Here is a 57,671-nt window from a genome sequence, read left to right as displayed (position 1 = left end):
GTTTTCTTGACTTACATGCGCTTCCATATAAGCCGTTGGAGGTACTCCATAAAGCTCCTTGAAGGCAGTCGAAAAAGAGGCGAGGTTTGTAAACCCTACTGCAAAGGCTACCTCAGAAATATTAAGATGTTTGCTGGAGAGTAGATCTGCCGCTTGCTTCAGGCGGATGTTTCGAATAAAATCACGTGTGGACTGGTTGGTTAGTTCTTTCATCTTGCGATGTAAATGCACGCGACTGATGCCAATTTCACTGGCTATCATTTCAACGCTTAAGGCAGGATTGTCGATGTTCCGATTGATAATGTCGAAGAGCTTATTCAGCAATTTTTCATCTGCCGACTTTACAGCAACTTTCTGAACTTTATCCTGCTGGTGTTGATTGCCCCCAAAATTGTTTTTGAGCATCTCCCGGTTCCTGATGATGTTCTGAACTGTCTTTTTTAAAATCTCGATATTGAATGGTTTTACCATATAGGCATCAGCTCCAATACCCAAACCCTCTAAGTTGTCTTCCTCTTCCGATTTGGCTGTTAAAAGAACAATTGGAATGTGATTAATATTCACATTTTGTTTAATTTTTCGGCAGAGCGTAATGCCATCCATTTCAGGCATCATTACATCGCTGATAATTAAGTCAGGTGTTTTATTCAATAAAATGGAAAGCGCTTCTTTTCCATTGCTACAGGCTGTCATGTGGTACGCTGCGGCAAATTCCTGACAGATATACTTCCGGATTTCATCATCATCATCTACAACAAGCACATGGCTTTTTGATCTTGATCGTACTTTAACCTCTTCTGCATCTTCTGCTGGTAAAGCGAGAACGGCAGGATCTGATTTCTGCCTGACAGGTAGTGTGTTGGCCACCAGTTCTTCTGCCTCCAGGTGGTTCTTGCCTAAGGGCAGGCGTACAATAAAGCGGCACCCTTGGCCATTTTTGTTGCTTTCTGCCCTGATGTCGCCGTAATGGAGATCTACAATGGACCGGGTTAGGTTTAAGCCAATGCCTGTGCCTCCTACAAAATGATTATGGGTAGACTGGACCTGGTAAAAACACTCAAAAACCTTTTCCTGCTCGCTTTCTGCAAGGCCGATGCCACTATCTGCAATAATAATCTCAAAATATTGGCGCAACTCATTTGTCGCACGCGTATCTTCCCCGGTATGGAGGTAAATGTCGATTTTGCCGTTTTCGGGCGTAAATTTAAATGCGTTAGACAGCACATTAAGGATGACCTTATCGAAATGGTTAGGATCTACCCAGACCGGTAGCTGCTCTATCTTGTGGTGAAAACGTAAGTCGATTTTTTTAGAAAGGCACTGTTCGTCGAACATAGCACACAGCTCTCCTAGAAAACCAACGATTTCTGTTTCCTGGAATTTCAGCTGCATTTGTCCCTTGTCTATCTTGCGGATATCCATTAGTTGGTTAATGAGGTGCAGAATACGTTCAGAATTCCGATGCATGGTGGCATAAGTTTTCTGGCGCTCCCGGTCCTTGTCCTGCGACATCAGTTTTTTCAGGGGGCTGATGATCAAGGTCATAGGAGTACGAATCTCATGGGAGATATTAATGAAGAACTGCAGCTTGGCATCATTAATCTGCTTGGCATGCATGTGCTCCCGCATCTTCTGCCGTGTACGCTGCCGGTGAAGTATTTGCTGTACTACCAGCAGGAACACGATTGCCGCTAATAGCATATAAGCAGATTTAGCCCAGGCAGAAAAATACCAGGCCGGCGAAATAAGCACTGTAATTTCTTCTATATCAGAGTAATGGCTGTAATCTTTTGCCCTAAACTTATAGCGATAAGTGCCGGGAGCCAGATCTGTAAAGTTAACAGTGTTTGTTCCCGGGCGAAGGCTAATCCAATCTCCATCCTGCAGGGAGTACTGGTAGGTGATCCGCTCCGGATTGGCAAAGGCCATGGCAGACAGCTCTATGCTGAAGGAGTTGTCGTTGTGCGAGAGGTGGAAGTCAGAAGCATCCATTACAGCGGTATCTATAATTTCAAACATGCCCGATTTCATGCCTTTTATCACGGTCTGGTTATGCAGATAAAAGCCTGTGATGCGAACTTCCAGCTTTTTTCCGGGACTGGAGATAATAGCAGGGATTTCAGCAGGGTTGAAGTAGGTAATGCCGTTTATCCCGCCAAAGAAGATTTGTCCTTCGCCGTTAACGAACGCTGCTCCTTTGCTGAATTCATTTCCCTGTAAGCCATCGTTGGCATAGTAACTGATAAAGCTTTTGCTTTTGGGGTTTAACTTGGTGATGCCGTAGTTCGTGCTAAGCCAAATATTGCCGGCTTCGTCTCCTTTAATAGCACATATAACATTACTGGGCAGGCCGTCGTCCATAGTATAGGCCTTTATCTCACTTGTCTTGCTGTCTAAATGCATCAGCCCCTTTGAGGTACCAATCCAGATGTTGCCTGCTTGGTCTTCGTGCAAGGAGTATACAATATTGCCGTGCAGCAAATTATTGGTGCCGTGCGTAGATACAAAACTTTTGGTTTTCAGGTCCAGGCAACTCAGGCCATCGTAGGTGCCGATATAAAGTTTATTCTTGCTTGTGTGCAGGAGGGAGGTGATCCAGCGGTTATGGAGGAAGTTCTTTTCATTCTCATTATTAAACCCTGAAGGAGCAACGTATTGTGTGATTTTCTGCGATTGCAAGTCCATAGAGAAAAGGCCGGCTCCCATACTGCCTATCCAGAGGGTCTTTTGCCGGTCTTCTACCAGACTGAATATTCGCTCTACCTGATCGTTGTTCTGATCCCGAACCATAGTTAAGAATTCGCATTTTCCTGTTTTGCGGTTAACTTTCGCCAAGCCTTGCAAGTACGAACCCAGCCAAAGGTTTTGGTCTGAATCTTCGTAAATGCTCATAATGGAGGAGGGAACAGAGGCGGGATCATCTGTATGGCTGAAATGAGCTTTTTGTTCACCCTTCGTATCAATTCCGTAAAGGCCGTCGCTATCTGTACCAATCCAGCGTGTGCCCTCATGGTCTTCGAAAATAGAGAGTATGGCATTAGAGCCGATTACGTTGTTGTTTATGGATTTATACCCAATGTACTTAAAGTTACTGGCGCTGGCGGGCAGGAGCATTACGCCCTTTTGGTAAATGCCTAACCAAAGATTCCCGGCATGATCTTGAAGAATGGAGTGCACTTTCGATTTTTCGAAATTGAAGGTCGCCACATTAAAATTTCCATCCGTAATTATTTTTTTCTTCGGATCATAGATCTTCACTCCTTCGCCATCGGTTCCCAGATACAGCTCACCCTCTTTGCTTAGGTGCACTGTTCTGATGGCTAAATTTGGAGAGGGAGGATAGGGGATCTGGGTAAAGTCGTCGGTAGCTTTATTGTGGATAAAAAGCCCATTGCTCAGATTAGCCAGGTACATGTTGCCCGCTTTGTCCTGGCAAAAACTGGCAACTGTGTTTCTGGGCAATTCCTTGGAGGCGAGGAAGTACTTTATTTTACCATCGTTGCCAATCCGGAAGAGGCCTTTGTCTTGGGTGGATACCCAAAGATGCTGATATTTGTCCTCAAAAAGGTTGTCGATAAAATAGGCTGGAACCTGTTGTTGTATTTGTTGCACTTTAGGTTCGCTCCCCTCAAATCGTAGCGAAAACACTCCAAAGCCAGCAGTCCCAATCAGGATCTCTCCATTTTTCCGTTCAATTATGCTGAGTACATGAGCATCATGGTTATCGTTGCTACCCTGTAAAAGCCGTATTTGCTTAAATGAATCCGTAGCATGATCGTATAACTGCAAACCATTAAAATACCCTACCAATAGATGCCCTTTTTTGTCTTCGAACAGGAGGCGTACGTAGTTGCTCAGTATAGATTGTGGGTTTCGCTGATCGTGTTTATAAATAGTGAACTTAGAGCCATCGTACCGGTTCAGGCCATCTTCAGTGGCAACCCAAATAATCTGCTTACTATCCTGGTACACCTGGTAAATGAGGCTGTTAGAGAGCTCCATATCCACAGAAAACAGTTTCCCGGACTGTGCGCAGGCAAAACTAGATATCCAGAAGAACAGCAAAAAAAGCTTGTAAAATTTTTTCAATGCAAAATATTTATTAGGTGCAGGAGACTTAACCGATTATAAAAACTCTGTTCAGGACTTATTAACTATGTCAACATCCGGTTGTCAGGTTTAGTTTGTCTACTAAAATTAAAATAACCAGGCAATTGTAAAAAATGAATTCTAAACAGTTTACTGTTATAATACAGGTTGTAAACAAATTCCTGCAATAAAATTAGCACTATCGTAGCTAAATTCAATATAAATGTTGGCTCAAATAAAAACTATTGTTAGTTAACAGTTCTTTGTTGGCTTCAGGTAAATTATTCTAATGAAAACGCCCCTCCAGCAGTATTTTATACTACTACTGCTGCTGTACACAAACACACATTGTAAGCTTTATGCAGCGCCAGGAAGGAATTGTTTCTATTTCCGCCACCCGGTTTTGTCCTCCTGAAAGGATCTTGGTAGCGAGAGGCAACAGCAGAAGCTTTAGCATAGCCACTTGTTGAGCCTTTATAACCTCAGCAGTTTGTGTCATGGCTGCATCAGGAGCAGGAGAACTTCAGGAGGTACGTTTTCATTAGAATAATTTATCATGCCAGCCCCTGTGTTACATAAGTGTACATAGGCTGAAATGTTCTTACAGGCTATTACACGCCCTCTACAGAGTAATACATTTGTTACCAGTTTGTTTAGCCCATCTTATTTCTAAATCGATATTCTTTAGGTGTAAAAACTGTCTTTCCAGTATAATTCGGGCATAATGTTACAGTGGAACAAACATGTGTAACATTGTTTTTTGTGGATGTAACATAACACGAAAGGTGTGTAACATGAATTTGTTCGCCGTTTCCTTTGATAGAATATATTTGCTTCTGGATAAAGAAACTAATGTTTGTTAAGTCATTAAGGTGTTAAGTGTTTTATTATAAGAATAATGGCTTATTCGCCATGCCAAGCAATAGCTCGCGTGTGTAGCCATAAAAAGAAGTGTTAGCCGCTACAAGCAGTCTTAAACAGGAGGCTTTCTGAATAGAGAAGATAGATACAGGCTCATTAAATAATTTTTTCAGCAGGCAATTTTAGTTGATTTGAAAGCGGGATGATCAGATGTAAAGGTTGGTTACAGCCAATTTAAACCTTTGCTGCAAGGCTAAGTAGGCCGGATTAAATCCAGTGCAAGACAGGCTCAATATATAGAGTAAACAACTGGATACGATTACCAGTCAGGACCTATTCTTCAATTAAGAATTAAATACTTAACGGAGATACTTGCTTACATAACGTCCATGAAAAATGAATAGGATTATATGTTGTTTTAACTAGCTTTTTGAAACAAGTCTGATTTTAGCTTAAACAGCCAGAATAGTATATAACAACGGGTGTGTTGAGCTAAAGGCGCTTAAAATAAAGACACCGTGTGCTAAAAGGTAAAAGTTAATATATGGCTTAGAACAGAGTGGCTCCTTCGGCTTTGCCAGCGACGATATAGCGATGTACGTCACAAAGCAACTTTTAGAAAAGGTGAAATGAAGTAAAAATTCCATCAAACCAAATTACCGTGAACATGGGAATCGATACTAGTTAGAATAAATCGGGAATAACGTATTAGTGCTGCCTTAGATGATTTTGTTGGTTAACTAATTGATTTTCAGTTAGTGGTGTTTGTTAATTAAAAGGACCATTCAAGTAGTTAAAATAAAAAATGATTATATGAAAAAATTACTACGACAAAACCTGCATATGGTCAAATATGCCTTTATTGGGGTTTCTGTTCAATGTTTTTTAGTTGGAGTATCATGGGCATCTGAAAGCACTTTCCGACTAAACAGCAATGATCATGTTTACCTGTTTGCTGATGAATTGGTGGTAGCAGCCAATGAACAGACCACTCCACAACAAAGCAGGACAGTTACAGGCAAAGTAATATTAAATGATGAAAAGCAGGGTGTTCCTGGTGTAAGTGTGTATGTAAAAGGAGCTAGTGCGGGGACGGCTACTGATATAGATGGTAACTTTACATTAGAGGTGCCGTCCTCGGAATCGATACTGGCCTTTAGTTATATTGGTTATATAACACAAGAAGTAGTTGTTGGAACTCAGCGTGTGATTAACGTAACTCTGATGGCTGACTCCAGAACGTTGAGTGAAGTTGTAGTAGTTGGGTACGGCGAACAGAAGAAAGAAAGCGTTATTGCCGCTATATCTCAAACTAAAGGGGAGGTTCTGGAACGGGCCGGTGGGGTACAAAGTATTGGAGCAGCCTTAACAGGCAACGTGCCGGGTGTGGTTACCATGGCGAGTAGCGGCATGCCTGGTGAGGAAGATCCCCAGATTCTGATTCGTGGTAGCAGCACCTGGAATAACGCATCGCCGCTCATTCTGGTGGATGGCATTGAACGCCCGATGAATAGTGTAGACATCAGTTCGGTTGAGTCTGTGTCTGTGCTCAAAGATGCCTCGGCTACTGCTGTATATGGGGTAAGAGGAGCCAATGGCGTAATCCTGATCACCACCAAAAGAGGTAGCGAAGGCAAAGCCCTGATCAGGGCCAGGGTGCAAAGCACTTTAAAGTCACCTTCCAGATTGCCAGGTAAGGCCGATGCGTATGACACGTACCAGGTCCGAAATAGGGTAATAGAGAACGAGCTATCTTTGAGGCCGGAATCCTGGGCAAACTATGTGCCACAGGCAGTAATCGAAAAATACCGGAACCCGGCCAATGCCGAAGAACTGGAGCGATATCCGAATATAGACTGGCAAAATGAGTTGTTTAAGGACTACGCCATGTCTTATAATGCCAGCCTCAATGTAAGCGGAGGAACCAAACTCGTAAAGTACTTCACCAGTTTAGACTATCTGCAGGAAAACGACCTTTTTAAAGTTAACGACAATAACAGAGGGTATCAGGGTGGTTATGGCTTTAATCGCATGAACGTTAGGAGCAACCTGGACTTCCGGTTAACGCCCACCACTGTTTTAAAAAGTAATCTTTCCGGTTCTTACGGAGTGCAGCAAAGGCCAAGAATAGAGGTGAATGAATATAATGCATGGATTGCTGCCTACAACAATGCGCCCGACGTATTTTATCCAAGATATTCAGATGGTTCCTGGGGTTATTATGCGCCTATTGCCAGTAGAGCAGAAAACTCTATGCGGGTAATGGCTACCACTGGAACCAGAATTACCACAACGGCACGCCTTAATACAGATTTTACCCTGGAGCAGAACCTGGATGTTATTACTAAAGGCCTCAAGCTTGCCGGTACTCTTGCCTTCGATAATACATTTGTAGAAGCCAACCGAGGAATTAACGACGCTAACAATGCTACCCAGCAAAAGTGGATCGATCCTGCCACAGGCCAGGTGTATTACAGGGAAGCTTTTGACACCAATAATAGGTTTGATTTTCAGGAGCCGGTAGCCTGGACCACTACTGCCGGCGCTGTTGATAACAGATACTCACAACGCAGGCTTTTCTACCAGGCTCAGCTTAGTTATGCCACTACAATCGGGCAGAAACACAACATCACATCCATGGGCCTGGTTAACCGCAACGAATATGCTACCGGTAGCGAAGTTCCACGTGTTCGGGAGGACTGGGTGTATCGTGCTACCTACAATTACGACGGCAGGTATATGTTTGAGTACAACGGGGCCTACACAGGCTCGGAGAAATTCAGCAAAGAGAACCGTTTTGCCTTCTTCCAATCAGGTGGCATCGGCTGGATGATCTCCAATGAGAATTTCATGAAAGACATCTCCTTCCTGGACTACCTGAAAATCAGGGCCAACTACGGGCAGATCGGGGATGACAATGTGCAGGGGCGATGGCTCTTTATGACGAACTGGGCTTATGCAGGACGCGCTCAGTTGGGTGTAATTGGGGAGGGCGGAGAACTAAGCCCCTATACCTGGTATAGAGAAACCGATGTAGGAAACCCGGATGTTCATTGGGAAACGGTGACAAAAGGAAACGTAGGGATAGAATTTGAGTTTTTAAAAGGCTTTGTAAAGGGTAGCGTAGATTACTTCAACGACAGGCGCAAGGAGATTTTATTACCTGGTGGCAGCCGCGCCATACCGTCTTACTACGGTACACAAGCCCCGACAGCCAACCTTGGGGAAGTACAAAACCAGGGTTTTGAGTATGAATTAAACCTGAATTATAGGTTCGGAAATGGATTGCGCCTGTGGTCTAACATAAACATGACGCATGCCAGAAACAAAGTGATTTATGCTGACGACCCGCAATTGCTTCCCGACTATCAGAAAAGAGAAGAAAAACGAATTGGGCAGGCTTTTTCTCATGTAAACCACAGTTATTATAATACCTGGGATGAGCTGTACGCAAGTACTATCCATAACCAGAACGATGGTCAGAAGATACCTGGGAATTACCATATCATAGACTTTGATGGTAACGGTGTGATTGACGCACAAGACAATATTCCCTATGGATTTTCCGGAAACCCCGAAAACACTTATAACACTACACTAGGCTTTGAGTGGAAAGGCTTTAGTGGCTTTGTCCAGTTCTACGGTGTAAATAACGTAACGCGGCAGGTGGTATTCGGTAGCTTCGGATCCCAGAATAACGTGGTGTACGACGAAGGTAGCTACTGGTCTAAAGACAATATGAATGCCGATACCCCGCTGCCACGCTGGATCTCTACGCCAGCCAGTTATTACAGAGGAAATCAATATATGTTCGATGGGTCCTATATCCGTCTGAAAAACCTGGAGCTCGCCTATACCCTGGAATCCAAATTTGTAAAAAGCTTAGGAGTGAGCAATATGAGGATTTTCCTGAACGGCAATAACCTGCTCTTATGGACAAAGATGCCTGACGATAGAGAATCTAATTTTGCAGGAACAGGATGGGCTTCTCAGGGAGCTTACCCAACTGTTAAAAGGTACAACCTGGGCGCTAACATTACTTTCTAAATTAAACTATCATGAAGAAGTTTTTGAAATATATTGTAAGAGGAAGTTTTGCTCTGAGTTTAATCTTATTTGCCTCTTGCGAAGATTACCTGGAAAGAACACCTGATTCTGTTGTGTCTCAAGACGATGCCTTTCGGAACTTTGTTAATTTTCAGGGTTTTACGGAAGAGCTTTACCACTGCGTTCCTGACTTTACCAATGCCTACTGGACCAACTCCTGGAACTGGGGAGACGACGAAATTCAGTCTACCTCCCAGACTTTCCATTTTATAGTTAAAATAGAGAACGGAGATTTTTGGGGATGGCAGCGGCAGCACGATGGCTGGGGCGCCGGATGGATGGATGGTGGCGGAAATGCCACTACAACATCAAATGACCGGATGCATAGAAGACTGTGGCCGCTCGGCTGGTATGGCATACGCAAAGCCAATATTGGCCTCGAGAACCTCGATAAAATGACAGATGCCACCGAAGAAGAGAAAAAGCTTATTAAAGGACAGCTGCTATTCTTCAGGGCCTGGTTCCATTTTCAGTTCATGCAGTATTTTGGAGGGCTACCTTACATAGATTATGTACTCCCTTCCGATCAGCCTTTAAGACTGGCCCGGCTTAGTTATCAGGAATGCGCAGAAAGAGCGGCTAAGGATTTTAAAGAAGCTGCAGAGTTACTGCCTACTAACTGGGACAATACCACTGCAGGCAGAAGGACACTCGGCAAGAATGACCTACGCATCAATAAGATTATGGCACTGGGTTATTTAGGGAAGAATTATCTCTGGGCGGCAAGCCCCCTGATGAATCATGTATCGAAAGGAAACAAGACCTATGACCAGGAGTTCAGCAAGAAAGCTGCAGAGGCATTCGGTGAGTTACTAACATTGGTTGAGAGCGGACAAACTCCTTACGCATTAGTCCCTTTTGCCCAGTATTCGAGTAACTTTTATACCACAGGGCAGAACTGGCGGATGCCTGGAGGCACGGAAGCCATTTTCCGGGCGCCAACGTGGGGTGCAAACGGATCGAACTGGAATACAAGTAAGCAGTATCAGCCCTCACCGCTATTAACCGATGAAACAATTAGTTTCCTGCCAACATCTAATTATGTAAACTATTATGGCATGGCAAACGGGTTGCCTATCGAGGATATAACAAAGGCTGATCCGGAATCTGGTTACGATCCTGAATATCCTTGGCGTGGCCGGGACCCACGGTTTTACCATGACATTGTGTACGATGGTATAAAAACAGTTCAGGGAAGCTTACCTGCAGGTACAGATGCTTCTATCCGATATGCGAACCTCTACACCGGCGGAAATTACAGGAATGTAGCTACTGGCAGCCGTACCGGATACCTGCTGTACAAATTTATTCCCATAACGGCTAACAGGTACGATGGTGGTTTTGATTACGGCAATAACCTGCATATTAAAATTCCCTACATGCGCTTAGCAGATATCTACCTTATGTATGCAGAAGCTGCTGTGCAGGCATATGGCTCCCCAACCGGCAAAACTCCTGGCTACAGTAAGAATGCAGTTGAGGCGGTTAATGTGCTTCGCGACAGGGCCGGCGTAGGTCAGGTAGCTGGCAAGTTTCTGGGTTCAGCAGATGCATTTATGGCTGAATTAAGACGCGAACGCGCAGTGGAACTCTCTTTTGAAGGGCACCGCTTTAATGACCTTCGCCGCTGGTTATTGTTAATAGACAGCCCTTACACTCTTAAAAAGTCGGTTGAGTTTGACCGGGTAGGTGAGTTTAATACCCAGGACCCTAAACAGAACAAGGTAGCCAACTTAAGAGAGACGGTCATATTGGAACGCAAGTTCAGTGAAAAACACTACTGGTTGCCACTAAAGAACAATGAGGTAAACATGTATCCGGAATTCGGTCAGAATCCGGGTTGGTAAACCCAGTGATAGTATGCATTTAAAAAGTTTAAAACTGAACATATGAAATACTTATATAAAAAAGTGGTACTAGGTGCTCTCATCACAGTATTGCCAGTGATGCTGCATGCCCAAACCTCTGATAAGATTAATGTTAAGGCAACCGTTCGTGACGCCAGTGGAAAGCCGCTTCGTGGGGTTGTGGTTAAAAATGAACTGGAAAATAATATTGCAGTAGTTACAGATTCTTTAGGCGCGTTTACCATTAGCACATTGCCAAATACTATCCTGACAGTGGGCGCCTCCGGGTACAAATCAACCTCTGTTGTTGCCACTTCAGAACTAGGCGAAATTACTATGGACCTGGACCAGAATTCCAGGCCGGTGCAGGTTGCCCATCGCCAAGTCGCCAGAAAAGATCTGCAGGGAGACATTTCAGTTATTAACGTGGCTGAAATGCTGGAAAAAAACTATACGATCTCAAGTCTGGAGAATATGGAAGGTATGGTTAATGGCTTCCATGGCAATATCTGGGGTATGGATAGTTATTTAGTATTAGTAGACGGAGTGCCTCGTGATCCGGGAAGTGTCATGCCCACCGAAATCGAACAGATTACTTTTCTGAAAGGTGTGTCAGCGGTTGCTCTTTACGGTAGTCGTGGTGCCAAAGGTGTAGTATACATTACTACAAAAAGAGGCGAGGCAAAAGAGCTTCAGATCAGGGCCAGGGTAAACAGTGGCGTGCATGTGCCAAAAAGCTACCCCAGGTACCTTGGTTCAGCTGAGTATATGACCCTGTATAATGAGGCTCGCCGAAACGACGGGTTAAGTGAACTATACACAGAGAACACCATTTATAATCATGCTTCCGGTGTAAATCCTTACCGATACCCTGATGTAGATTATTTCTCATCGGAGTACCTGAAAAAGTCCTATAACCGATACGACGGTACGGTGGAGATAAGCGGAGGTAACAAACAAGCCCGCTACTATACAAATGTCGGGTTCAATACAGCAGGCTCTTTACTGAACTTCGGCGAAGCAGTTGACAATAATAATTCGGATCGTTTTAATGTTCGCGGAAATGTTGATGTGGATATAACTGATTTTATTTATGCTAAAGTAGATGCTTCTGCTATTTATTATAATGGACGGGGAGTGAATACAAATTACTGGCAAAGTGCGTCTACACTTCGTCCTTACAGATTTTCTCCGCTTATTCCTCTCAGCATGATCGAAGAAAACGATGAAGCTTCGTGGCAGATGGTAAACAATACCAGAAATATAGTAGATGGCAAATATGTTTTAGGTGGTACACAATTAGACCAGACAAACCCGTTTGCAGCCATTTATGCCGGTGGCAGCAACCAGTACACCAGCCGCCAGTTTCAGTTTAATACAGCAGTTGGTGCAGATTTAAACAATTTTGTAAAAGGCTTAAGTTTTGAATCCACCTTCGGAGTAGATTACGCCACCTCCTATAACCAGTCTTTTGATAACAATTATGCCGTATTTCAGGCGAGCTGGAATAACTATGCCGGATACGACCAGATTAGTAGTTTAACCCAATATGGCGTAGATGCCAGGTCTGGCAACCAGAATATATCTGGTAGCGCCTACAGGCAGACATTAGCTTTAACGGGGCAGCTTAATTACCTGAACACGGTAAACGACAACCACAACATTTCAGCCATGCTGGTTGCCAACGGGTTCCAACAGGCCACTTCAGGAGAGTATCACAAAACAAGTAATGCCAACCTGGGGCTTCACCTGGGTTACAATTTCAGAAACAGGTACTATGCCGATTTTAACGGTGCGGTTGTTCACTCTGCCAGGCTACCGGAGGCTAACCGCCAGGCCTTTTCACCTACTGTCTCTTTGGGCTGGCGCATCAGCGAAGAGGATTTTCTGCGAGGTTCCTCTGTGGTAGATAATCTGAAACTGTTTGTGTCAGCGGGCAGGTTACATACCGACCTGAATATTTCAGACTATTACCTCTACACAGATGCCTACACGCAGACTGACGGCGCATGGTATAGCTGGAGAGACGGTTCCCTTAACAGGACCACCGACTCAAGACGAGGATCTAACCCCGACTTAACATTTGCCAGGAGAGACGAAGTGAATGTAGGGGCCGAAGCGTCTTTGTTCAGGGGTTTGCTAACCATGGAAGGGACATTTTTCGCCAACGAAATGACCGGAAATGTGGTACAGGCATCTGCTTTATACCCGAGTTACTTCACTACAGGCTGGCCTAATTCTTCCTTTATTCCCTATGTTAACTATAACAACGACCGCAGGGTAGGTTTCGATTTCAACATGAACCTGAACAAGCAACTCGGAGGAGTAGCCTGGACGGTAGGGTTTGTAGGAAGTTACTATAAAACCAAAGCCACCAGGCGGGCCGAGCTGTACGAAGATGACTATCAGAACAGACAGGGCAAACCGCTGGATGCCATCTGGGGATTACAAAGCGAAGGGTTCTTTATGGATGATGAAGACATAGCCAACTCCCCAACACAGACTTTTGGTCAGGTAAGACCAGGTGATCTTAAATACAAAGATCAGAATGGCGATGGCCTTATTAATGCGCAGGATGAAGTTTTCCTGGGACGGGGCGGTTGGTACGGCGCTCCTCTTACCTTGGGCCTGAACCTGACAGCTAAATGGAAAAACTTTACCTTTTTTGCCTTAGGACTTGGCCGCTACGGTGCTCACGCCATGAAAAACAACTCTTATTTCTGGATGGCTGGCGAAGACAAATATTCAGAGGTAGCACGTGAGCGCTGGACAGAGGAAACAAAAGCTACCGCCACCTATCCGCGACTGACCACATTAGGCAGAAACAACAATTTCCGAAATTCAGACTTCTGGCTTTATAAGAGCAACAGATTTGATCTGCCTAAAGTGCAGATTTCATATGACTTGCCTCAAAGCGTATTAGGCAACTCATTTATTCGTGAATTGGGTGTATATGCCAGTGGCTTCAATTTACTCACAGTCTCTAAAGAGCGTGAATTAATGGAGATGAATGTAGGCAATGCTCCTCAAACCCGCTTCTATAATGTAGGTGTGAAAGCATCATTCTAATAAGAATTTAAAATTTGAAAGATATGAAAAGGAAATTATTATTCTTTTTAGCACTAGCCTTTACCTTTAGTAGCTGTGAGGATATGTTCGAACCTGCCAACCAGAACATACGGGAGATTGATGCCATGCATGGAGAACCTATTTTTGCGCAGGGAATCCTGCTGAACGGATACGCCCGTATCCCGACTAACGGATACTCCTTTAATGATGTGGCAACTGATGATGCGGTAAGTAACGATGTTAACAATAATTACTTAAGAGCAGCTACCGGGCAGTGGGCAGCAAACATGGACCCGTTTAACCAGTGGACAAACGCTAAAGCAGCCATTCAGTACCTCAACATCATGCTGAGGGAGGTTGATAAGGTGCAGTGGGCCAACGATCCGAATGTAAGTATGTTGTTTAGAGACCGGATGAAAGGTGAAGCATACGGACTTCGGGCACTTTTTATGTATCATTTACTGCAGAACCATGCCGGATGGAGTGGCGGTACGTTGCTTGGGGTTCCTATCGTACTGGAGCCTGAGGACAAGGATTCTGATTTCAATAAACCACGCGATACATTCGAGGCTTGTATGCAGCAGATTTACAGCGATCTGAAGCAAGCCGAGGAACTCCTTCCTTTAGATTATACCAGGATAACCAGCATCTCTCAGGTTCCTGAAAAATATCGTATTGGTAACGAGGTAGATGTTATAGACAGGTACGATCGTGTGTTTGGTGAATTTGCCCGGCAGCGTATGACAGCCCGTATTGCAAAGGGTATTAAAGCTCAGGCTGCCCTGCTGGCCGCTAGCCCTGCCTATAGCACCGGCAACACCACTACCTGGGAGGTTGCTGCCAGATATGCCGGCGAAGTGTTGCAGCTGAATGGAGGTATAAACGGGCTGGACCCTAAGGGTGGAACCTGGTATGCCGAAACAGCAGAGATTGCAGCGCTGGCATCGGGTGCTAATCCGCGGGAGATTCTGTGGAGGACCGACCTTGGCCAAAGTAATACGCTGGAGCAACAGCATTTTCCTCCCACTCTTTTCGGCAGTGGCCGGTTAAATCCTACGCAGAATCTGGTAGACGCATTTCCGATGAGCAACGGCTTCCCGATCACACATGCCTCAAGCAATTTTAACCCTGCGGCACCTTATGCCAACCGCGACCCACGTTTATCACGGTATATCCTGGTAAACGGAGGCACAGCCGGCGTTAACAATACTACAGTGGTAACGGCAGCAGATGGTACTACCAATGATGCCTTCAGAAGGGTGGAGACCTCTACACGCACAGGGTACTATTTAAAGAAACTGCTCCGTCAGGATGTTAACCTTAACCCACAGTCGACCAACACCCAGCCTCGCTATCAGCCCCGTATCCGGTATACGGAACTATACCTTGCCTATGCCGAAGCTGCAAATGAAGCCTGGGGGCCTTCGGGAACCGGCGCTTTCGGGTTCTCTGCCTACGATGTGATCTCCAATATCAGAAGACGCGCCGGCATTACCCAGCCAGACAATTACCTGGAGTCGATCAGGTCTGATCAAAATGCCATGCGCGAGTTAATTAAGAATGAGCGTCGTTTAGAGTTGAGCTTTGAAGGTTTCCGTTTCTGGGATCTACGTCGGTGGAAGTCAACTATAAACGAGCCGGCCCGAGGTGTTGAGATTGTAGCTGGAAATCATCAGACAATTCATGTGGAGGACAGGATTTTCAATGAATTTATGATGCATGGTCCTGTTCCATACAGCGAGATATTAAAGTTTAATGCTTTATCACAAAATAACGGATGGTAAGGGTTTATAAAGCCTGTTACTTCTACCTAAACAGTTATATAACGAAATATATAAAAGATGAAAAATATATGTTTTAAGCTTGTAGTCTTACTTGCCATCCTGACTTCATGCGACAATCAGGAATGGGTGTACCCGGATTATGAATACCAGACTACCTATTTCGCCTATCAGTATCCTGTAAGAACCATAACACTGGGTGAAGATGTGTTTGACACTTCACTTGATAACCAGTACAAATTTCAGATTATGGCCACTACAGGGGGGGTATATGACAATAAAAAAGATATTACGGTTGGTGTAACAGTAGATAACAGCCTTAGTAATAATCTGTTGTTTAATCCAAATGGCACTGGAATACAGGCTATGCCCGGAAACTACTACAAGTTGGTATCAGACAAGATTGTGATTCCGCGGGGCAAATTGATAGGTGGTGTTGAAGTAGAGCTTACTCCTGCGTTTTTTGCGGACCCGCTGGCCTTAAAGAACACCTATGTTATCCCGATGCGCATGACCAGCGTGGAGAATGCAGATTCTATTTTATCTGGTACACCATTGGTCGTGAACCCAAACAGAGTGGTGGCAGGTGATTGGGGTGTGGCTCCCAAAGATTTCGTGTTGTATGCGGTAAAGTATATTAACCCATGGCATGGATTTTACCTGCGTAGGGGTAAGGATGTTGTTGCAGGCAAAAACGGAAATACTGCGCTTAACCAAACCATTGTACGGGAACAGCAATATGTGGAGAACGATGAAGTGGTTAAGCTAACCACACAGTCGCTGAGCCAGATAGCGTATCCGGTGATCTACAAAGACAGCGAAGGCAGAAATATCGAGGTTAATCTAATTCTGACATTTGATGAGCAGGGCAATTGCACGGTTTCTTCCGCTTCTACTGCATACACCGTTACCGGTAGCGGCAAGTTCGTGAAAAAAGGAGAAAAGAACAGTTGGGGTAATACCGATCGCGATGCTCTCTACTTGGATTATAAAGTTGATTTTGATCAAATGCAAATAACCTCTACCGATGTTTTGGTAATGAGGAACCGTGGGGTTGCCATAGAGACATTTTCTCCCGTGCTCAAATAATATTTAGATCTGTTATTTAGAAGGATATGAAACATTTATATAAAATCTGGCTTTGCGTTACAGGTCTGGTAATGGCAACTGCCTGTGAGCACGAGCCTCTCGAGTATCATGTGGAGAAACCGTTGAGTTTCGAAGCACAGGAAGAGATTGATGCGTATGCTGACCTGAAAACCTATATCAACAGAGAAGCTAATCCTGCATTTAAGTTAGGAGCGGGTATTGCGTCAGCCGATTATATGGCAAAAGGGGTTATGTACAGGCTTATCAACAGAAATTTTGATGAAGTTACGCCACGCACTGAATTGAACCACGGAGCCATTGTGCAATCAAACGGAAGTCTAAGCCTGGGCAACGCAGAACTTTTGCTTTCTACCGTTAAAGCTGGCGGTGGCGCTGTTTATGGCCAGTCGCTTACCTGGCATTTAAACCAGAATGCTGCTTACCTGAAGGGATTGCTTACGCCGCTGATCGTAGAATCGCCTGCCTATGTAAATTCTTTAAACCTTTCCGGCTTAGCTTCAGGAACGCTTCAGGGGTGGACCGCTACCAATGGTGTTTCTGTAGTTGAAAATGAAGGAATGGGTGGAGGAAAAGCAGTGAAACTTGTTTCTGGCAACGGCGCTTCGCAACCGCAGGACCTGCAACTGGTGAGCCCGGAGATTACGGTTGTGCCCGGTAAAGAATATGAAGTGATCTGTTATATTAAGTCTGATAAGCCTGGAGAGGGGCGTATAGCTTTTGAAGGATTAAATAACAATACACCTGAAGTTGATTGGATGAATACCGGCAGGGCAATGGCAACTTTTGCCACCGGCCCCGGTTGGAAGGAAATCAAGTTCAGAATCCGTGATTTTCAAAGCGATAAGATAAAACTCCATTTTGATTTAGGCTATAGCCCCGACGTGACCTATTTACTGGATGCCAAGAACTTTTATGTTTATGACACCCAAGGCGAACGCATTGTGAACAACCTGGTGCCCGATGGTGATTTTGAGACAGGAGCAGGATTTGGAGGCTGGGGTAACGGCTCTACAAGGGGCGTTACCGAAGCAGGCATGGGAGTACAGGGCGGAAAGGCCTTTTGGGTAACAAACCCAACAAAAACCGGTGGCTTCTGGGAAGTTCAGACACTTTATGAGTTGCCCGGAGGACCTTTGCAGAACGGTAAAGTCTATAACCTGAGTTTTTGGGTAAAAGGTACGACAGAAGGCGTTATCAGGCCAGAAATGCAAAGCTCCGATTATAGCTCAAACGGCTTTGGGCAGGTAAATGTAACAACCGAATGGAAGCATGTGCAACTTGCCACAACTATTAACGCAGCAACCAGAAGCCGCTTTGTAATTAGTTACGGGGAGTTTGCTGGCACAGTGTATCTGGATAAAATTGTGCTGACCATGGAAGGTGCAACAACCGGTGGCGAAACTACAGTGGTTGAGAAAACACCTCAAGAGAAAAAGGCCATTCTTTCGGGCCACATGGAGCACTGGATTTCTGGTATGGTGAAAAACTTATCGCCTTATGTAAATGCCTGGAATGTGGTAAAAGAGCCGCTCGATGATGCAAATCCTGCTGAGCTAAGAACAGGAGCAGGTAAAGCTAATCTGGCTGCCGATGAATTTTACTGGCAGGAGTATATGGGGCGGGACTATGGCGTGCAAGCCTTTAAACTGGCAAAGGAACACGGCGATGCAAATGCTTTGCTCTTTATAAGCGACAACAACCTGCATAGCAACCTGAACAAGTGCAGCGAGCTTATAAAGTATGTAGAGTACCTGGAAAGCCAGGGTGCCAAAGTGGACGGCATAGGAACACAAATGCGCATCAGCATCGACACAAATAAAGACGGTATCAGAGAGATGTTGGAATTACTTGCTGCTACCGGTAAACACGTTAGAATATCTGAATTTGAGGTTGCTTTAGGTGTTGCTGCGAACGCAGCCACTGAAGCTCACTATACCGCTCAGAAAGAGATGTATAAATATGTGGTAGAAAAATATATGGAGATTATTCCTGCAGGTAAACGCTACGGAATTACTGCCTGGAGCCCGACCGCAGACCCGACCGGCCTCTGGACATCGGGCCTGAACCGCAAGCCTGCTTACTCAGGCTTCGCTGATGCGCTGGATGGATCTAAATAAATAGTTATGATAAAAAATGTTGGCAATAAGAAAAGCTTCGAGCAGGACAGGAGAATCTTATTGCTAACATTTAATTGGATAGGAGTTAATATACCGTAAATGGATACTAAAATCGTATCTGTGAAATTAAGATTCAGGCTAATGTTTTTCATCAGCATAAAAGCAGGCCTAGAAAGACCGTTTTGATGTAATTAAGTGCTCAAAACTATAACTACAGAAGTCATGATAACGGAGAATGATTTAAAGACGGAGTTAAACAAGTAACTTACAACTGAGGCTATGAAAAAACTTGCATTTACAGTTTTCTATGTATTCTTATCTACATTTTTGTCCTGGGCACAATCTATTGAAAAAATGGCCCCACAGGGTTTTGATCAACATCAGGCTAATATCAGGCATGGGAAAGTTGACACGGTGACCTACGATTCGAAAACAGTTGGCGTAAAACGGAAAGCATTGGTGTATACCCCGCCCGGCTATTCAGAGAAAAAGAAATATCCTGTGTTATACCTGTTGCACGGAATTGGCGGCGATGAGTATGAGTGGCTACGGAATGGTCAGCCTCAGATCATTCTGGATAACCTGTATGCGCAGGGTAAAGTAGAACCCATGATTGTGGTGCTACCAAATGGCCGGGCCATGCCAAATGACAGAGCGGAAGGAAACGTCTTCGACAGTACCAAAGTACAGGCCTTTGCCACCTTTGAAAAGGATCTGCTCCATGATCTGATTCCATTTATCGAACAGAAATATCCTGTCTATAAAGATCAGAAGCGTCGTGCTATTGCAGGCTTATCGATGGGAGGAGGGCAGTCGTTGAATTTCGGCCTTGGAAACCTGGATAAGTTTGCCTGGGTAGGTGGGTTTTCTTCTGCACCCAATACGAAAGCACCCCAGGAACTGCTTCCTGATCCGGCAGAAGCTAAAAAGAAGCTGCTACTGCTTTGGGTTTCGTGCGGAAAAGAGGATAACCTGATGAGAATAAGTACACGCACGCACGATTACCTTACCAGTAACCAGGTGCCGCACATCTTTTATGTAGAGCCAGGCGGCCACGATTTTAACGTCTGGAAAAATGACTTATACATGTTTGCACAGCTGTTATTCAAGCCTGTAGATGCATCCAAATTTTCTGAATACACTGTTCTGGGAGTACCCGCCACCACTACAGGCAGATCTGCAGAATAGTTGCAACTCTCATAATGGATGCGTTAAGTATTCGGGGCAAGCTACAGGAATGTAGCAAAGCGCTCATAATACCAGAACCAGGTTTTTCCCATATCAAAGTTGATTGTCGGCTTGATAGCAGCAGCAGAGGAAGTGATTTCCGGAGGGACGTTTTGATTTGAAGAATTGCCTCTAACTAAAACAGGCAACTCTTCGAGGCTCACTTGGGCTTGTCTCACTTTATTATTAAAAAACAGTGTGGCTGCATAGGATCAAAGCGGCCAGAGGCCCAGCAATAAAAGTCATGAACGAGGACGCTCGCGCTAGCATAAATTTTTCATTGGCGAGGCACTCCGTTTTCTCAGGAAAAGGGTTTTCTATTGAAATACGGACATAATGTTACGCCAGGTTAAATGTATGTTACAGCCAGATTCATTTATGTAACATAGCAGGAAAGACCTGTAATGTAAAGATGCTCCCTTTACTCTGGAGTTAAATAGATTTGTATATCGGTAGTTGAACGAATGTTTGTATTATCACTAACATAGGATTCTCAGTATAAATAGTATTTATCAGTTAGAGGGATGGCGCTATAGGTCGTTAATTTCTTGCCTGGTTTTGAGTTGAAAAAGTATGAAAATGAAAAATATAAGATATTTATCCGGTACAGGAGTAGCAATACTTGTTATAAGCGTGTTTAGTGTTGCCTGTAAAGTTATAAGCCCAGATACTGGTGAATTAGCACTGAAGGATGCTTATAAAAACAAGTTTTACATCGGTACTGCTCTTAATGAGCGGCAGATTATGGGCCATGATGCTGCTGCTATTCAAGTAGTGAAGGAGAACTTCAATGCCGTGGTAGCCGAAAATTGCATGAAAAGCGGCATGCTCCAACCTGTAGAGGGCGAATTCCGTTTTGAGCTGGCAGACCGGTTTGTGGAGTTCGGCGAACAAAACAACATGCATATTAACGGCCACACCCTCATCTGGCATTCGCAGGCACCACGTTGGTTTTTTAAAGATGATCAGGGAAATGATGTGTCTCGGGAGGTGCTGGTGCAGCGCATGAAAGACCATATCTACACAGTGGTTGGCCGCTACAAAGGCCGCATCCATACCTGGGATGTTGTAAACGAAGCGATTCTGGATGATGGCTCCTGGAGGAAAAGTAAGTTTTACGAGATTATTGGCGAAGACTTTGTGAAACTCGCGTTTCAATTTGCCCATGAAGCCGACCCTGGTGCCAAACTGATGTACAACGATTTCTCTATGGCGCTACCTGGTAAAAGAAAAGGTGTGGTGGCTATGGTGAAGAAACTTCAGCAGCAGGGGGTGCAAATAGACGGCATCGGAATGCAGGGGCACATTGGCTTACAGTATCCGGCCATTGATGAATTTGAAAAAAGCATATTGGCTTACTCTGACCTGGGGGTTAAAGTAATGATTACAGAGCTGGACCTCTCGGTGCTTCCATCTCCCTGGGAGAACACAGGAGCCGATGTGTCTGCTAACTTCGAATATCAGCAGAAAATGAATCCTTATGCGGCTGGCCTGCCCGATTCTGTTGACAATGTCTTTCAGGAGCGCTACCTCGACTTTTTTAAACTTTTTTTAAAGCACCAGGAGAAGATAGACAGAGTAACGCTTTGGGGAGTTAATGACGGACAGTCCTGGAAAAACAACTGGCCTATAAAAGGCCGAACAGATTATACCTTACTTTTTGATAGGGAGAACAGGGCAAAGCCTGTTGTAAAATCGATTATACAGGCAGCACAACAACCACATTCTGATGAAAAGAAAAAGCGGAAACAGAGTATTTAACTACATCATTTATTTATTAGTACTTTTTCCTGTGCTGGCCCAGGCCCAGCAGGCTAACGTTAGCAGCCCTGATAAGAAGGTACAGGTAGAAGTATTTACGCAAAACGGCAAGCCGCAATACCGGGTAACGTTTGCCGGCGAAACAATTCTGGAAAATTCGCCTCTAGGGTTACAGACTAATCTTATTGATCTTTCCAGTGAAATGACCCTGGTGGAAAGTAAGCAAAATGCAATCGATCAGAAGTATAGCCAGGATAAAATAAAGCAATCTGAAATTCACTACCTCGCCAATGAGCTGGTATGCTCGTTTGCCAACAAAGACAAAAAGGTTTTGAATGTGGTTTTCAGAGTAAGTAATAATGATATTGCCTTTAGGTACCACATACCCGAATCAGGAGACCCGAGAGCGCTTGTAGTAGAAAAAGAGGCGACCGGTTTTAATTTCCCACAGCATGCCAAAGGGTTTTTAACACCGCAGTCCAAATCTATGGTGGGTTTTGCCAGAACCAAGCCGAGTTACGAAGAAGGCTATCAGGTTGAAAAGGACATTGCTGCCAAGTCGGCAAATGGGCTTGGATATACGTTTCCGTGTCTTTTTCGGATGGGAGAAAAATGGGCCCTTGTTTCAGAAACCGGTGTCAGGGGCCTTTACTGTGGCTCCCACTTAAGCGACCCTACACCCGACGGAACCTACACGATAGCTTTTCCGGACCAGACCGAAAATAACGGGTTCGGAAGTACCGGAGCAGCCATAGGTTTACCGGCAACTACTCCCTGGCGAACCATTACAGTTAGCCAGGGTCTGAAACCAATTGTAGAAACCACCATTGCGTATGATGTGGTAGAGCCGCTATACGAGCCTTCTGTTAAGTATACGCACGGCAAAGGAACCTGGAGCTGGATTATGTGGCAAGACAATAGCATGACGTATGACGACCAGGTAAAGTACATAGACCTGGCGCACCAGTTAGGTTACCAGTTTATTTTGATAGATGCTTTGTGGGACCAGCGTATCGGCTACGAGCGCATGGAGGAGTTAATTAAATACGCTGCTTCGAAAGGAGTGGGGGTATTTCTGTGGTACAATTCCAACGGTTCTTTTAATGATGCCCCTCAAACGCCCATCAATAAAATGAACACGGCCATTGCCCGGAAAAAGGAAATGCAGTGGATGAAGCAAAATGGAGTGAAAGGCATCAAAGTAGATTTTTTTGGTGGAGACAAGCAGGAAACCATGCGCCTCTACGAAGACCTTTTATCGGATGCCAATGATTATGGTTTGATGGTTGTTTTCCATGGTACAACCCTACCAAGAGGCTGGGAGCGGATGTTTCCGAATTTTGTTGGGAGCGAAGCGGTGCTGGCTTCCGAGAATCTAATGTTCAGCCAGCACGCCAATGATGTCGAAGCTTTTAACGCAACCCTGCATCCTTTTATCAGAAACGCTGTGGCCAGCATGGAGTTTGGTGGTGTGGTTTTAAACAAACGCTACAACAGAAACAATGATGGCGGGAATCACAGGAAAACAACAGATGTATTTCAGTTGGCTACTGCTGTGCTTTTTCAGAACCCGGTACAGTTTTTTGCCCTCACGCCTAATAACCTGCACGATGCACCCGCTTTCACCATCGATTTTATGAAGGCGGTGCCTACCACCTGGAACGAAACAAAATTTATAGATGGGTACCCCGGGAAGTACAGCATCGTAGCCCGCCGACATGTTAACACATGGTACGTGGCAGGAGTGAATGCCCTTGCAGAACCGGTTGAGTTAAACCTGAAGTTGCCCATGCTGGCGGGGCAAAAGGTAATGCTTTACGGCGACAATAAAGACAGAACCAGCTACACCAGAAGTGCAACAGTCAACAAAAAAGGAGAACTGAAAATAACCATACAGCCCAACGGCGGACTTGTGTTGGTGCAATAGCTGTCTTCTTAACAAAATATTCCGACCATTCAACTTAACGGGAAACAGAAGGGAGACAGCTGCAGAGACAGGTCTTAATGGCAAAGAGTTATACAATGCAGAGGGCACAAAAATACTGTGCTGGTGGTGCATGCCCCTGGAAAAAGCCCGGACACCCTTGGCACTATTCCGGAAAAATAGCTTCTGAAGGCTGTTTTCATTAGAAAAATTCAGTTGTTTACTACTGATTAGTGGTAGTTATAAAGTAGACCCGATAGGTGCTGTAGTCGGCGCGAAGCTTTTAACTGGCAATGCTTTGTTGTGAAGATTATACCCTTGAGACTAAAATGTTAAAATACCTTCTGAAGGGCATTTTCATTCGAATAATTACCGCAAAATCGATAAACAATCTTTTGTAGGCCATAATCTGATTTACAGATAGTTATAAAGATAAAGATATGAAACGCATTATGTGGGTTTCTTTAGTTGCTGCCCTTATTTTACAAAATACAGCTGCTTTTGCCCAGAACCCGAACTTCCACATTTACCTGGCCTTCGGGCAATCTAACATGGAGGGACATACCAAATTTGAACCGCAGGATACAGCCGTTAACAAGCGATTTATGGTGCTGGAAGCAGTTGACTGCCCTAACCTGGGCAGGAAAAAAGGGAAGTGGTACACGGCAGTGCCTCCGTTAAGCAGGTGCACCACCGGCCTCACACCCACCGATTATTTTGGCAGAACCTTAGTAGCCAACCTGCCCGACAGTATTAAAGTAGGTGTGATTAACGTGGCTGTAGGAGGTTGCAAAATAGAGCTGTTCGATAAAAATAACGTACAATCTTATGTTGCTGCAGCACCTGACTGGATGATGAGTGCCCTTGATGCGTATGATAAGGACCCTTACGGGCGGTTGGTGGAGATGGCGAGGCTGGCCCAGAAGGATGGTGTCATTAAAGGAATTCTGCTGCACCAGGGCGAGTCGAACACAGGCGATGCGGAGTGGCCAGCAAAAGTAAAAGGTGTTTATGATAATCTGCTCAAAGACCTGCATCTTAAACCTGGTTCGGTTCCGTTGCTGGCAGGGGAGGTAGTAGGTAAAAAGGAAAACGGAGCTTGTGCCAGCATGAACACCATCATCGCAAAACTGCCTCAAGTCATTCCTAACGCACATGTTATCTCTTCTGAAGGCTGTACCGCCTTACCGGATCGCCTGCATTTTACGGCAGAGGGTTACAGAATGCTGGGGAAACGGTACGGCGCGAAGATGCTGTTATTAATGGGATATAAAATCGCTCAGGCCAGTCACTAATTTAATAAAGGGAATCAAATGAAAAAACACATTTGTGTAACAGCATTGGCATTTACGCTAATCAGTTTGGTTTTAGTAGCAGGATGTTCGACTGCTAAGCAGGGAGGAGAAGAGGTAAAAGACCCGCGCGGAAAAATGAAGCCCTGGGAAGCCGGAGCCTGGGAAACCGGCAAGTACCGGAATGTATTCCTGGAAGCAGGTTATCCGCAGGCTGAAATCGATGCAAAACTGGCAAAAGCCTATCACGACCTCTTCGAAGGACCCGACAAAGTCTATTTTGAAGTGGGCGATTCGATGGCCTATGTATCGGATATAAAGAACAAGGATGCACGTACAGAAGGTCTTTCCTATGGGCTTATGGTGGCCGTGCAGCTAGACAAAAAAGAAGTGTTTGACCGGCTCTGGCGCTGGACCAAAAAATACATGCAACACCAGGGCGGACCCCGCGATGCTTACTTTGCCTGGAGTGTAGATCCGAAAACAGGTAAACGCAATTCAGATGGTTCGGCCTCCGATGGCGAGTTGTATTTTGTGACCTCCCTGTTATTCGCTTCGAACAGGTGGGGCAACGATACTGGTATAAACTATTATGCCGAAGGAAGAAGAATTCTGGATGCGATGTGGAGCAAAGACGGCACCATGGGAATCAAAAATGTACTGAATGTGGAGCACAAGCAGATCAACTTTGTGCCTGAAGGCGACATGTATGACTGGACCAACCCATCGTACCACGTACCGGCATTTTTCGAAGTATGGGCCGAATACGCGAAAGATGGCCGGGAACAGTTCTACAGAGATTGTGCAGATACGGCTCGTGTATTCCTGCACCGGGCTACTCACCCCCAAACTGGCCTTACACCAGATTACTCTGAGTTCAGCGGTGCCCCCCATAGCAGAGGCCGCATGGGCGATGCTTTCCGCTACGATTCCTGGCGCGTGCCCATGAACATCGCCATGGATTACAGCTGGTATGCCAAAGACAAAAAGTGGCAGCAGGAGTATGGGAGCCGCATTCAGAACTTCCTCTATAGCCAGGGAATCGAAACCTACGACGACCAATACAACATCGACGGGTCACGCCCGGAGTGGATTCTGCAGGCGGGAGGTTTCCAGAAATTACGCCACTCACTGGGCCTGGTATCTACTGCCGGGGCAGCCTCTATTATGGGCACCCAAGCTAAAAGCTGGAAATTTGTGGATGAGGTTTGGAACGCTAAACTGGAGCCTTACGAGGATGGATACTTCGACCCGTATTACGACGGTTTGTTGTACCTGTTCAGCCTGATGCACCTGAGCGGAAATTACAAGATTATCACACCGGGCCAGGCAGGTTAAGGTTGCTACTCTTCACCACCTCTTCAGGGAGGCTGAACTCACCCAATTGAAAAAACGAAAATGAAAAATTTACTTTCACGGCTCCTTGCGCTTGCAATCGTTTATATTTTCATAACCCTGCCTGCAGTAGGCCAGGGCGCAAAGAACCCGATAATTTATGCTGATGTGCCTGATATTGCCATAATCCGGGTAGGCGACAACTACTATATGAGCAGCACCACCATGCACATGAGCCCCGGCGTACCGATTATGAAATCGAAGGACCTGGTAAACTGGGAACTGGTAAGTTATGCCTACGATGTGCTGGAGGAGGTGGATGAGCTGACGCTGACCAATGGGAAAAGCACCTACGGCAGAGGCTCCTGGGCCAGCAGCCTGCGGTTCCACAAGGGTACCTACTATGTTACCACCTTTGCCCAGACAACCGGAAAAACGCATGTGTATACTACAACCGACATTGAAAAAGGTCCCTGGAAAGCTACGTCTTTTAAACCCTCTTTGCATGACCACACCCTGTTTTTCGATGATGACGGCCGTGTGTACATGATCTGGGGCGCTGGCAAACTGAGCATGGTAGAGCTCAACGAAGATTTGTCGGGTACCAAACCGGGTACTGAGCGTGTGCTCATCGAAAATGCAACAGCACCGGCTGGGCCTAACGTAGGCCTGCCAGCCGAAGGCTCTCAACTCTTTAAAGTGAACGGGAAATACTACCTCTTTAATATTGCCTGGCCCAAAGGCGGCATGCGTACTGTTATCGTTCACCGTGCCGACAACATTACAGGCCCCTACGAGGGCAAGGTTGTATTACAGGACAAAGGCGTAGCACAGGGCGGACTTATTGATACACCCAATGGCGAGTGGTACGCGTACCTCTTCCGCGATTTTGGAGCAGTCGGTCGCATACCGTACCTGGTTCCGGTAAAATGGGAGGCTGGCTGGCCGGTATTGGGTGAAGACGGTAAGGTGCCCGACGAGTTAAGCCTGCCTGCCAGCAAAGGCCTGATGCCACACATAGTGGCCTCCGATGATTTCACCCGAAAGAAGGGAGAACCAGCCTTGCCGCTGGTGTGGCAGTGGAACCACAACCCGGATAATGCGCTATGGTCGTTGAACCAGCGGAAAGGCCACCTGCGGTTAACAACGGGGCGTGTAGATAATGACTTTTTATTGGCCAGAAACACCTTGACACAACGGACAATCGGCCCTGAAAGTGCTGGTTCTACAGCCATTGATGTTTCAAAAATGAAGGAAGGCGATTTTGCCGGTCTTGCCATGCTGCAGCAAAGATACGGGCTGGTTGGGGTTAAATTTGAGAATGGCGTTAAATCCATTGTTATGGTAAAAGCCGAATCAGGGGCTCCGGTTGTAGAAGAAAGTATACCGCTCAAACAGAAAAAAGTGTATCTGAAAGCAGAAGCAGATTTTAACGATCGCCGTGATGTAGCCACCTTCTATTATAGCCTCGATGGCAAAACCTGGACGAAGATTGGTTCACAGCTGAAGATGGCCTATACCATACCGCACTTTATGGGGTACCGTTTCGGGCTGTTCAACTATGCCACCAAAACACCGGGCGGCTCTGTAGATTTCGATTATTTTCGCATAGATGATCGGATTACTGATACGGCTAAAGAACAATTATGACCGGTACTAAATGATCAATTACTAGCTCTAAGAGCATGTAAATAACTACTGTTAGGCACTTTGGTCAATGTAATTCTTGAGGCAATTATTTAAATGAAAGTAGCCTTTCAGGGTTGCCGTGGCTCCTGGTGCTGCTGCACTGTAACGCCGTTGATAGCGAACGAAAGCGCTATCGTGCGCTTCTAAAACAGGCGTAAGGTCAGGAACCATAACACGAACAATTTATCAGTTAATAACATATAAAATGAAACGATTACAAGTCGGATTTACGCTATCGAAAAACAGAAGAATAGCTTTGCTATGTGTTTTTGTAGGCATGTTTTCTTTAATGAGATTAAGCGGAAACAGCCAGAATTTAAATGTGCCCAAAAATGCCCCTGTATTTTCTAATTCTGTGTACGTAGGCAACGATAAAATTTACAACGACAATCCGCTAAAGGTGGGTGAATTCTACAACCCCATTTTGCAAGGCGCTTATCCAGATCCGGCTATCACCCGCAAAGGCGACGATTATTATATGGTGCACTCCTCTTTTGCCATTTTTCCAGGGGTACCCATTTTCCATTCCAAAGACCTGGTGAACTGGACCCAAATTGGCCATGTGTTAGACAGGCCGTCGCAGCTGAAAGTGCACGATACCGGCATAAGTGCCGGCGTTTATGCACCGGATATAAAATACAATGCCAACAACGACACCTTTTACATGATTACCACCCAGTTTGCAGGTGGTTTTGGCAATATAGTGGTGAAAACGAAAGACCCCTTGAAAGGCTGGAGCGATCCGGTTAAGTTAAAGTTCGATGGTATAGATCCTTCCCTTTTCTTCGACGATAACGGGAAAGCCTATGTCGTGCACAACGATGCGCCTGATAAAGGAAAAGAACTATACCAAGGACACCGCGTGATAAAGGTATGGGATTATGATGTTGAGAAAGACCAGGTAATTGCAGGCACCGATAAAATTATTGTAGATGGCGGCGTTGACCTCGCTAAAAAACCCATCTGGATCGAGGCTCCGCACATCTACAAAAAGAACGGCCGCTATTATTTAATGTGTGCCGAAGGCGGTACGGGGGGTAACCATAGCGAAGTTATTTTTGTAAGCGACAACCCGAGAGGCCCTTACACGCCTGCTCCGAACAATCCCATCCTGTCGCAAAGGCACCTGAACCCGAACAGGACCAACAAAGTAGACTGGGCCGGTCATGCCGATTTAGTAGAAGGCCCCGATGGCAACTATTATGGCGTTTTTCTGGGTATCCGCCCGAACGAGAAAAATCGCGTAAACATTGGCCGCGAAACCTTTATTCTGCCTGTCGATTGGACTGGTGAATTCCCGGTTTTTACAAATGGCCTGGTGCCAATGGAACCGAAGCTGAAAGTGCCTGCAGGAGTAGCCAATAATACCGGAAAAGAAGGCTTTTTCCCCAACGGCAATTTTACGTTTACCGATAACTTTACTTCTGAGAAACTGGATTACCGCTGGGTTAGTTTAAGAGGACCCCGCGAAGCATTCATTTCTACTTCAAAGCAGGGGTTGCAGGTAAACCCCTTACCGGTCAATATAAAGGAGGTGAAACCCACTTCAACGCTCTTCCTCAGGCAACAGCACAACAACTTTTCTTACACCACCACCCTTAATTTCAAGCCAGCTTCAGAGAAGGAACTGGCAGGTATCGTGCTACTGCAAAGCGAAAAATTCAACTATGTGTACGGCCTGACCAGGAAAGACAAAGACTTTTATGTAGTACTGGAAAGAACAGAGAAAGGTGCATCCAGAATTATCGCGAGCAAAAAAGTAGATAACAAGAAGCCCATCCAGCTTCGGGTAAAAGCAGACGGCGATAACTATCAGTTTAGCTATTCGACAAGTGGAACCGACTTTGTGAATGTGGGCGAAACCGTTTCGGGCGATATTCTCTCCACCAATGTGGCAGGAGGTTTCACGGGTGCCATGATTGGCTTATACGCCACTTCTGCAAACGATGCGCATCCTCAGAATTTGGTTCAATAATTTGAGTAAGCTGCTGTAGCCACTATAGCTATTGGGCAGGTTGTTCAGTCCAGGCATCAGAACAAGTCAATACACTCAACTTGTAAATCAGATGAAATCTGTTTCTATTACTGTGATAGGAGCAAGTTTCATTTGTTTTACAAGTTGCTGAAGTTCCTGAGCCGGGCAAACCAGATTTTCAATATAATAGTAAGCCCGATTTTATTTTAAAAAATGACTAATGCTTGTGAATAAGAGAAGAAATAAGTAACTATGCCAACGTTGGCATAGAATATGAATTTTAGCACTTGTGCCTCCACCTGTAACGCATCCGGCAAAGCAGGTACTGTTGTTTTTGTATGAATGATTACCTGCTAAGCTGCACTCACCCAACATCTGACAAACAAATTTTAAATGAATAATGAAAGCTACTCTGTTATTTTTAGTAATGGCTGTACTGCTGGGAACTGCAGCGTTTACCCTCAGGCAGGAGGAAGATTATGACTACCCGTTCCAGAACCCTTCGCTCTCATTCGAGGCCCGGGTAAATGACCTGGTATCGCGCCTGACGTTGGAAGAAAAAGTAGCGCAGATGCTGAACGCGGCTCCGGCCATTGAGCGCCTGGGCATTCCGTCGTACGACTGGTGGAACGAGGTGCTGCACGGTGTGGCGCGTACGCCTTACAAAGTAACGGTGTATCCGCAGGCAATTGGTATGGCCGCCACCTTCGATACTACTTCGCTTTACCACATGGCCGATTTTTCAGCACTGGAAGGGAGAGCAATCTATAACAAAGCCATTGAAGAAGGAAAATCAGGGCAGCGCTACGTGGGCCTTACCTACTGGACTCCCAACATCAACATTTTCCGGGACCCGCGCTGGGGAAGGGGCCAGGAGACCTATGGCGAAGATCCTTTTCTGACGGCCATGTTGGGAAGAGCCTTTGTGCGCGGGCTGCAGGGCGAAGACCCGAAGTACATGAAAGCAGCTGCCTGTGCCAAACACTACGCCGTGCATAGCGGCCCCGAGCCCGAACGGCACGTGTTCAATGCCACCGCCTCCAACTACGATCTTTGGGATACCTACCTGCCTGCTTTTGAAGAACTGGTTGTAAACGCGAAAGTAGCCGGCGTGATGTGTGCCTACAATGCCTTCCGAGGGCAGCCCTGCTGCGGTTCCGATATCCTGATGAACGACATTCTGCGCAACCAGTGGCAGTTTACCGGCTATGTTACCTCCGACTGCTGGGCCATCGACGACTTCTTCAAAAACCACAAAACCCACCCCGATGCTGCCAGTGCCTCTGCCGATGCCGTTATGCACGGCACCGACATTGACTGTGGCACCGACGCCTATAAATCGCTGGTACAGGCCGTGAAAGAAGGCAAAATAACAGAGCGGCAGATAGACCTGTCGGTGAAACGGCTGTTCACAATCCGCTTCAAATTAGGCATGTTCGACCCGGTTGCTATGGTGAAATATGCCCAGACACCAGCCAGCGTGCTGGAAAGCGCTCCGCACAAGGCACACGCATTAAAGATGGCGCAACAGTCGATGGTGCTCCTGAAGAACGAGAAGAACACGCTGCCGCTACGCAAAAACCTGAAGAAGATTGCCGTTATCGGCCCTAACGCAGATAACCCGATAGCGGTGCTGGGCAACTACAACGGAACACCCTCCGAGATTGTGACGGCGCTGCAGGGCATCCGGAACAAAGTAGGCAGCAACACAGAGGTAGTTTACGAGCGGGCCTCCACCTTTACCAAAGACACGCTGCTGGCGTACACCGACATCAGTAAGCAACTGACCTTCAACGGTAAGCCAGGCGTACAGGCTGAGTATTTCAATAATAAGGAGCTGCAGGGCCAGCCAGTGGCGGTGCGGCAGGAACCTGGCATATCGCACAACTGGCAGGAAGGCGAAACCGTAATCGGCAGCATGAAAGCCTATAACTTTTCGGCCCGCTATACCACCGACTTCACCGCCACCAGCAATGGCTCTATTACCCTGGAGGTGGAAGGCGACGATGGGTACCGACTGCTGGTAGATGGCAAGGAGCAGCTTAATGCCTGGACCCGTAACCGATGGGGTGCCAGGAGCTATAAACTGCCTACGCAGCAAAATAAGACCTACAGACTGGTGCTGGAATATTACCAGGGCGAAGGCAAGGCATCGGTGCATTTGCGGGCCGGCAATTTTGCCAGAACAGACTTTAAGGCGCTGGCAAACCGGGTAAAAGACGCTGATGCCATTGTGTATGTAGGAGGTATTTCTCCGCAACTCGAAGGCGAGGAAATGAAAGTGGACGAGCCTGGCTTTGCCGGCGGCGACCGCACCACCATCCTGCTGCCAAAGGTCCAAACCGACCTGATGAAAGCTCTGAAAGCGACTGGTAAACCAGTAGTGTTTGTCATGATGACCGGTAGCGCCATCGCCATTCCGTGGGAAGCAGAGAACGTGCCTGCCATCGTGAATGCCTGGTATGCCGGCCAGTCGGCAGGTACGGCCATAGCCGATGTGCTGTTCGGTGATTATAACCCGGCTGGTCGCTTGCCGGTTACCTTCTACAAAAGCGATCAGGACTTGCCGCCTTTCGGAGATTATACTATGGAGGGGCGTACCTACAAATACTTTAAAGGCCAGCCCTTGTATGGTTTCGGGCACGGCCTGAGTTATACCACCTTTACCTACGACCAGCTGAAAATACCTACCAGCGGTAAAGTGAACAGCCCTGTAACAGTAAGCGTGCGGGTAACCAACAGCGGTAAAATGGATGGCGAAGAAGTAGTGCAGCTCTACACCAGCCGCCAGGCAGCAGGTTTCAAAACACCAATCAGAGCCCTGAAAGGTTTTCAGCGCATTGCACTCAAAAAGGGCGAGAGCAAAGTAGTTACTTTTACGCTGCGCCCGCAGGACCTGACTGTTATAGATGAAAGCGGCAATGCCAGGCACGTGCCAGGTACGATCCTATTTAGTGTAGGTGGCAGCCAGCCCGATGCCAGTACCAAAAAGATTAAAAAGACAGTGGAAGGAGTAATCGCTCTAAACTAAGTACAGTAAAAGTTTTGGATCAAACCCTTGGCAATATTCTGGTAAAATATCTTCTGAAGGCCATTTTGATTAGCATAATTTATACGCTGGTTCCGTGCCGGGCCCATTGCCAAGGCAGTTAAAAAAGTGGTTGGAAAGCATTATTTAACAAAACGAAATATGAGGTCCTTATTCCTCCACAAAAGATAAAATAACCGGGGCAGTCGCTGATTATTCTAATGAATTGAGCCTTCCGAAGAAAAAAGAGCAAAACCAAGCCAAGGGTTTAACGCGGCAACTAAACTTGTAGGCTGCACAAAGTGCCTGCAAGAAAGATTTGAAGCGAGGACCCTTGACTAGTTTGAGCTAAAATTCCTTTCGAAGGGTTATTTGATTAGAATAATTTAAAACCTGATGCACCCCAAGATGCTGATCTTAGCTGATTCGTGCATGCTGCAAAATAGCAGCGGGGATAAACTCATATAAATTTTCAAGTTTAGTAAGATGTACATGAATGACAAAAATCGGTTTTTGAAAAAGGCGTTGCTGTTAATTGCCTGTTGCTTTTGCCTGTTCCATACAGGAACTTTTGCTCAGGACAATAAAAAGTTTCTGAACCCTATTATGGCAGGTTTTTACCCAGACCCTGCCATCTGCCGTGTAGGCGATGACTATTATGTTATCCTCTCTTCTTTTGCCTACTTCCCGGGAGTTCCTGTTTTTCATAGCAAAGACCTGGTGAACTGGAACCAGATAGGCAACATACTGGACAGGCCAGAGCAACTGAACCTGGATAAGCATGGCGTGTCGAGAGGCATTTTTGCGCCAACGCTTTCCTATCATGAGGGCATGTTTTACATGGTAACCACGCTGATCGACAGAGGCGGAAACTTTGTGGTTACGGCCACGAATCCTGCCGGGCCATGGTCAGAGCCTGTCTGGTTGAAGGATGTTCATGGAATAGACCCTTCTCTGTTTTTTGATGAAGACGGGAAAGCCTATATTATCTATAACAGCGATGCACCGGATAATAAGCCGCTGTACGACGGGCACCGCACCATCAAAATGCAGGAATTTGACCATAAAAACCTGAAAACCACATCCGCACCAGTTATTTTGGTGAACGGCGGTGTAGACATCTCTAAAAAGCCTGTCTGGATTGAAGGACCGCACATCTACAAAAAAGATGGCTACTATTACCTGATGGCGGCAGAGGGAGGTACCAGTGTGAACCACTCCGAAGTAATACTCCGAAGCAAAAAAGTAAACGGAGACTATGTGCCGAATCCGAACAACCCTATCCTGACGCAGCGCCACCTGCCTGCCAACAGGCCAAACCCGGTTTCCGCCACCGGCCACGCCGACCTGGTGCAGACGCAGAACGGAGAGTGGTGGGCCGTGTTCCTGGCCACCCGCCCCTATACAGAGCAGGACCACTACAACATTGGCCGCGAAACGTTTCTGGCCCCGGTAACCTGGAAAGATGGCTGGCCCATTATCAATCCGGATTTTGAGGAGGTGCAGTATGCGTACAATCGGCCTAACCTGCCGGCAGGGAAGACACCAAAACTTCCGCTGAATGGTAACTTTACCTACCGCGAAGATTTTAAGGAAAGAGAACTCCCCATGCATTGGCTCATGCTCCGCACACCGCGTACGGCGTGGTACAGCCTGAGCAAACCGGCCGGAAGCCTGACCCTGGATGTACGGCCGGAGACCATATCCGGAGATGCCAACCCTTCGTTCCTGGCCCGACGGCAGCAGCATATCTACGGAAATGCAAGTGCTAAAATGGATTTCAAACCAGCGTCTTCAGATGAGTTTGCCGGTATAGTTGCCTTCCAGAACGAGACGCATTATTATGCACTGGGTAAAACACTGGTTAATGGCAAAGAAGTAGTGCAGTTGCGCAAATCAGAGAAAGCGACCGAAGGCAGCCCGGAAACTACGGTACTGGCAGCTGCACCTTTAAAAAAGAAAGACAGTAAAAAGCCCCTCTTTCTGAAAATAGATTTCAGAGCCGGCAAGTACGCCTTCTATTTTGGGTCCAAAGAAGGCGACTGGACACTGCTGCAGGACAACGTAGACGGAACCTTCCTGAGCACGCGTACGGCAGGTGGTTTTGTAGGCGTAACGCTGGGTATGTATGCTACCTCACAAGGCAAGCCTTCCACCGGAAAAGCATCCTTCGACTGGTTTGATTACCAGGGCAACGACCCGGTGTATTAGACAAAGGCTGTGAAAGGTACTATAGGAGTACAGATGGAAAACAGTAACCAGAGAACAGGTAAGTAACCAGCAGGATGAAGTTTAAAGAATCAGGTCAACTCCCGGTAGCAGTACGCTTTTTGTTATGTATGTTGCTTCTCCAGCCATACCATCTTTTTGCGCAGGGAAAAAAAATAGCCTTAAACAGGAATAGTATAGGTGCCGGCATACCGGAACGTACACAAACCAAGGGCATAAGTGCAAACTCTACAACCCGCGAGCGCATTTTAATAAATGAGGGCTGGAAGTTTTATAAGTATAGCTCGCTAGCAGAAGCTGACACCCTGATCTATGATTTGCGGCCGGAGGTAAGGGAGGATAGGGACGGCCGGCCGGCTGACGAGAGACCAACAGAGGCCGCGGAGATTGCAGCCAAAAGAGCGGTGTTAAAGCCATGGATATTGCCAACAGGCAATGCCTTTATCAAAGACCCCGCCAGGTGGCATACCCGACCGGCCGGAAATCCTGGAGGTAATTTCTCCTTTGTTCAGAGAAATTTTAACGATGATGCCTGGGAAAGCGTGAACCTGCCACACGACTGGGCTATAAAAGGGCCATTCTACAAAGGTTGGAACACTGAAATAGGAGGGGGTATGGGTCGCCTGCCCATTCAGGGAGTAGCATGGTACCGGAGGAAGCTGGATATACCTGCTTCCGATGCTGGAAAATCAGTGTTCCTGGAGGTAGATGGAGCTATGTCTTACGCCATGGTTTGGCTGAACGGTAATTTGGTGGGCGGCTGGCCGAATGGCTACTCTTCCTGGCGCGTTGACCTCACGCCTTATCTGGTTCCGGGAGGAGAGAACCAACTGGCCATCCGGCTGGACAATCCTCCAAGCTCCTCCCGCTGGTACCCCGGAGCCGGTATCTACCGCAATGTCTGGCTGACCAAAACAAGCCCTGTACATGTGGGGCAGTGGGGCACTTCCGTCACAACCGGTAATGTTTCCAAGGCCATTGCGACCATAGATTTAAAAGTTACTGTTGATAATAAGTCAACAGTTAATGAGAAGTATGAAATTGCTACGGAGATCTATGCGCTGGATGGCAAAGGGAAGAAAATGGGTAAACCAGTTGCCAGAATAGCACCTGTAACACTGGCAATTAAGGCAGAAAGTAGTGAAACTGTTTCGGGTTCTGTCAGCATCTCTAACCCTAAATTGTGGGGGCCACTGCCAAACCAAAAGCCTAACCGTTATGTTGCAGTAACCACGGTTTCGGCACAGGGCAAGAACTTAGATGCCTACGAGACACCTTTTGGTATTCGCTCTTTGCGTTTCGATGCCAACGAAGGAATATTTGTAAATGAGGAACGCATCTATATCAAGGGGGTGAACCAACACCATGACCTCGGCGCATTAGGAGCAGCGTTTAATGTGCGGGCCGCAGAACGTCAGTTAGAAATACTTCGTGAGATGGGCTGTAACGCGATCCGGATGGCTCACAACCCGCCAGCACCCGAATTGCTGGAACTGACCGACCGTATGGGTTTCCTGGTTGTGAATGAGATTTTTGATGCCTGGGAACTGAAAAAGCCGCCCCTCGATTTTCATCTCATTTTCCCGGACTGGCATGAGCAGGACCTGCGCACACTCATTCGCCGGGACCGGAACAACCCCAGTGTTATTATGTGGAGCTTTGGCAACGAAGTAGGCGAGCAATATACCGGAGAAGAAGGCGCGCAAGTAGCCAAACGATTAAATGCGATTGTAAAAGAAGAGGATGCCACCCGCCCCACAACTGTCTCGATAAACTATGCCAAGCCGCATATGCCACTACCGGCCGTGGTAGATATCATTAGCCTCAATTACCAGGGCGAGGGTATTCGCGATGCGCCAGCTTATGCCGGGCTGCAGGGTATCCGTACATCCCCGCTCTACCCTGCTTTTCACGAGAAGTTTCCCGACAAGGTCATTCTTAGCAGCGAAAACGCAGCAGCTGTCAGCTCCAGGGGAGCCTATCTGTTTCCTGTTACAGACGGTATCAGCGCACCGGTAAAAGATGGGTTGGGCGGTGATCCCAAAAGCCTGCAGGTCAGTGCCTACGAATTATATTCAGTAGACTTTGGCTCCTCCGCCGATAAGGTGTTTGCCTCTTTGGCCAGGCACCCCTATGTGGCAGGAGGCTTTGTGTGGAGTGGCTGGGATTACCTTGGCGAACCTACGCCCTACTACCTTGCCCGCAGCTCTTACTTCGGGATTATTGACCTGGCCGGTTTTAAGAAAGACCGCTTTTACCTCTACCAGTCGCAATGGCGCCCAGGTTTACCGATGGCCCATATCCTGCCGCACTGGAACTGGTCTGATCGGGCTGGGGAGGTTACGCCGGTGCATGTGTTTACCTCCGGCGATGAAGCCGAACTGTTCCTGAACGGCCAGTCGCTCGGTCGGAAAAAATTAGGGCAGCATGAGTACCGTCTGCGCTGGGATGACGTGAAATATACGCCGGGAGAGCTGAAGGTAGTTGCCTATAAAAATGGAAGAAAATGGGCCGAGAATACCGTCAAGACTACGGGGGAGGCTCATAAACTTCAATTAGCAGCAGATCGGGCTGCCTTTCAGGCTGACGGGCAGGACCTGTCGTTTGTTACGGTGCGTGTAACCGATAAAAAAGGTTTGATGGTGCCGAATGCGAATAACACACTGCGGTTTTTTGTTGAAGGGCCAGGAGAGATTGTGGCAACAGACAACGGCGATCCGACGAATCTGGTCCCGTTCCCGTCTCATGAGCGCGATGCCTTCCATGGCCTCTGTCTTGTAATAGTTCGTGCAAAGCCTGGTCAGAAAGGCACAATCAAACTAAAAGCGGAATCTGATGAATTGGAAGCAGCTACTATTACTTTGAAAACCATCAATGGAAAATAAGTAAATGCACACAAGTACCAGGAGCTTCGCCAAATTAAAAATTAGAAATTTAAAATTAGGATTTCCGCCAGGTAGGTGTATCTGTGATCTCGGAGAAGATATTTCACTCCATAAATCTGGATGTAGAAAGACTACCTTTACGCCTGTTTCCGCGAGTAAAAATTCGCCACTAAGAGAAACCACGAGCTGAAAGCTTGCGGCAGCAGGCCTGTTAATCTGAATACTGAAACCTCTTGATATGGTATGCAATCCAATTATTCTAATGAAAATGGCCTTCCAGAGGTATTTCTTATAATAAAAGCCTAATACCTTCAGAGGTAAAAATATGGCTGTTTCTTCGGGAGCGCAATCGTTTCCAATGAAGATGCAAAACCTAATGCAAGTTAGATGTACGTGCCTTACCACCTTATCGAAATTTTGATGAAGCTAATAAAAGTATTTCCCAGGTTTTTGTTGCTCTTTGTGTTGCTGCAGACCCCTGCTTTTGCTCAAATTACATTGCCCAGCCTCATTCAGGACGGTATGGTGCTGCAGCGTGATGCCAGACTGAACGTATGGGGCTGGGCATCGCCCGGTGAAAAAATTAACATCACGTTTAATGGCAAACGGGCAAGTGCCACCACGGCTGCTGATGGTAAATGGCGAGCCACCTTGCCCGCTACGAAAGCAGGCGGCCCCTACACCATGGTACTCAAAGGCAAGAACACCGTTACCCTGAAAGATGTTTTGGTTGGCGATGTGTGGTTCTGCTCGGGGCAGTCGAACATGGTGCACCAGCTATCGCTCCACAACATAACATACGCCGAAGATATTGCGAATGCAAACTACCCCCAGATCAGGCATTTCTGGATTCCTACTACCACCAACCTGCAAGGCCCGGCCAGAGATCTGCCGGCCGGCACCTGGAAAACAGCCAATCCAAAGGATGTAAATGAATTTTCGGCCGTAGCCTATTTTTTCGCCCGCAAAGTACACTTGCAATACCGTATCCCGATCGGGCTGATAAACGCCAGTGTGGGAGGCACGCCAATAGAAGCCTGGATGAGTGAAAATAGTCTGCAGGATTTTCCTGATGCCATTACCGCCATCAACAGGAACAGAGACACAAGCTACGTGAACGGCTTAAACCGGAAAGCCTTTGCCGCTGCCGCCAGCAACAGGCAAAAACCGGAGCAGGACAAAGGCGTTACAGGCTCTGTTAAATGGTTCGATACAGCGTATGTTCCGAAGGGCTGGCAAAATATAAATGTGCCGGGCTATTGGGAAGACCAGGGGATCAGAGACCTGAACGGCTCGGTATGGTATCGCCGCGAAATAGAGGTGCCCGCTGCCATGGCTGGCGTACCGGCAAAAGTGCATCTGGGGAGAATAGTAGATGCTGATTTTTTGTACATCAACGGAAAACAAGTCGGCCACACGTCTTATCAGTATCCGCAACGGAGGTACAGCTTGCCTGCCAGTGTACTGAAACCTGGTAAAAATGTGCTGGTGGTGCGGGTGCTGAACACAGGAGGAAAAGGGGGCTTTATTCCGGACAAACCTTATTTCATAGAAGCGAACGGGCAAACACTCGATCTGAAAGGAACCTGGCAGTATAAGGTTGGTGAGGTGTACCAGCCTGCAACCGGTGGAGGAGGAGGCGGCTTAAATGCCCAAAACCAGCCAACCGCCTTGTACAATGCCATGGTGGCACCTGCTGTTAACTATGCTGTTAAAGGAGTACTCTGGTACCAGGGCGAGAGCAATGCCGGAAACCCTGCTGCCTACAAAAAACTGCTTCCGGCCCTCATAAACGACTGGCGCGGCAAGTGGCAGCAAAGCAATCTGCCCTTTCTGTATGTGCAGCTGCCCAACTTTATGGACGTGAACTATCTGCCTTCAGAAAGCAATTGGGCCCTGATGCGGGAGGCTGCCTTAGAGACGTTAGCAGTACCTAACACCGCCATGGCCGTCACCATCGACCTGGGAGAGTGGAATGACATTCACCCGGACAATAAAAAAGACGTTGGCCTGAGGTTGGCGCTGGCTGCCCAAAAGCTTGTGTATGGCGAAAAGAACCTTGTTGCGTCGGGGCCGCTTTATCAGTCTGCTCAGGTAGAGGGAGATAAAATTCGGATCAGCTTTACAAATACAGGCAGTGGCCTGGTAGCCATAGATGACGAAGAACTTACCTGGTTTGCCATAGCAGGCGAGGATAAGAAGTTTGTCTGGGCCAAAGCCAGAATTGAAGGAGACAAGGTAGTAGTGTGGAGCGAGGAGGTGCCGCTGCCGAAGTATGTTCGCTACGCCTGGGCCGATAATCCGTTTGGTGCCAACCTGTATAACAAAGAGCAGCTGCCCGCCTCTCCTTTCCGAACTGACAAGTAGCTTAGAGTACTCGGTTACCCTTGGCCAAAGTAGAGCTAAAAACCTTCGGAAGGCTGTTTTCATTCAAATAATTGAGTGTCAGAATCCATCTTGGCTCAAGGTGAGAATTTACAGAAGGGCATCTGAAGGAGAGTAAGATTCTTGATCCTGGGTATGCCGCCATAGAAATCTTTTCAGCCGAAGATGATAGCTGCGGATAGAATAGCTGAAGTGTAAGGAAAGTTGTATAGTCGCCGGCACAGCTTATCTGAAAAGGTTCACTTTTATACACACTATAAAAGTTGTGTAACGTGATACGTGTGTCGTTTTTATTAAGGTGACGCAATTTCTGATTCAAATGAATTAGCACGTTGGCAAGAACGCTGTCTAACAATTTATAAATGCTCTGAAGGTTATTATCTGGTTCTTCTAATTAGGATATGGAAAATGTACAGGCCAATTTATTCAGTAAAGATTTCTTAGAGAGGTGGCATAGAAGTTATGCGAAACTGGAAGCGCATGTCAGGCAGGAGGAGCTTGTGTTTGATGGTATTGATGAAGAACTGGAGTTGTGGGTAAATATTCAACGGCAAATCAGGCACATGTTGCCCCCGGTACTAAAAGAAAAGCTTGGTACACTCAACTTCGATTTCAAGGCTATCCAAAACACCTGGGAAAACCGATATAGGCAGCTCTGTTCCTTTTATAAAAAATACGGCCATACCTACCTGCCACCAGACAAAGAACATGAGGACCTGAAAGACTGGCTGGTAAGGCAGGTGATCCATAAAAAGTACCTGACAGCGAATCAACTCCAGAAGTTAAACAATGTGGGAGTTGACTGGGAAACCTCCCTGACCAGGGAGCAGCGGTGGGACCAGATGTATAGAAGGTTACAGGATTTTTTCCTGACGTTTGGCCACAGCAGAGTGCCACAATCCTGGGAAAAGGATAAACAGCTGAGCCATTGGGTAAAAATACAGCGAAGAAAATATGCCCACGGGAAATTAAACGAAGATCGGGAGCAAAAGCTTCGGGAGTTACATTTTATATGGAGCATACAGGATGTTTATGAGTGGCAGTGGGAGTCGTATTACCAGCAGCTCGTTGCCTTCTGTAGCAGGTTCGGACATTGTAATGTGCCTGGTACCCATAAAAAGCTGGTAAGCTGGATAGAGCGACAAAGAATTTCCAAAAAGAAAAACCTGCTGGCTCCGGAACGTGAAAGTAAATTAACCGAGCTAGGTTTTATTTGGGGTTTTGAAGACGCTAAAATAGAGAGTTGGGAGAAAAGCTACAGACAACTACTGGCTTTTAAGCGTGAACACGGTCATTGTTTTGTTCCTGTTACCTATAAAGAAAGTAAAGCATTAGGCAATTGGGTGGCCACACAAAGGTTTCTGGAGGCGCGTGGGGAGTTGCAGGAAGCCAGAAGGAGGAAATTAGAAGAAGTGAATTTTGTGTGGAGCAGGAACACGAAAAAAGAGTTAACCTCCATTGCCGATAAGAACTGGTTAGTTAATTTAAGCAAGCTGATTGCCTACCAAGAAGTACATGGCACTTATCAGGTTTCTATTAACATAAACCCGGCACTCCAGCGGTGGATTAGTTGGCAACGTAAAATGTTTTTCATGGGCAAACTGTCAGATAGCCGAATTGATAAACTCAATGCAATAGGGTTTTCATGGAATGGCCCAGACGGATACTGGGAAAAGATGTATGAAGCCTTGTCTGATTACAAAGCAAAGTTTGGGCATACGCGGGTACCCTTTCAATGGGCTCCAAATCCTAAGCTTGCTGCCTGGGTCTATAGGCTGAAAGCAAATAAAAGCGAGGTTGAGCCTCAGAAAGTTGAGCTTCTGAACCAGCTGTGTTTCGACTGGTCACTGAGTAGAAGGACCTTTGTTACGTGGGAGGCTATGTATAATCGGCTTGTGGCATATAAGCAGGAGCACGGAAACACCAGAGTTCCGGCAGAGTACCAGAACGACCTCAAACTGGGGAAATGGGTTAGCCGGATGCGGCAAGAAAAGGAAGTTTTAGCACTGGAACGAATCAACCTTTTAGATAAAATTGGCTTCGATTGGAGCTGTCGCCCTTACTCAAAAATTATGAAAAGCTGATACCTTCACGCTCAGCCATTTCTCCCTGATATAGTAGCGAAAACCGGCTTCTCCATTTTCAGTAGTCTCATTGTGAGAAATATAAATCTGCAACCCGAACCTAGTTTGATACAAGTTTTAGCGGGAGGGGAAAAACAAAAAAGCCCGAAATCCTAATAATTTCGGGCTTTTGAATTAAAAATTTCTAATGTTTTAACCGGTGTTACACCTGAAAAACGGAAAAGGGCATCTACGATTTGTAGATGCCCTTTTTTAATCTTACTTGCAGAGAGGGAGGGATTCGAACCCCCGGACCTGTAACAGTCAACGGTTTTCAAGACCGCCGCATTCGACCACTCTGCCACCTCTCTGTGATGATGTAAAGTAATCGTGCACAAAAGTATACTACGTATTCGAACTTTCAAAACACATACCGAAAAAATACGCCCTTTTTTAAGTAAAAATAAGTAATTAGCTGATTATGAATGAGAAATTTTTCTGGGTTAGCGCCAGTTTCTGTTGCAGGTGAGCTATAATAGCAGCGAAATATAGGAAGTATGCTTGCCAGGTAGCCGCAGATGGTGTAAAAAGCCGCTCCAGTTTCTGGTAATCTACGCTGTTAGAGCAGCCATGCTGTTCTACCCTTGAGGTAAAAATGCAGAATTTGCTTTGGAAGGCTGTTTTCATTCAAATAATTCGAATCAACCTGGCAAACATTCGGGGGCAGAACCTGTTCCTAGGCATGCATGGCTGCAGCAATTACGTAGTATACACCACATTGTAAAGGAGAGGCTACCGCACAGCCTGGGAATAACTTGCCTGAAGCTCACACAGAATTACTTCAGATTTGAAAGTTACCTTGCTGCAACAGGAACGAGTTTTATGAAAATTTTAATTGTTGAAGACGAACACGCATTACGGGAGTCTATTGTCACCTATCTTCAGCAGGAAGGGTACGTGTGCGAACATGCCGGTGAACTCAGGGCAGGCATACAAAAGGCCGCAGACTTCAGCTATGCCTGCCTGATTGTAGACCTGACCTTACCCGGCGGGAACGGGCTCGAGATTGTGCGGACACTAAAAGAGAACAACCCCGAAACCGGCATCATTATTATTTCAGCAAAAAATGCGCTCGACGATAAACTAAAGGGCCTGGAAATGGGAGCAGACGATTACCTGACTAAGCCATTCCACCTGGCGGAGCTTAATGCCCGGCTAAAATCGGTGATCAGGCGCAGAAATTTTAACGGCCAGAAAACAATACGGGCCGGTTGCCTGGAGGTGTTTACCGATTCGGCAGAAGTGCTGGCAGATGGGGCCAAACTCGTCCTGACAAAAAAAGAATACTACCTGCTACTGTACTTTCTGTCGAACCGCAACCGCGTACTTACCAAAGATTCTATAGCCGAACACCTGTGGGGCGACCACATGGATGGGCTGGATTCCCTTGATTTTATTTACACGCACATCAAAAACCTGCGCCGTAAGCTGCTCGATTCCTGCGGCGAAGATTATATTCAGACAGTGTACGGCCTGGGCTATAAATTCAGTATCTGATGCGCATACTCACTAAAACTAGCCTTTATTACCTGCTGGTCTCGGTTGTTGTGTTTCTGGCCGGGAGCCTCTTGTTTTACAAGCAACTGCAAAACGAGATTTACGACGAAGTAGACGATCAGCTCTTTACCGATAAAGAAAACATTATTCAGTACATCAGAGAGAATAACCGGCTGCCTAGCGTGACCTCGGGTATTTCGGAAGCCATATTGGTGCGGGAGGCACAGCACGCCGACCTGGTGTTAGAGGAACTGGGCGATACCCTGATCTACAGCAACTACGACGAAGAGTATATCCCGTTCAGGCGGCTCACGTTTACAGCTTACCAGAATAATAAGCCATACCAGTACACTATTCTAAAATCGCTGACTGATTTCCAGGACCTGTTTGAAAGCACTTTTATAGCCATGGCCTGGATTTTTCTGATGTTGCTGCTAGGGCTGGTCTCGGTAAATTACATTATCAACAGGTTTACGTGGCGCCATTTTTACGATACGTTGCATAAAATAAAACACTACAGCCTCACAAAATACACACCACTACAGCTTAAGCACGCCAACACCACTGAGTTTCAGGAACTGAATGAGGTGCTGCTCTCCATGACCGATAAAATTTACAACGATTACCTGAACCTGAAGGAGTTTACAGAAAACGCCTCGCACGAAATTCAGACACCATTGGCTATTGTTAACAACAAACTGGAGCTCTTTATGCAAGCCGATAACCTGACGCAGCAGCAGGCACGCATGCTCGAAGAAATGGCAGGCTCGGTAAGCAGGTTGGCACGCCTGAATAAATCGCTGATTTTGCTCACGCGCATCGAGAACCAGGAGTTTCAGGAGCAGGAGCGGGTGCCGCTACACGAACTATTGCAGGAGCAACTGGAGCAGCTGCAGGAAATGATGGACCTCATAGGCCTCTCACTTGAGCCGCCTGTAGTACTGGAGCCAGTGTGGCTGGTCATGAACAGGGGCCTGGCAGAGGTAATGGTCTCGAACCTGCTGCTCAACGCTATCCGGCACAACCACCAGGGAGGCACCATCGGCCTGCAACTAACACAACGGGAGCTGAAGATCTGCAACACCGGAGAAGCCCTGGCAGCACCGCCCGACCAGCTAATGGGGCGCTTCGTGAGCAGCAGCAGGTCGTCCGGCTCTATGGGTATTGGTCTTGCGCTGGTAAAAAGAATCTGCGACCTGTACCACCTCCGGCTCCGGTACACCTACAACGAGCACCAGCACCAGCTTGTGGTTTCTTTCCCGGCTGCTTAAATACCCGGCTACTCTCTTCAGATTTCCTTCAGATTGCTTTCTTATTCTTGTGAACTTATAAAATGAAACAAGCATGAGAAAGTTAATTCAGATAGCTGTAGTAGCCTGTGCTACCGGTCTTGGTGCCTGCGACCTGCCGGACCACAAGGTGAGCGTGCCGGAAAGTGTGCAGCAGCAGTTCGCTAAACTATACCCTACCGTAAACAAGGTGGAGTGGGATGACGAGGATGGGCTCTATGAAGCGGAGTTTGAGATAAGCGGGCGGGAGCGTGTGGCGCAGTTCAGCCCTGCCGGCCAACTGGTAACATATAGCGAGGAAATTGAGGAGCAGTACCTGCCACACATAGCGCTGGAGGAGCTGAATACAAACTTTGCGGCCTACAAGGTAGCAGAAGCTACCCGTGTAAATCAACAGAACAAAACAGTGTACCAGGTAGAGCTTAAGCAGAAGCACCAACAAGATGTTACCCTTGTTTTTGATGCAGACGGCTACATGCTGCAGCCGGAGCCATATGAAGCAGGCTTTGTATCGAAACAGGGAAAATCAGCGGATCCTGAATCTCTCGGAAAGCCAAGCAGACAATGGGAACTTCCGGAAGAGCTACGGGAGGTATCGGGTATTGCGCTGGTTCGGGAGAATCTGATGGCCTGTGTGCAGGACGAGGAGGGAGCTATTTACCTTTTTGATCTGGAGAAAAGCACAGTGGTACAAAAAATACCTTTTGCCGGCCCCGGCGACTACGAAGGCATAGCCCTTGTTAGCGATACGGCCTACGTGCTGCGCAGTGATGGTGCTCTTTTCGAAGTGCCTGATTTTACAACAGGCAAGCAGAAAGCCGTTTATTACCCCTCCGAATTACCCGCCACTTTAGACACAGAAGGGCTTACGTACGACAGGGCTAACAAGCGCCTGCTCATCGGGTACAAAGGCGAGGACAAAAAACTAACCGAAGATAAAGGAATTTACGCCTTCTCTCTCTCCACGAAAAAAATGTTGCAAACTCCCGTTATCACCATTCCTCTAAAACAGCCGGTTCTGCAGAGGAGCGGCCAGCAGCCCAAGACCATCTCCGATTTGCTGCAGGCTTCTTCCCTGGAGTTGCATCCGGGTACAGGCGCACTTTTCGTGCTCGACTCACCAAACAAGCGCCTGCTGCGCATTTCAGAAAAAGGCGAAGTACTGCACCTCCTGAACCTGGATAAAGAACTGCTGAGGCAGCCCGAAGGCCTGGCCTTTGGCAACCAGGGCGAGTTCTACATAGCCAGCGAAGGCAGCAAAAAAGGAAAAGGTGTCCTGCTGAAATTTGAAACGCCACTGCTCTAACGGCTCCTCTCGTTCAGAAGCTTTACCGGTAGAGGCAGGTTGCCAGGTGTATGCCCATACCAAACAAGTTAGACCCTTGACAGTCTTTTGACGAAAAGCCTTCTGGAGGCCAGTTTCATGTAAATAATTCAACACCCGACCTGGTTACAGATGCCAGACGTTGCGGCAGTAGCAGCATAGCGGTAAAGTTTTCTAATATTTCATCAGGAGAGTATCCTAACTACAAATTTTCTTCAGGATCTGGTGCTAGTATTGGTTTGTAAAGCGGGTTTAAAGCAAACGAGTTTATTATGATATGCTGGTTAAAGAAATCACGGAATTCAGGTAAGGCAGAAGGAGCTGCCTGGTGCCAGAATAAAGCGGGAGCACCAATGAAAACCGTCAGACTGTTTCAGGTGGTTTACGGCAAAATGCTGCTGCTATTGGTGGTGTTGTGCATGTGTTCAGGGGTGCAGGCACAGGTGCCTCAGCGGGCAGACAGTTTACAGGAGCAGTATCAACTGCAGCCACAGGCCTACACCAATGCCTTGCGGTTTGTGAAGCCAGTTGCCCTGGTAGTTGCAGGCACAGGTGCCTGGACCCTGACGTACGTTTTTGTAGATGAGCCGCTGCAGCAGTTTACTCAAACCAATACCACTGCGGTAGCAGATTTTGCAGCAAGTGTAGTAGAGCCGCTTGGCAGGCAAAAATATATGGCCTCCGTGTCTGGAGCTGTGCTGGTGAGCGGCTGGTTGTTGAAAGACAGAAAGTTGCAGCAGTTCGGAACACTTGCGCTGGGCAGCACACTCACCAACGCTGTGGTTACCGGTGCCCTGAAAAACGCCATGAGGAGGCACAGGCCAAGCGCAACTACCGAAAACAACCAGTTCGACGGCATCACTAAAAAATCGCATCATTCTTCGCTGCCTTCGTCGCATACCTCTACGGCTTTTGCCTTTGCTACTTCGTTGGCCACCGTGTACCAGCACCACAAAGTAGTGCCGCCTGTTGCTTATGGCGTAGCTACACTTGTGGGCTTATCCAGAATTTATGATAACGCTCATTGGGCTACCGATGTGCTGGCTGGTGCAGCAGTCGGTTACCTTAGTGCAAAGGGCATTGGCCTGTTATACCAGTATGCAGAAAAAAGGCTCGACGATAGGAGGCAGAAGCTATACATCGTGCCTATGCTCGAACCCAACACGGCGGGCCTTTGCGCCGCCCTCGCTTTTTAACCCCCCGGTGCAGCATTATTCAATCCATCATTCATCCTCTTATTCAAAATGGAGCAGCTAACCTTTCAGCAGCCAATTATTTAAATAAAAAAGGCCTTCAGAAGGCAAAAATCAATTTAAGTGCTTACCCCTTTTACTTATTTTTTAACTAAATTTTTTTACCATGAACAAGCAAATCAAACATTTCTTCTCTTTTCTGCCACTTCTGGCTACTCTGGCAATCTTTTCCGGATGCGATAAAGACAGCGATACGGTGGTGCCGGAGAGCGAGCTTCCTGCTCAGGCCCTTAGTTTTATAGCCACTCATTTTGCAGGGCAAACTATAGCGCAGGTAGTAGAAGAGAAAGAGCGTGCAGATGTTTCGTACGATGTAAAGCTAACTGATAGCACTAAACTAGAATTTACCAGCGCAGGTACTTGCACCAGCATAGAGTCGGCGGCTAAGTTACCTGATAGTGTAGTTCCTGCTGAGATTCGAGATTACGTTACCACCAACTACAGCCCATACGAGGTGCGGGCCTGGGAGCTGGAGAAAAACGACCAGGAAGTAAAGCTCACTAACGGTGTTGAACTTAAATTCGACCTGAACAACAACTTCTTGCGAGTTGACGACTAACTAACTGCTCCTGCAGTAGTGCCAGGCCTTTGTTGCCGGTTAAAGGAACGATGTTTAGCAGCTTTCCTCTAACTGGCAACAAAGGCCTTTTTGTTTAACTGATGTTACTGCATACAGGTGGTAAAACAGCTGCCATTTGCTTACGTTTTATAATTTATTGGATAGCCACTACTTGTTTTTATTAATTTTGACCCTTCCTTACAACAACTCTCTATGATAAAATGTCTTTTAGTTGAAGATGACCCAAGTATGGCATCATTCATAAAAGAAGGTTTAACAGATAAAGGCTACCAGGTGCAGCTGGTAACCGATGGTTTTGAAGCCTCCGACCTCATTAGCCGCAACGACTACGATATCGTAATTCTGGATATTATGATACCGAGCATAGATGGTTTTGAGGTTTGCAAAATTACAAGGCGGCGAAACGTAAAATCTATTATAATTATACTGAGTGCCCTGGGCAACCACGAAGAGAAAATTAAAGGCCTGGAAGCCGGAGCCGACGATTTTATGTCGAAACCTTTTCATTTCAGAGAACTGCTGGCCCGTATAAACGCGCACCTAAGGCGCAAGCAACTGGAACAAGGTATTTTTGAGGCAGATAAGTACGCTGACCTGGAAGTAAACGTAGAGCAGAACTCTGTAAAAAGAGCAGGAACCGACATTTTGCTCACGCCCAAAGAGTTTAATTTATTGCTCTTTCTGCTCAGAAACAGAGAAAAGGTGTTGTCGCGGATAGAGATATCGCAGGCTGTCTGGGATATTCATTTCAGTACGAATACCAATGTAGTAGATGTGTACATTAATTACCTGCGCAACAAAATAGACAAAAATTTTTCTACCAAACTTATTCATACCATTAAAGGGCGCGGGTACCAGTTAGCAGACAAATCGAATGAATCTTAAACAGAAACTGGCGCTGCGCTCTACCTTTGTTTGTGCCGTTACACTGCTGCTGGTATTTGGGTGCACGTTTTACTTTTACAGAAATTACACCATCAAGTATTTTTATAACAAGCTGGAGGATAGGGCGCTGCTATCGGCTATTATTTACCTGGAGAAAGATGAGCTTAACAAACAGAAATACCGCGAGTACGAAAGCAAGTACCTCAATAGGCTCGACAACGAAACCATCCAGATTTATAACGAAGCCGACCAGGTAGACTTTGTGCCCGAAGTCGGTTCTTTTCCGGTAAACAGTGCTTTGCTGCTGCGCATCAGGAAGCGTGGCATTGAAAACTTTAAGGTAAACGGACAGCAGTATGCCGGTATTTATTACGAAGACAACCAGGGGGATTTTGTCATCATCAGCACCGGCGAAGACGTAACAGGCCGCGACAGACTCTACAACCTGGCCCTTATTCTGTCGTTGCTTTTTGTAGTTGGCATCCTTATTAATTATGTGCTGAATGTGATACTGGCAAAAAAAACGTTTCGTCCCTTCTCGTCTATCCTGCAGAAAGTAAACACCATCTCTACCGAAAACCTGAATTCGCGCCTGCCTCAGAAAGATAATTCAAACGATGAGCTCAACGATCTTATTTCTACTCTGAACATGTTCCTGAACCGGCTCGAGTCTGGTGTAAATAACCAGAAACAGTTTCTGAAAAATGTTTCTCATGAGTTAAAAACACCTTTGGCTGCCATTATAGGCGAAACCGAACTGAGCTTAGACAAAGAGCGCAGTTCGGAGGAGTACAGGCAGGTGATGCAGAAAATACTGAAGAACTCTGTTGAACTTAACTCGATGGTGGAGGGGTTGCTGCTCATCAGTGGGCTCAAAAACGCTAATTTTGTACCCGATCGCCGGGAGTTTCGTTTAGATGAGCTGCTCTGGGAAGTGCTGGAGCGGCTTAAGTTTAAGTTTCCTGAAGCTGAAGTAAACACCTTGCTGGAGATAGAAGACAGCGACCTGCTGCAGCTTAAATCGCACCCCGAGTTAGTGGCCACCGCCATGACCAACATTATAGACAATGCCATTAAATTCTCGTTCGACCAGACCATTACCATCAACATCAGGCAAGCCGAAAACGGGCAGGTGGCACTGCTTGTAAAAGATAAAGGGTATGGTATTCAGGAGAATGAACTGGATAAGGTTTTTGAGCTGTTCTACAGAGGTTCTAATTCTAAATATCAAAGACCTGGCCACGGCATAGGCCTTTCATTAACGAAGCATATTGTAGATTTCTGTCATATTGGGTTCTCGATCAGTTCCAGCGCCAACCACGGAACAGAGGTTCAACTGGTATTTCCGGCAGTTTAATCTAAAGTTAACTGGGTTCTAATTGTATTCTAATGTAGGCCACAGAAGCCTGTAATGTTGCTGAAGTAGCTTTGTTGTTCACTTACAAAGCTACTCAGGCAACCTATGACATTAAAACTATTCCAGCATACTGTCTGGCTTCTGCTACTACTTGTGTTACCTCTGGTGCAGGTGCAGGCGCAGCACCAGCCAGCCGATACGGTATCTTTCACAAGGGCAGAGGCAGAAGCTCTTTTTCTGCAGCGGAACCTTGCTCTAATCTCCGAACAACTCAACATTGCCCAGGCAGATGCCCAGATTCTGCAGGCGAAGGCATGGCCGAACCCCGAACTTGAAATAAGCGAAGTTAACTTCTGGGCCACACCCCACCAGGTAGCCAACGGCGATGGTAATCCACCGCTTTTCCGCAATGGTTTCGGGGAGAACAGGCAGCTATCGGTGCAGTTGGAGCAACTGGTGCAAACTGCCCGGAAGCGTAAGAAAAACATATCGCTTCAGGTAGCGAACCGCGATTTAGCGCAGGCAGCATACACCGATTTCCTGCTGTCTCTTAAAGCAGAATTCAGAAACCTGCTGTCGGACCTGCTCTACCACCAGAACAACATTGCCTTACTGCGACAGCAGCAGCAGGTGCTCACGCCACTTATTCGGGCGCAGGAGGCACAGCTAAATAACGGCAACATCTCTAAAGCCGATTTTTACCGCATCCGGGCACTGGATCTGTCGTTGCGCGCAGAGCTAAGCCAGGCCGTGCAGGAAAGCAACGAGGTGCAGAAAAACCTGAAAACGTTGTTATTAGTTCCCTCTCAGCAGACGCTTTTCCTGAACGAGCCTTCCCCGATTCAGGGCCAGAACCTGCTCCTGAACCGGACGCTCGATAACCTGCTGGTGCTGGCAGAGAGCAATAACCCGGCGGTTCGTGTAGCTGAATCGGGTATTCGGGTAAGCCAGGCGGAGCACACGCTGGAGCGCGCTATGCGTGTTCCGGATCTTGCCTTTAACACCAACTACGACCGGGGCGGTAACATACTGCTTAACTTTATAGGATTCGGTGTAACGCTCGACCTGCCTTTTTTCGACCGTAACAAAGGAAACATACAGGCCGCTAACATCCGGGTACAGCAGAGCAGGCATGTGCACGAACTTCAGGTAAACGAGGTTCGGAATGAGGTTGTAAAAACCTTCTCGGATTTCAGTCAGCTTGTTACCCTCTACCAATCTATCGACGAGACTTACATAAACGACCTGGACCAGGTGCTGGCAGGGGTAAGTCGCAACTTCCAACGCAGAAACATTGGCCTGCTGGAGTTTCTCGATTTCTTCGACGCTTTTAAGGAGAATAAACTCCTGTATTTCGACACCATCAGGAGCATAGAATCAAAAAAAGAAGATCTCAATTATATAACAGGAACCGACTTATGATAAACGCAGCAATTTTAAAAAAGCTAATCTATCTGGCTTCTGCCGCAACCTTCTGTCTTCTTCTAGTAGCCTGCAGTAGCCAGGATAATACAGCACAAGTTGCCAGCTCCGAAGGGTATTGCATGCCCGCGCACATGGCCAGCAGCTTAAAAACAGCCGATGTAACACTGGCTACAGCTAACAACAGCATACAGCTGACAGGCAGAGTGGTGAGCAACCCCGAAAAGTATTTTAGGTTTATCCCGCTTTTAGATGGTGTAGTTTCGAAGGTGAATTTTGCGCTCGGAGACTACATACAAAAAGGTACGGTGCTACTCGAAATACGAAGCCCGGAACTCAGCAGCCTGAATGCAGAACTGCGCACCGGGCAGGTACAGCTAAAGCTGGCCCAGCGACAATTATCGGCTGCAAAAGAAATGTACGCCGATGGTGTGGCCTCTGAAAGAGACCTGTTGGAAGCGCAGCAGGATGTAGAGGTGGCCCAGCTGGAGATAAAGAAAGTGCAGGAAAACCTGGGAATTTACGGCGGTAGCCTCGAAAGAGGCGTGTTGCTTGTGCGGGCACCTTTCAGTGGCTACGTACTATCGAAAGAAGTGGTGAGCGGGCAGCAGATAGAAGCCGGTGAGGAGCCACTTTTTGCCATAACAGACCTGGAAGAAGTTTGGGTAATGGCCAATATTTATGCCGGCAGCCTGAGCAGTGTGCAGCAGGGCATGAAGGTACAGGTAAAAGCAAGCTCCTACCCCGACCAGGTGTTTGAAGGCGAAATAGACCGCCTCTCAAATACATTCGACTCGCAGGAACGTGTGCTGAAGGCCCGCATACGCCTTAAAAACCGCGACCTGCTCCTGAAACCGGAAATGTTCGTGAATGTGACCGTGAACCTGAAGAAGGAGGTTCAGAAACCGACAGAAGAAAGACTGCTCTCATTGCCTTCCAAGGCCATGATTTTTACTAACTCCAGGCACCAGGTGGTGGTTTACCGCGATAGCTGCCATTTCGATATTGTGCAGCTGGAACCTGTTTACCAAACAGACGATGCCATTATGATAAGAGATGGGTTAAAAGAAGGAGACAAAGTAGTGACAGAAAACCACCTGCTCATCTACAATCAAATCCAGAAATAACAGGAAGGGACATAGGAAGACAACATGGATAAATTTGTTCAGAGTTTAGTATCGTTCTCTCTAAAAAACCACATCATCATCTTTTTCCTGACGGCATTGCTGGTTGCAGCAGGTGTTATAAGTTATATAAATACGCCTATTGAAGCATTTCCGGATGTAACCAATACCAGGGCCCGGATTATTACACAATGGCCTGGCCGCAGTGCCGAGGAGATAGAGAAATTTATTACCCTGCCCATTACCCGGCAAATGAACACCATTCCGCGGAAGGCCCAGGTGCGGTCAACATCGCTTTTCGGTCTGTCGGTGGTAACGGTGCTGTTCGATGAGAATGTAGATGATTTTTATGCGCAGCAGTATGCCTCCAACCGTTTGCAAAGCATAGAACTACCAGAAGGGGCAGAGGCCGAGATAGAGCCACCTTCCGGCGCAACCGGCGAAATATTCCGTTATGTGCTGCAGAGCAAATCGAGGGAGATCAGCGATTTAACGGCTATACACGAGTGGGTGGTAGAGCGCGAACTGGTAGGTGTGCCGGGTATTGCAGAAGTAGTGAGTTTTGGCGGTGAAGAGAAAATTTATGAAATACAGGTTAACCCGGTAGAACTGGCTAACTATAACCTGTCGCCGCTCGATGTGTATGAGGCTGTAGGAAACAGTAACATTAACGTGGGGGGCGATGTAATTAACCACGGCGACCAGGCTTATGTGGTGCGCGGCGTTGGTTTGCTGGAGAGCGTGCGCGATATCGAGAACATCCTGATCGATAACGTGAACGGAACACCTGTGCTGGTAAAACATGTGGCGGATGTAAAGATAGCTGCCAAGCCACGTTTAGGCCAGGTAGGACTAGGCGACGACGATGACCTGGTACAGGGCATTGTAATTATGCTCCGGGGCGAAAACCCCAGCGAAGTAATTACCCGCCTGAAAGATAAGATCGAGGAGCTGAATACCCGCATCCTGCCTTCAGACGTTAAAATCGTGCCTTTTCACGACCGTACTGTACTCGTAGATAACACAGTAAATACCGTTACGCACAACCTGCTCGAGGGGATTATACTGGTGTCGGTGCTGGTGTTCGTGTTCCTGTTTAACTGGCGGACTACCGTTATTGTAGCCTCTGTTATACCGCTGGCCTTTTTGTTTGCCATTATGATGCTACGCATACAGGGGCTTCCTGCCAACCTTATTTCTATTGGTGCGGTAGATTTTGGCCTGCTCCTGGAGGGCACCATGGTGGTGGTAGAACATGTGTTTGTGGGGCTTGACAAGCGGGCAAAAGAACTCGGAATGCCACGGTTTAACCAAATCTCGAAACTGGGTATTATCAAGAACCAGACACGGTCTGTTGCCAAGTCTATTTTCTTTGCCCAGATAATCCTGATCGTGGCCCTGATGCCTATCTTCACGTTCCAGAAAGTGGAAGGCAAAATGTTCTCTCCGCTTGCCTTTACCTTAGGGTATGCTCTAATAGGGGCTGTGTTGCTTAGCTTAACCTATGTGCCGGCCATGTGCAAAGTGCTCCTGAACAAAAACGTGGTAGACCGCGAAAACCCGATCACCAACTTTATTCGGGGCGGCATGTTTAAGCTCTACCAATTGGGGGCGGCCTCTAAAAAGCTAACAATAGGTCTCTTTGCCGGCTTGTTAATAGCCTGCGGCATCGGTTTCAGCCAGTTGGGCACAGAGTTTATACCACAGCTGAACGAAGGCGCGCTTTATGTGCGGGCTACGCTCCCCAACAGCATCAGCCTGGAGGAGTCGGTGAAGCTGACGAAAGAAATGAAAGCCAAGTTCCGGGAGTTTGATGAAGTGCAGTTTGTGCTCACCCAAACAGGCCGGCCAAACGATGGCACAGACCCTACCGGCTTCTTCAACATCGAATTTCATGTGCAGCTGAAGGATGAAGGCGACTGGTCGCGTCCTGTATCTAAAGCAGAGCTGCTAACCGAAATGGAGCAATCGCTGGGAGTTTACCCCGGCATCACGTTTGGTTTTAGCCAACCTATCATGGATAATGTGGAGGAGTACGTGTCGGGTGTGAAGAGCTCGCTGGTGGTGAAGGTGTTCGGAGATGACCTGTTTCAGCTGGAGAGTGCCGCAGACCAGGTAGCAGAGGCCATTAAAGATGTAGAGGGCATACAAGACCTGACTATTTACCGGAACATCGGCTTGCCCGAACTCCGGATTAAACTAGAGGAAACCCGCATGGCACGATACGGCGTAAGTATGGCCGATGCACAAGCCGTTATTGAAATGGCGATTGGCGGGAAGGCAGCTACTTCCTTTTATGAAGACGAACGCATTTTTGATGTGCGTATCCGGTATGCGGAGCCTTTCAGGAAGTCAGAAGCAGAGATCCGGAATATTCTGGTGCCGGCCAACAGCGGTTCTATGATTCCGTTGTACGAAATAGCCGATGTGGGCTCCTTTACCGGGCCAGCCTTTATCTACCGCGAAGGCAGCAGCCGCTATATTGCGGTGGGTTTCTCTATCAGGGGGCGCGACCTGGGCAGTACGGTAGTAGAGGCGCAACGCAAAGTAGAAGCGCAGGTGCAGCTGCCGGAGAGTTACCGCCTTTCGTGGGCAGGTGAGTTCGAGAACAAAGAAAGGGCGACAAAGCGGCTCAGTTACATTGTGCCTATTTCGCTACTGATGATCTTTTTCCTGCTCTACGTAAATTTCGGCAGCTTAAAAGATACGCTCATCTCATTGTTAACCATTCCGTTTGCCTTTATAGGCGGGTTCCTGTCGTTGTGGCTTACCGGCACTACCTTTGGCATATCGGCTGGTATCGGGTTTATTATCTTGTTTGGCGTAGGCACCATAGATGGCATCATATTAATTGCCGTTATGAAAGATTATCTGCGGAAGGGCCTGCCACTGCAACAGGCAATTTCAGAAGGTGTGTTCAGCCGTATCAGGCCTGTGTTTATGATTGCGATTATGGGCTCTGCCGGGCTTCTGCCAGCGGCACTCTCCACAGGCATGGGCTCCGAAATACAAAAACCACTGGCTATTATGATAGTAGGTGGCTTAATGATCTGTATGGTGCTTTCCCTGATTGTGCTTCCGCAGGTGTATTACTTAGCCTACAGAAAGAAACATGTTACCAGGTAATGCAACGAGCACACTTGTTTAAAAACTAAAAGGTAAATACTATCTTTTACTGTCTGCCATCTGGACGAGACCTTTCCTGAGCTATTAGAAAATCAAGGTCTTGTCTGGGTGGCAGTTTTGTGTGTCGTAAGGTTTCTCTGTTCGCAAGCCACTTCATACCCTTGACAAAAAATCTATTAAATACCTTCTGAAGGGCATTTTTATTTAAATAATTGCTGCTAGTTCGCTGTTGGATGATAAATTGTTTTATGGTTAACTTCAGATCTTGTAGGCGAAAAGCATGCAGCTATAGGCATGGCTGTAACCTGTTCATCTTTTAAATCTGAAAGAAGCCCTGTGTAGCAGGTAAATATCCGGCTTCTTACGTCTGATAAACTATGCATATAAATCATGAAAACCGAGTGTCGTGAATTATGCTATGTGTGCCGTATTTTTCAGGGTCTGGCATTTTATGATACCTAAAAGGTAAGACGCAGCCTATAAAGCTGATCAGCAGGTCAATTATTCAAATGAAAATGGCCTCCAGAAGCAATTTTAGAAAAAAGTTGCCAAGGGTTCGGTAAAAAAAAGACCGAAATAAAGCTTAATCTAAATTTAATCTTTATCTTTGGACCAGAAAACGATTTCGGTCTAGAAGGGTATGAGTGAAAAGGATGAACTTGTAAAGCAGGAGATACTGAAAGAAGCGCAAAAGCTTTTCAGGCAATATGGCTGTACCAAAACTACCATGGAGGACATCGCCAAGGCTGCCGGAAAAGGAAAAAGCACCCTCTACTACTATTACAAGAGCAAAGACGAGATTTTTGATGAAGTAGTCTGCCGCGAAATTGAAGATGTTTTCTGTAGTGTAAAGCAGGAAGTAGACAAACTGGAGTCGGCTGAAGATAAGTTACGCACGCTCTGCTATACCAAGTTCAAGATACTACAGGAGAAGGCTAACCTCCACAACGTTATAAAAGGCGACATAGAGGCAAACTTTC

At 46.8% G+C, this 57,671-nt stretch carries 31 protein-coding genes and 1 tRNA gene (1 of these 32 running past the window's edge); 29 read left to right on the top strand and 3 right to left on the bottom strand.

Annotated features, from left to right (window positions below; genetic code table 11):
- On the bottom strand, positions 1 to 4,002 hold the 5' portion of the coding sequence (locus FVR03_RS08250; protein WP_147921268.1) for a two-component regulator propeller domain-containing protein. Its footprint begins 21 nt before the window's first position; only the first 4,002 of its 4,023 coding nucleotides appear in the window; its start codon is at positions 4,000 to 4,002; its stop codon lies beyond the left edge, outside the window.
- 1,761 nt (positions 4,003 to 5,763) lie between these two features.
- Here FVR03_RS08250 and FVR03_RS08245 point away from each other — a divergent pair.
- The 7 genes from FVR03_RS08245 to FVR03_RS08215 all read left to right on the top strand — a co-directional run bounded on the left by FVR03_RS08245 (position 5,764) and on the right by FVR03_RS08215 (position 20,169).
- Positions 5,764 to 8,997, top strand: a complete 3,234-nt coding sequence (locus FVR03_RS08245) for a SusC/RagA family TonB-linked outer membrane protein (RefSeq protein WP_255474128.1) — start codon at positions 5,764 to 5,766, stop codon at positions 8,995 to 8,997.
- Between the two features lie 11 nt (positions 8,998 to 9,008).
- Complete coding sequence (locus tag FVR03_RS08240) at positions 9,009 to 10,904, top strand: RagB/SusD family nutrient uptake outer membrane protein (protein WP_147921267.1); 1,896 nt, start codon at positions 9,009 to 9,011, stop codon at positions 10,902 to 10,904.
- A gap of 42 nt (positions 10,905 to 10,946) precedes the next feature.
- Positions 10,947 to 13,973: a SusC/RagA family TonB-linked outer membrane protein gene (locus FVR03_RS08235; RefSeq protein ID WP_147921266.1), complete on the top strand. Its 3,027-nt coding sequence runs from the start codon at positions 10,947 to 10,949 to the stop codon at positions 13,971 to 13,973.
- A gap of 23 nt (positions 13,974 to 13,996) precedes the next feature.
- Positions 13,997 to 15,757 (top strand): RagB/SusD family nutrient uptake outer membrane protein, encoded by a 1,761-nt coding sequence (locus FVR03_RS08230; protein WP_147921265.1) that lies wholly within the window; start codon positions 13,997 to 13,999, stop codon positions 15,755 to 15,757.
- Between the two features lie 57 nt (positions 15,758 to 15,814).
- Entirely contained in the window at positions 15,815 to 16,843 is a 1,029-nt protein-coding gene (locus FVR03_RS08225) for a DUF5627 domain-containing protein (RefSeq protein WP_147921264.1), read from the top strand.
- Positions 16,844 to 16,869: 26 nt separating this feature from the next.
- Positions 16,870 to 18,981, top strand: a complete 2,112-nt coding sequence (locus FVR03_RS08220; protein ID WP_147921263.1) for an endo-1,4-beta-xylanase — start codon at positions 16,870 to 16,872, stop codon at positions 18,979 to 18,981.
- A gap of 279 nt (positions 18,982 to 19,260) precedes the next feature.
- On the top strand, positions 19,261 to 20,169 hold the full coding sequence (locus FVR03_RS08215; protein WP_147921262.1) for an alpha/beta hydrolase: 909 nt from the start codon (positions 19,261 to 19,263) through the stop codon (positions 20,167 to 20,169).
- Positions 20,170 to 20,210: 41 nt separating this feature from the next.
- Here the strand turns inward: FVR03_RS08215 and FVR03_RS24340 are convergent, their stop codons facing one another.
- Positions 20,211 to 20,387 carry a hypothetical protein gene (locus FVR03_RS24340; protein ID WP_187270093.1) on the bottom strand — a complete coding sequence of 59 codons (177 nt, stop codon included), beginning with the start codon at positions 20,385 to 20,387 and terminating at the stop codon, positions 20,211 to 20,213.
- A 400-nt stretch (positions 20,388 to 20,787) separates the two neighbouring features.
- On the opposite strand from FVR03_RS24340, the gene FVR03_RS08210 reads away from it, so the two are divergent.
- The 11 genes from FVR03_RS08210 (at position 20,788) to FVR03_RS08160 (ending at position 42,795) form a co-directional block, all read left to right on the top strand.
- A complete protein-coding gene (locus FVR03_RS08210; RefSeq protein WP_222707196.1) occupies positions 20,788 to 21,969 on the top strand; it encodes an endo-1,4-beta-xylanase in 1,182 nt (393 codons plus the stop codon).
- Positions 21,938 to 23,896, top strand: coding sequence for a glycoside hydrolase family 97 protein (locus tag FVR03_RS08205; RefSeq protein WP_187270092.1), 1,959 nt, complete (start codon positions 21,938 to 21,940; stop codon positions 23,894 to 23,896). Before FVR03_RS08210 ends, FVR03_RS08205 begins: the two co-directional genes overlap by 32 nt.
- A 437-nt stretch (positions 23,897 to 24,333) precedes the next feature.
- Positions 24,334 to 25,188 (top strand): sialate O-acetylesterase, encoded by an 855-nt coding sequence (locus FVR03_RS08200; RefSeq protein WP_147921260.1) that lies wholly within the window; start codon positions 24,334 to 24,336, stop codon positions 25,186 to 25,188.
- An 18-nt stretch (positions 25,189 to 25,206) separates the two neighbouring features.
- The gene (locus FVR03_RS08195) at positions 25,207 to 26,523 is read left to right on the top strand and encodes a family 8 glycosyl hydrolase (RefSeq protein ID WP_255474127.1); all 1,317 of its coding nucleotides are present in this window, start codon (positions 25,207 to 25,209) and stop codon (positions 26,521 to 26,523) included.
- A gap of 60 nt (positions 26,524 to 26,583) precedes the next feature.
- A complete protein-coding gene (locus tag FVR03_RS08190) occupies positions 26,584 to 28,170 on the top strand; it encodes a glycoside hydrolase family 43 protein (protein WP_147921259.1) in 1,587 nt (528 codons plus the stop codon).
- Between the two features lie 244 nt (positions 28,171 to 28,414).
- Complete coding sequence (locus FVR03_RS08185) at positions 28,415 to 30,184, top strand: glycoside hydrolase family 43 protein (RefSeq protein ID WP_147921258.1); 1,770 nt, start codon at positions 28,415 to 28,417, stop codon at positions 30,182 to 30,184.
- 427 nt (positions 30,185 to 30,611) lie between these two features.
- Positions 30,612 to 33,215, top strand: a complete 2,604-nt coding sequence (locus FVR03_RS08180) for a glycoside hydrolase family 3 protein (RefSeq protein WP_222707195.1) — start codon at positions 30,612 to 30,614, stop codon at positions 33,213 to 33,215.
- Between the two features lie 489 nt (positions 33,216 to 33,704).
- Positions 33,705 to 35,423, top strand: coding sequence for a glycoside hydrolase family 43 protein (locus tag FVR03_RS08175; RefSeq protein WP_147921256.1), 1,719 nt, complete (start codon positions 33,705 to 33,707; stop codon positions 35,421 to 35,423).
- Positions 35,424 to 35,497: 74 nt separating this feature from the next.
- Complete coding sequence (gene galB, locus FVR03_RS08170) at positions 35,498 to 38,326, top strand: beta-galactosidase GalB (RefSeq protein WP_255474126.1); 2,829 nt, start codon at positions 35,498 to 35,500, stop codon at positions 38,324 to 38,326.
- Between the two features lie 420 nt (positions 38,327 to 38,746).
- On the top strand, positions 38,747 to 40,693 hold the full coding sequence (locus FVR03_RS08165) for a sialate O-acetylesterase (RefSeq protein ID WP_147921255.1): 1,947 nt from the start codon (positions 38,747 to 38,749) through the stop codon (positions 40,691 to 40,693).
- Positions 40,694 to 41,112: 419 nt separating this feature from the next.
- Complete coding sequence (locus FVR03_RS08160; protein ID WP_147921254.1) at positions 41,113 to 42,795, top strand: helicase associated domain-containing protein; 1,683 nt, start codon at positions 41,113 to 41,115, stop codon at positions 42,793 to 42,795.
- A 265-nt stretch (positions 42,796 to 43,060) separates the two neighbouring features.
- On the opposite strand, the gene FVR03_RS08155 is transcribed toward FVR03_RS08160, so the two are convergent.
- Positions 43,061 to 43,145: transfer RNA gene (locus FVR03_RS08155), tRNA-Ser, on the bottom strand.
- Between the two features lie 511 nt (positions 43,146 to 43,656).
- Between FVR03_RS08155 and FVR03_RS08150 the strand changes: the two genes are divergently transcribed.
- From FVR03_RS08150 to FVR03_RS08100, 11 genes are all read left to right on the top strand, one after another.
- A complete protein-coding gene (locus tag FVR03_RS08150) occupies positions 43,657 to 44,331 on the top strand; it encodes a response regulator transcription factor (RefSeq protein ID WP_147921253.1) in 675 nt (224 codons plus the stop codon).
- Complete coding sequence (locus FVR03_RS08145; RefSeq protein WP_147921252.1) at positions 44,331 to 45,602, top strand: sensor histidine kinase; 1,272 nt, start codon at positions 44,331 to 44,333, stop codon at positions 45,600 to 45,602. Before FVR03_RS08150 ends, FVR03_RS08145 begins: the two co-directional genes overlap by 1 nt.
- Before the next feature lie 73 nt (positions 45,603 to 45,675).
- Positions 45,676 to 46,926, top strand: a complete 1,251-nt coding sequence (locus FVR03_RS08140) for an SdiA-regulated domain-containing protein (protein WP_147921251.1) — start codon at positions 45,676 to 45,678, stop codon at positions 46,924 to 46,926.
- Positions 46,927 to 47,297: 371 nt separating this feature from the next.
- Positions 47,298 to 48,140 (top strand): phosphatase PAP2 family protein, encoded by an 843-nt coding sequence (locus FVR03_RS08135; RefSeq protein WP_187270091.1) that lies wholly within the window; start codon positions 47,298 to 47,300, stop codon positions 48,138 to 48,140.
- Between the two features lie 163 nt (positions 48,141 to 48,303).
- Positions 48,304 to 48,756 (top strand): PepSY-like domain-containing protein, encoded by a 453-nt coding sequence (locus FVR03_RS08130; protein WP_147921249.1) that lies wholly within the window; start codon positions 48,304 to 48,306, stop codon positions 48,754 to 48,756.
- 213 nt (positions 48,757 to 48,969) lie between these two features.
- Complete coding sequence (locus FVR03_RS08125; RefSeq protein WP_147921248.1) at positions 48,970 to 49,662, top strand: response regulator transcription factor; 693 nt, start codon at positions 48,970 to 48,972, stop codon at positions 49,660 to 49,662.
- Positions 49,652 to 51,019 (top strand): sensor histidine kinase, encoded by a 1,368-nt coding sequence (locus FVR03_RS08120; RefSeq protein ID WP_147921247.1) that lies wholly within the window; start codon positions 49,652 to 49,654, stop codon positions 51,017 to 51,019. The genes FVR03_RS08125 and FVR03_RS08120 overlap by 11 nt, the downstream gene beginning before the upstream one ends.
- A gap of 105 nt (positions 51,020 to 51,124) precedes the next feature.
- Positions 51,125 to 52,441 (top strand): TolC family protein, encoded by a 1,317-nt coding sequence (locus FVR03_RS08115; RefSeq protein ID WP_147921246.1) that lies wholly within the window; start codon positions 51,125 to 51,127, stop codon positions 52,439 to 52,441.
- Positions 52,442 to 52,575: 134 nt separating this feature from the next.
- Positions 52,576 to 53,568, top strand: coding sequence for an efflux RND transporter periplasmic adaptor subunit (locus tag FVR03_RS08110; RefSeq protein ID WP_222707194.1), 993 nt, complete (start codon positions 52,576 to 52,578; stop codon positions 53,566 to 53,568).
- 24 nt (positions 53,569 to 53,592) lie between these two features.
- Positions 53,593 to 56,691: an efflux RND transporter permease subunit gene (locus tag FVR03_RS08105; protein WP_147921244.1), complete on the top strand. Its 3,099-nt coding sequence runs from the start codon at positions 53,593 to 53,595 to the stop codon at positions 56,689 to 56,691.
- Between the two features lie 640 nt (positions 56,692 to 57,331).
- Positions 57,332 to 57,671 (top strand): TetR/AcrR family transcriptional regulator (locus FVR03_RS08100; RefSeq protein ID WP_147921243.1); only part of this gene is annotated, 340 nt, incomplete at its 3' end.

It is taken from the genome of Pontibacter qinzhouensis (assembly GCF_008017455.1).
Classification (GTDB): domain Bacteria; phylum Bacteroidota; class Bacteroidia; order Cytophagales; family Hymenobacteraceae; genus Pontibacter; species Pontibacter qinzhouensis.
Note: the sequence above shows the minus strand (reverse complement) of the source record. Positions and strands in the feature narration are given on the sequence as shown.

Coding starts and splice junctions, on each gene's coding strand:
- FVR03_RS08245 (WP_255474128.1), top strand. CDS start 5,764: ATGAAAAAATTACTACGACAAAACCTGCATATGGTCAAATATGCCTTT.
- FVR03_RS08240 (WP_147921267.1), top strand. CDS start 9,009: ATGAAGAAGTTTTTGAAATATATTGTAAGAGGAAGTTTTGCTCTGAGT.
- FVR03_RS08235 (WP_147921266.1), top strand. CDS start 10,947: ATGAAATACTTATATAAAAAAGTGGTACTAGGTGCTCTCATCACAGTA.
- FVR03_RS08230 (WP_147921265.1), top strand. CDS start 13,997: ATGAAAAGGAAATTATTATTCTTTTTAGCACTAGCCTTTACCTTTAGT.
- FVR03_RS08225 (WP_147921264.1), top strand. CDS start 15,815: ATGAAAAATATATGTTTTAAGCTTGTAGTCTTACTTGCCATCCTGACT.
- FVR03_RS08220 (WP_147921263.1), top strand. CDS start 16,870: ATGAAACATTTATATAAAATCTGGCTTTGCGTTACAGGTCTGGTAATG.
- FVR03_RS08215 (WP_147921262.1), top strand. CDS start 19,261: ATGAAAAAACTTGCATTTACAGTTTTCTATGTATTCTTATCTACATTT.
- FVR03_RS08210 (WP_222707196.1), top strand. CDS start 20,788: ATGAAAAATATAAGATATTTATCCGGTACAGGAGTAGCAATACTTGTT.
- FVR03_RS08205 (WP_187270092.1), top strand. CDS start 21,938: ATGAAAAGAAAAAGCGGAAACAGAGTATTTAACTACATCATTTATTTA.
- FVR03_RS08200 (WP_147921260.1), top strand. CDS start 24,334: ATGAAACGCATTATGTGGGTTTCTTTAGTTGCTGCCCTTATTTTACAA.
- FVR03_RS08195 (WP_255474127.1), top strand. CDS start 25,207: ATGAAAAAACACATTTGTGTAACAGCATTGGCATTTACGCTAATCAGT.
- FVR03_RS08190 (WP_147921259.1), top strand. CDS start 26,584: ATGAAAAATTTACTTTCACGGCTCCTTGCGCTTGCAATCGTTTATATT.
- FVR03_RS08185 (WP_147921258.1), top strand. CDS start 28,415: ATGAAACGATTACAAGTCGGATTTACGCTATCGAAAAACAGAAGAATA.
- FVR03_RS08180 (WP_222707195.1), top strand. CDS start 30,612: ATGGCTGTACTGCTGGGAACTGCAGCGTTTACCCTCAGGCAGGAGGAA.
- FVR03_RS08175 (WP_147921256.1), top strand. CDS start 33,705: ATGAATGACAAAAATCGGTTTTTGAAAAAGGCGTTGCTGTTAATTGCC.
- galB (WP_255474126.1), top strand. CDS start 35,498: ATGAAGTTTAAAGAATCAGGTCAACTCCCGGTAGCAGTACGCTTTTTG.
- FVR03_RS08165 (WP_147921255.1), top strand. CDS start 38,747: ATGAAGCTAATAAAAGTATTTCCCAGGTTTTTGTTGCTCTTTGTGTTG.
- FVR03_RS08160 (WP_147921254.1), top strand. CDS start 41,113: ATGGAAAATGTACAGGCCAATTTATTCAGTAAAGATTTCTTAGAGAGG.
- FVR03_RS08150 (WP_147921253.1), top strand. CDS start 43,657: ATGAAAATTTTAATTGTTGAAGACGAACACGCATTACGGGAGTCTATT.
- FVR03_RS08145 (WP_147921252.1), top strand. CDS start 44,331: ATGCGCATACTCACTAAAACTAGCCTTTATTACCTGCTGGTCTCGGTT.
- FVR03_RS08140 (WP_147921251.1), top strand. CDS start 45,676: ATGAGAAAGTTAATTCAGATAGCTGTAGTAGCCTGTGCTACCGGTCTT.
- FVR03_RS08135 (WP_187270091.1), top strand. CDS start 47,298: ATGAAAACCGTCAGACTGTTTCAGGTGGTTTACGGCAAAATGCTGCTG.
- FVR03_RS08130 (WP_147921249.1), top strand. CDS start 48,304: ATGAACAAGCAAATCAAACATTTCTTCTCTTTTCTGCCACTTCTGGCT.
- FVR03_RS08125 (WP_147921248.1), top strand. CDS start 48,970: ATGATAAAATGTCTTTTAGTTGAAGATGACCCAAGTATGGCATCATTC.
- FVR03_RS08120 (WP_147921247.1), top strand. CDS start 49,652: ATGAATCTTAAACAGAAACTGGCGCTGCGCTCTACCTTTGTTTGTGCC.
- FVR03_RS08115 (WP_147921246.1), top strand. CDS start 51,125: ATGACATTAAAACTATTCCAGCATACTGTCTGGCTTCTGCTACTACTT.
- FVR03_RS08110 (WP_222707194.1), top strand. CDS start 52,576: ATGGCCAGCAGCTTAAAAACAGCCGATGTAACACTGGCTACAGCTAAC.
- FVR03_RS08105 (WP_147921244.1), top strand. CDS start 53,593: ATGGATAAATTTGTTCAGAGTTTAGTATCGTTCTCTCTAAAAAACCAC.